Source organism: Sulfuritortus calidifontis, from assembly GCF_003967275.1.
GTDB lineage: Bacteria > Pseudomonadota > Gammaproteobacteria > Burkholderiales > Thiobacillaceae > Sulfuritortus > Sulfuritortus calidifontis.
This window is the reverse complement of sequence record NZ_AP018721.1, coordinates 1-53,885: the sequence shown is the minus strand read 5'-3', so window position 1 is coordinate 53,885 and position 53,885 is coordinate 1. Positions and strand designations below refer to the sequence as shown.

General features: G+C 66.3%; 66 protein-coding genes and 1 pseudogene (2 of these 67 only partly in view). 17 read left to right on the top strand and 50 right to left on the bottom strand.

Translation table 11 applies throughout. The features are described from left to right. A protein-coding gene (locus tag EL388_RS00330) for a sigma-54-dependent transcriptional regulator (protein ID WP_126457963.1) crosses the window boundary here: on the bottom strand, positions 1-2 show a 2-nt sliver of it. Its footprint begins 1,255 nt before the window's first position; a 2-nt sliver of its 1,257-nt coding sequence is all that appears in the window; its start codon straddles the left edge of the window (only 2 of its three bases are visible, at positions 1-2); its stop codon lies beyond the left edge, outside the window. Then, positions 1-2,130: the 5' portion of a sensor histidine kinase gene (locus tag EL388_RS00325; protein ID WP_126457960.1), read on the bottom strand. It extends 6 nt beyond the left edge of the window; the window shows 2,130 of its 2,136 coding nt (coding positions 1-2,130); it begins with the start codon at positions 2,128-2,130; its stop codon lies beyond the left edge, outside the window. Before EL388_RS00325 ends, EL388_RS00330 begins: the two co-directional genes overlap by 8 nt. 1 nt (position 2,131) lies before the next feature. After that, positions 2,132-2,695, bottom strand: coding sequence for a DUF4390 domain-containing protein (locus EL388_RS00320; protein WP_165919199.1), 564 nt, complete (start codon positions 2,693-2,695; stop codon positions 2,132-2,134). After that, positions 2,673-3,950: a 16S rRNA (cytosine(967)-C(5))-methyltransferase RsmB gene (gene rsmB, locus EL388_RS00315; protein WP_126457954.1), complete on the bottom strand. Its 1,278-nt coding sequence runs from the start codon at positions 3,948-3,950 to the stop codon at positions 2,673-2,675. Before rsmB ends, EL388_RS00320 begins: the two co-directional genes overlap by 23 nt. Before the next feature lie 38 nt (positions 3,951-3,988). Continuing rightward, positions 3,989-4,843, bottom strand: coding sequence for a zinc metalloprotease HtpX (gene htpX, locus EL388_RS00310; RefSeq protein WP_126457951.1), 855 nt, complete (start codon positions 4,841-4,843; stop codon positions 3,989-3,991). A 57-nt stretch (positions 4,844-4,900) separates the two neighbouring features. Then, positions 4,901-5,839: a methionyl-tRNA formyltransferase gene (gene fmt, locus EL388_RS00305; RefSeq protein WP_126457948.1), complete on the bottom strand. Its 939-nt coding sequence runs from the start codon at positions 5,837-5,839 to the stop codon at positions 4,901-4,903. Between the two features lie 72 nt (positions 5,840-5,911). Next, complete coding sequence (gene def / locus EL388_RS00300; RefSeq protein WP_126457945.1) at positions 5,912-6,415, bottom strand: peptide deformylase; 504 nt, start codon at positions 6,413-6,415, stop codon at positions 5,912-5,914. Positions 6,416-6,511: 96 nt separating this feature from the next. On the opposite strand from def, the gene EL388_RS14160 reads away from it, so the two are divergent. The 6 genes from EL388_RS14160 to EL388_RS00270 all read left to right on the top strand — a co-directional run bounded on the left by EL388_RS14160 (position 6,512) and on the right by EL388_RS00270 (position 12,835). Beyond that, a complete protein-coding gene (locus EL388_RS14160) occupies positions 6,512-7,600 on the top strand; it encodes a LysM peptidoglycan-binding domain-containing protein (protein ID WP_232019142.1) in 1,089 nt (362 codons plus the stop codon). Continuing rightward, entirely contained in the window at positions 7,597-8,673 is a 1,077-nt protein-coding gene (dprA, locus tag EL388_RS00290; RefSeq protein WP_232019141.1) for a DNA-processing protein DprA, read from the top strand. Before EL388_RS14160 ends, dprA begins: the two co-directional genes overlap by 4 nt. 7 nt (positions 8,674-8,680) lie before the next feature. Continuing rightward, complete coding sequence (locus tag EL388_RS00285) at positions 8,681-9,142, top strand: Smg family protein (RefSeq protein WP_126457936.1); 462 nt, start codon at positions 8,681-8,683, stop codon at positions 9,140-9,142. A gap of 10 nt (positions 9,143-9,152) precedes the next feature. Next, on the top strand, positions 9,153-11,711 hold the full coding sequence (topA, locus tag EL388_RS00280; protein ID WP_126457933.1) for a type I DNA topoisomerase: 2,559 nt from the start codon (positions 9,153-9,155) through the stop codon (positions 11,709-11,711). A 6-nt stretch (positions 11,712-11,717) separates the two neighbouring features. Next, positions 11,718-12,092, top strand: a complete 375-nt coding sequence (locus tag EL388_RS00275; RefSeq protein WP_126457930.1) for a DNA-binding transcriptional response regulator — start codon at positions 11,718-11,720, stop codon at positions 12,090-12,092. A 140-nt stretch (positions 12,093-12,232) separates the two neighbouring features. Next, on the top strand, positions 12,233-12,835 hold the full coding sequence (locus EL388_RS00270; RefSeq protein ID WP_126457927.1) for a peroxiredoxin: 603 nt from the start codon (positions 12,233-12,235) through the stop codon (positions 12,833-12,835). A 57-nt stretch (positions 12,836-12,892) separates the two neighbouring features. Here the strand turns inward: EL388_RS00270 and EL388_RS00265 are convergent, their stop codons facing one another. Then, positions 12,893-13,786: a LysR family transcriptional regulator gene (locus EL388_RS00265; protein ID WP_126457924.1), complete on the bottom strand. Its 894-nt coding sequence runs from the start codon at positions 13,784-13,786 to the stop codon at positions 12,893-12,895. 100 nt (positions 13,787-13,886) lie between these two features. Between EL388_RS00265 and EL388_RS00260 the strand changes: the two genes are divergently transcribed. Next, complete coding sequence (locus tag EL388_RS00260; protein ID WP_126457921.1) at positions 13,887-14,495, top strand: DsrE/DsrF/DrsH-like family protein; 609 nt, start codon at positions 13,887-13,889, stop codon at positions 14,493-14,495. 59 nt (positions 14,496-14,554) lie between these two features. Here EL388_RS00260 and EL388_RS00255 read toward each other — a convergent pair whose 3' ends face one another. The 12 genes from EL388_RS00255 to EL388_RS00200 all read right to left on the bottom strand — a co-directional run bounded on the left by EL388_RS00255 (position 14,555) and on the right by EL388_RS00200 (position 27,027). Next, positions 14,555-15,082 carry a peptidylprolyl isomerase gene (locus EL388_RS00255; protein ID WP_197721839.1) on the bottom strand — a complete coding sequence of 176 codons (528 nt, stop codon included), beginning with the start codon at positions 15,080-15,082 and terminating at the stop codon, positions 14,555-14,557. A 110-nt stretch (positions 15,083-15,192) separates the two neighbouring features. Continuing rightward, positions 15,193-15,876: an SDR family oxidoreductase gene (locus EL388_RS00250; protein WP_126457915.1), complete on the bottom strand. Its 684-nt coding sequence runs from the start codon at positions 15,874-15,876 to the stop codon at positions 15,193-15,195. Continuing rightward, positions 15,873-16,301 (bottom strand): YaiI/YqxD family protein, encoded by a 429-nt coding sequence (locus EL388_RS00245; RefSeq protein WP_126457912.1) that lies wholly within the window; start codon positions 16,299-16,301, stop codon positions 15,873-15,875. Before EL388_RS00245 ends, EL388_RS00250 begins: the two co-directional genes overlap by 4 nt. A 77-nt stretch (positions 16,302-16,378) precedes the next feature. After that, entirely contained in the window at positions 16,379-16,630 is a 252-nt protein-coding gene (locus EL388_RS00240; RefSeq protein WP_197721800.1) for a hypothetical protein, read from the bottom strand. Positions 16,631-16,638: 8 nt separating this feature from the next. Continuing rightward, entirely contained in the window at positions 16,639-17,136 is a 498-nt protein-coding gene (locus tag EL388_RS00235; RefSeq protein ID WP_126457906.1) for a DUF4376 domain-containing protein, read from the bottom strand. A 9-nt stretch (positions 17,137-17,145) separates the two neighbouring features. Continuing rightward, positions 17,146-18,606 carry a tail fiber protein gene (locus tag EL388_RS00230; RefSeq protein WP_126457903.1) on the bottom strand — a complete coding sequence of 487 codons (1,461 nt, stop codon included), beginning with the start codon at positions 18,604-18,606 and terminating at the stop codon, positions 17,146-17,148. Between the two features lie 9 nt (positions 18,607-18,615). Further along, the gene (locus tag EL388_RS00225) at positions 18,616-21,504 is read right to left on the bottom strand and encodes a TipJ family phage tail tip protein (RefSeq protein ID WP_172599370.1); all 2,889 of its coding nucleotides are present in this window, start codon (positions 21,502-21,504) and stop codon (positions 18,616-18,618) included. A 92-nt stretch (positions 21,505-21,596) separates the two neighbouring features. Then, a complete protein-coding gene (locus EL388_RS00220) occupies positions 21,597-22,199 on the bottom strand; it encodes a tail assembly protein (protein ID WP_126457897.1) in 603 nt (200 codons plus the stop codon). After that, positions 22,196-22,885: a C40 family peptidase gene (locus tag EL388_RS00215; RefSeq protein WP_197721799.1), complete on the bottom strand. Its 690-nt coding sequence runs from the start codon at positions 22,883-22,885 to the stop codon at positions 22,196-22,198. The genes EL388_RS00220 and EL388_RS00215 overlap by 4 nt, the downstream gene beginning before the upstream one ends. Positions 22,886-22,902: 17 nt before the next feature. Next, complete coding sequence (locus EL388_RS00210; RefSeq protein ID WP_126457894.1) at positions 22,903-23,592, bottom strand: phage minor tail protein L; 690 nt, start codon at positions 23,590-23,592, stop codon at positions 22,903-22,905. Further along, positions 23,589-23,918 (bottom strand): phage tail protein, encoded by a 330-nt coding sequence (locus tag EL388_RS00205; RefSeq protein WP_126457891.1) that lies wholly within the window; start codon positions 23,916-23,918, stop codon positions 23,589-23,591. Before EL388_RS00205 ends, EL388_RS00210 begins: the two co-directional genes overlap by 4 nt. Position 23,919: 1 nt before the next feature. Beyond that, positions 23,920-27,027 carry a tape measure protein gene (locus EL388_RS00200; protein ID WP_126457888.1) on the bottom strand — a complete coding sequence of 1,036 codons (3,108 nt, stop codon included), beginning with the start codon at positions 27,025-27,027 and terminating at the stop codon, positions 23,920-23,922. On the opposite strand from EL388_RS00200, the gene EL388_RS00195 reads away from it, so the two are divergent. Then, the gene (locus EL388_RS00195) at positions 27,026-27,232 is read left to right on the top strand and encodes a hypothetical protein (protein ID WP_126457885.1); all 207 of its coding nucleotides are present in this window, start codon (positions 27,026-27,028) and stop codon (positions 27,230-27,232) included. The genes EL388_RS00200 and EL388_RS00195 overlap by 2 nt on opposite strands. Here EL388_RS00195 and EL388_RS13770 read toward each other — a convergent pair. The 10 genes from EL388_RS13770 to EL388_RS00150 all read right to left on the bottom strand — a co-directional run bounded on the left by EL388_RS13770 (position 27,222) and on the right by EL388_RS00150 (position 31,955). Continuing rightward, positions 27,222-27,371, bottom strand: coding sequence for a hypothetical protein (locus tag EL388_RS13770; RefSeq protein WP_165919219.1), 150 nt, complete (start codon positions 27,369-27,371; stop codon positions 27,222-27,224). The genes EL388_RS00195 and EL388_RS13770 overlap by 11 nt on opposite strands. Beyond that, the gene (locus EL388_RS00190; protein WP_126457882.1) at positions 27,371-27,742 is read right to left on the bottom strand and encodes a hypothetical protein; all 372 of its coding nucleotides are present in this window, start codon (positions 27,740-27,742) and stop codon (positions 27,371-27,373) included. The genes EL388_RS13770 and EL388_RS00190 overlap by 1 nt, the downstream gene beginning before the upstream one ends. Before the next feature lie 182 nt (positions 27,743-27,924). Next, positions 27,925-28,191 carry a hypothetical protein gene (locus EL388_RS00185; protein WP_126457879.1) on the bottom strand — a complete coding sequence of 89 codons (267 nt, stop codon included), beginning with the start codon at positions 28,189-28,191 and terminating at the stop codon, positions 27,925-27,927. A gap of 3 nt (positions 28,192-28,194) precedes the next feature. Next, positions 28,195-28,941: a phage tail tube protein gene (locus EL388_RS00180; protein WP_126457876.1), complete on the bottom strand. Its 747-nt coding sequence runs from the start codon at positions 28,939-28,941 to the stop codon at positions 28,195-28,197. A 6-nt stretch (positions 28,942-28,947) separates the two neighbouring features. Further along, the gene (locus tag EL388_RS00175) at positions 28,948-29,163 is read right to left on the bottom strand and encodes a DUF7210 family protein (RefSeq protein WP_126457873.1); all 216 of its coding nucleotides are present in this window, start codon (positions 29,161-29,163) and stop codon (positions 28,948-28,950) included. After that, positions 29,160-29,498, bottom strand: a complete 339-nt coding sequence (locus EL388_RS00170; RefSeq protein ID WP_126457868.1) for a hypothetical protein — start codon at positions 29,496-29,498, stop codon at positions 29,160-29,162. The genes EL388_RS00175 and EL388_RS00170 overlap by 4 nt, the downstream gene beginning before the upstream one ends. Continuing rightward, the gene (locus EL388_RS00165; protein ID WP_126457863.1) at positions 29,495-29,794 is read right to left on the bottom strand and encodes a hypothetical protein; all 300 of its coding nucleotides are present in this window, start codon (positions 29,792-29,794) and stop codon (positions 29,495-29,497) included. Before EL388_RS00165 ends, EL388_RS00170 begins: the two co-directional genes overlap by 4 nt. A gap of 101 nt (positions 29,795-29,895) precedes the next feature. Further along, entirely contained in the window at positions 29,896-30,261 is a 366-nt protein-coding gene (locus tag EL388_RS00160; protein WP_126457858.1) for a hypothetical protein, read from the bottom strand. A gap of 15 nt (positions 30,262-30,276) precedes the next feature. Further along, complete coding sequence (locus tag EL388_RS00155) at positions 30,277-31,173, bottom strand: phage major capsid protein (RefSeq protein WP_126457853.1); 897 nt, start codon at positions 31,171-31,173, stop codon at positions 30,277-30,279. Between the two features lie 11 nt (positions 31,174-31,184). Beyond that, positions 31,185-31,955 (bottom strand): XkdF-like putative serine protease domain-containing protein, encoded by a 771-nt coding sequence (locus tag EL388_RS00150; protein ID WP_165919191.1) that lies wholly within the window; start codon positions 31,953-31,955, stop codon positions 31,185-31,187. A gap of 68 nt (positions 31,956-32,023) precedes the next feature. Here EL388_RS00150 and EL388_RS00145 point away from each other — a divergent pair, with 68 nt between their 5' ends. From EL388_RS00145 to EL388_RS00130, 4 genes are read left to right on the top strand one after another with little or no spacing between them, the layout of a single operon-like run. Then, complete coding sequence (locus EL388_RS00145; RefSeq protein ID WP_126457847.1) at positions 32,024-33,184, top strand: phage portal protein; 1,161 nt, start codon at positions 32,024-32,026, stop codon at positions 33,182-33,184. After that, complete coding sequence (locus tag EL388_RS00140) at positions 33,185-34,978, top strand: terminase large subunit domain-containing protein (protein ID WP_126457844.1); 1,794 nt, start codon at positions 33,185-33,187, stop codon at positions 34,976-34,978. Then, positions 34,972-35,439: a phage virion morphogenesis protein gene (locus tag EL388_RS00135; protein ID WP_126457842.1), complete on the top strand. Its 468-nt coding sequence runs from the start codon at positions 34,972-34,974 to the stop codon at positions 35,437-35,439. The genes EL388_RS00140 and EL388_RS00135 overlap by 7 nt, the downstream gene beginning before the upstream one ends. Then, positions 35,436-35,918, top strand: coding sequence for a lysozyme (locus EL388_RS00130; protein ID WP_197721798.1), 483 nt, complete (start codon positions 35,436-35,438; stop codon positions 35,916-35,918). The genes EL388_RS00135 and EL388_RS00130 overlap by 4 nt, the downstream gene beginning before the upstream one ends. An 8-nt stretch (positions 35,919-35,926) precedes the next feature. On the opposite strand, the gene EL388_RS00125 is transcribed toward EL388_RS00130, so the two are convergent. Further along, positions 35,927-36,826, bottom strand: coding sequence for an LAPAL motif-containing putative phage structural protein (locus EL388_RS00125; protein WP_126457840.1), 900 nt, complete (start codon positions 36,824-36,826; stop codon positions 35,927-35,929). A gap of 32 nt (positions 36,827-36,858) precedes the next feature. On the opposite strand from EL388_RS00125, the gene EL388_RS00120 reads away from it, so the two are divergent. Together EL388_RS00120 and EL388_RS00115 are read left to right on the top strand one after the other, a co-directional pair. After that, on the top strand, positions 36,859-37,419 hold the full coding sequence (locus tag EL388_RS00120) for a hypothetical protein (RefSeq protein WP_126457838.1): 561 nt from the start codon (positions 36,859-36,861) through the stop codon (positions 37,417-37,419). Continuing rightward, complete coding sequence (locus tag EL388_RS00115; protein ID WP_126457836.1) at positions 37,409-37,618, top strand: hypothetical protein; 210 nt, start codon at positions 37,409-37,411, stop codon at positions 37,616-37,618. The genes EL388_RS00120 and EL388_RS00115 overlap by 11 nt, the downstream gene beginning before the upstream one ends. On the opposite strand, the gene EL388_RS00110 is transcribed toward EL388_RS00115, so the two are convergent. From EL388_RS00110 to EL388_RS00070, 9 genes are all read right to left on the bottom strand, one after another. Beyond that, positions 37,585-37,956 carry a hypothetical protein gene (locus EL388_RS00110; RefSeq protein ID WP_126457834.1) on the bottom strand — a complete coding sequence of 124 codons (372 nt, stop codon included), beginning with the start codon at positions 37,954-37,956 and terminating at the stop codon, positions 37,585-37,587. The genes EL388_RS00115 and EL388_RS00110 overlap by 34 nt on opposite strands. After that, positions 37,944-39,290 (bottom strand): structural protein, encoded by a 1,347-nt coding sequence (locus EL388_RS00105; protein ID WP_126457832.1) that lies wholly within the window; start codon positions 39,288-39,290, stop codon positions 37,944-37,946. Before EL388_RS00105 ends, EL388_RS00110 begins: the two co-directional genes overlap by 13 nt. 165 nt (positions 39,291-39,455) lie before the next feature. Next, positions 39,456-39,809, bottom strand: coding sequence for a hypothetical protein (locus EL388_RS00100; protein WP_126457830.1), 354 nt, complete (start codon positions 39,807-39,809; stop codon positions 39,456-39,458). Further along, positions 39,802-40,272, bottom strand: coding sequence for a hypothetical protein (locus tag EL388_RS00095; RefSeq protein WP_126457828.1), 471 nt, complete (start codon positions 40,270-40,272; stop codon positions 39,802-39,804). The genes EL388_RS00100 and EL388_RS00095 overlap by 8 nt, the downstream gene beginning before the upstream one ends. Then, a complete protein-coding gene (locus EL388_RS00090) occupies positions 40,263-40,496 on the bottom strand; it encodes a hypothetical protein (RefSeq protein WP_126457826.1) in 234 nt (77 codons plus the stop codon). The genes EL388_RS00095 and EL388_RS00090 overlap by 10 nt, the downstream gene beginning before the upstream one ends. Continuing rightward, the gene (locus tag EL388_RS00085; protein ID WP_126457824.1) at positions 40,477-40,902 is read right to left on the bottom strand and encodes a phage protein GemA/Gp16 family protein; all 426 of its coding nucleotides are present in this window, start codon (positions 40,900-40,902) and stop codon (positions 40,477-40,479) included. The genes EL388_RS00090 and EL388_RS00085 overlap by 20 nt, the downstream gene beginning before the upstream one ends. Positions 40,903-40,962: 60 nt before the next feature. Continuing rightward, the gene (locus EL388_RS00080) at positions 40,963-41,157 is read right to left on the bottom strand and encodes a hypothetical protein (protein ID WP_126457822.1); all 195 of its coding nucleotides are present in this window, start codon (positions 41,155-41,157) and stop codon (positions 40,963-40,965) included. Beyond that, positions 41,154-41,630, bottom strand: a complete 477-nt coding sequence (locus EL388_RS00075) for a hypothetical protein (protein WP_126457820.1) — start codon at positions 41,628-41,630, stop codon at positions 41,154-41,156. The genes EL388_RS00080 and EL388_RS00075 overlap by 4 nt, the downstream gene beginning before the upstream one ends. A 55-nt stretch (positions 41,631-41,685) precedes the next feature. Continuing rightward, positions 41,686-42,618: an AAA family ATPase gene (locus EL388_RS00070; RefSeq protein WP_126457818.1), complete on the bottom strand. Its 933-nt coding sequence runs from the start codon at positions 42,616-42,618 to the stop codon at positions 41,686-41,688. 2 nt (positions 42,619-42,620) lie between these two features. On the opposite strand from EL388_RS00070, the gene EL388_RS00065 reads away from it, so the two are divergent. Continuing rightward, entirely contained in the window at positions 42,621-43,100 is a 480-nt protein-coding gene (locus EL388_RS00065; RefSeq protein ID WP_126457816.1) for a hypothetical protein, read from the top strand. 86 nt (positions 43,101-43,186) lie between these two features. On the opposite strand, the gene EL388_RS00060 is transcribed toward EL388_RS00065, so the two are convergent. Genes EL388_RS00060 through EL388_RS00050 form a run of 3 tightly spaced genes read right to left on the bottom strand, consistent with a single transcriptional unit; the run spans position 43,187 to position 45,922 of the window. Continuing rightward, positions 43,187-45,367 (bottom strand): transposase domain-containing protein, encoded by a 2,181-nt coding sequence (locus EL388_RS00060; RefSeq protein ID WP_126457814.1) that lies wholly within the window; start codon positions 45,365-45,367, stop codon positions 43,187-43,189. Further along, complete coding sequence (locus EL388_RS00055; protein ID WP_126457812.1) at positions 45,360-45,650, bottom strand: hypothetical protein; 291 nt, start codon at positions 45,648-45,650, stop codon at positions 45,360-45,362. Before EL388_RS00055 ends, EL388_RS00060 begins: the two co-directional genes overlap by 8 nt. Then, positions 45,647-45,922 (bottom strand): helix-turn-helix domain-containing protein, encoded by a 276-nt coding sequence (locus EL388_RS00050; protein ID WP_126457810.1) that lies wholly within the window; start codon positions 45,920-45,922, stop codon positions 45,647-45,649. The genes EL388_RS00055 and EL388_RS00050 overlap by 4 nt, the downstream gene beginning before the upstream one ends. A 75-nt stretch (positions 45,923-45,997) precedes the next feature. Here EL388_RS00050 and EL388_RS00045 point away from each other — a divergent pair, with 75 nt between their 5' ends. Continuing rightward, positions 45,998-46,390, top strand: coding sequence for a helix-turn-helix domain-containing protein (locus tag EL388_RS00045; protein WP_126457808.1), 393 nt, complete (start codon positions 45,998-46,000; stop codon positions 46,388-46,390). A gap of 131 nt (positions 46,391-46,521) precedes the next feature. Further along, positions 46,522-47,133: a hypothetical protein gene (locus EL388_RS00040; RefSeq protein ID WP_126457806.1), complete on the top strand. Its 612-nt coding sequence runs from the start codon at positions 46,522-46,524 to the stop codon at positions 47,131-47,133. 204 nt (positions 47,134-47,337) lie between these two features. Here EL388_RS00040 and EL388_RS00035 read toward each other — a convergent pair. The 7 genes and pseudogenes from EL388_RS00035 to dnaA all read right to left on the bottom strand — a co-directional run. Continuing rightward, positions 47,338-47,430 (bottom strand): annotated as a pseudogene (locus EL388_RS00035) (YaiI/YqxD family protein); the annotation flags it as partial. Positions 47,431-47,436: 6 nt separating this feature from the next. Continuing rightward, on the bottom strand, positions 47,437-47,805 hold the full coding sequence (locus tag EL388_RS00030; RefSeq protein WP_126457804.1) for a hypothetical protein: 369 nt from the start codon (positions 47,803-47,805) through the stop codon (positions 47,437-47,439). Positions 47,806-47,968: 163 nt separating this feature from the next. Continuing rightward, entirely contained in the window at positions 47,969-48,184 is a 216-nt protein-coding gene (locus EL388_RS00025; protein ID WP_126457802.1) for a DUF4926 domain-containing protein, read from the bottom strand. After that, entirely contained in the window at positions 48,171-48,521 is a 351-nt protein-coding gene (locus EL388_RS00020; RefSeq protein ID WP_126457800.1) for a DUF6883 domain-containing protein, read from the bottom strand. Before EL388_RS00020 ends, EL388_RS00025 begins: the two co-directional genes overlap by 14 nt. Positions 48,522-48,551: 30 nt before the next feature. Then, positions 48,552-51,023 carry a DNA topoisomerase (ATP-hydrolyzing) subunit B gene (gene gyrB, locus EL388_RS00015; protein WP_207899562.1) on the bottom strand — a complete coding sequence of 824 codons (2,472 nt, stop codon included), beginning with the start codon at positions 51,021-51,023 and terminating at the stop codon, positions 48,552-48,554. Between the two features lie 95 nt (positions 51,024-51,118). Beyond that, entirely contained in the window at positions 51,119-52,222 is a 1,104-nt protein-coding gene (gene dnaN / locus EL388_RS00010) for a DNA polymerase III subunit beta (protein ID WP_126457796.1), read from the bottom strand. Between the two features lie 200 nt (positions 52,223-52,422). Then, the gene (gene dnaA, locus EL388_RS00005; RefSeq protein ID WP_126457794.1) at positions 52,423-53,781 is read right to left on the bottom strand and encodes a chromosomal replication initiator protein DnaA; all 1,359 of its coding nucleotides are present in this window, start codon (positions 53,779-53,781) and stop codon (positions 52,423-52,425) included. Positions 53,782-53,885 lie beyond the last annotated feature (104 nt).

The window sequence follows — 53,885 nt, the reverse complement described above, 5'->3', positions numbered from 1 at the left end:
ATCGGCAGATTCACCTTCCATAAGCGGTAGTGTAATCGTTATGCACGCCCCGTGGGGCTGCGCGTTGCGCACGTCGATCGCGCCGCCGTGCTCATCGATGATCTTCTTCACGATGGTCAGGCCCAGACCGGTGCCCTTCGGCTTGGTCGTGGCATAGGGCTCGAACAGGCGGCTGAGCAGATGCTCGGGAAAACCGGGACCACTGTCGCCGACGCGCAATTCGACGCCATTCTTGCCGAGGCCGGTAGCGACGCGCAACTCCGGCTCCGCCGTTTCGACCAGCGCCTCCTTCGCGTTCTTCACCAGATTGTGCAGCACCTGGCGCAGCAGCGCCGGGTCGCCCGCGACCGGCGGCAGGTCGTCGGCCAGCATGACCTGCATCGGCACCTGGCCTTCGTAGAGCACCAGCACTTCGCGGATCAGGGCGTTGAGGTCGACCGCCTCGATCCGCGCCGCCGGCAGCTTGGCATATTGGGCGAAGGCATCGACCAGGCCCTTCATCGCCGCCACCTGGCCGACGATGGTCTCGGTCGAGCGGGTGAGTATCTGCCGCTCGTGTTCGTCCAGCTTGTCGGCCAGCTTGCGCTGCAGGCGCTCGGCCGAGAGCTGGATCGGGGTGAGCGGGTTCTTGATCTCGTGCGCCATGCGCCGCGCCACCTCGCCCCAGGCGGCATCGCGCTGGGCGCGGATCATCTCGGTGATGTCGTCGAAGGCGAGCAGGCGGTCGCTGTCGAGCTCGCTGGTCAGCGAGGCGCCGCGGGCCAGCAGCACACGCACGCCATTGCCGCTGTCGTATTCCATCTCGCCCTGCCAGTGGCCCTGGCCGGACTCGACGAAGCATTGCTCCATCTCGCCGGCCAGGCGGGCCAGGCCGCTTCCCGGTTCGCCCAGTTCGGCGAGCCGGCGGCCGATCAGCTGTCCGGGCTCGACACCCAGCGCAGCGGCGGCGGCGGCATTGACCGTGCGCACGGTGTAGTCGGGACTCAACGTGATGACACCGGTGCTAACGCTGCCGAGGATGCTCTCCAGATAGGCCTTGGCCTCCTGCAGCATGTCCTGGTTCTCCTGGGCCAAGGCCCGGGCGTCGGCCAGCTGCCGGGTCATGCGGTTGAACGACTGGGTCAGCATGCCCAGCTCGTCCTGGGCGCCGCTCGCCTGGACCTGGCTGAAGTCGCCGCGGGCCACGGCCCGGGTGCCGCGGGCCAGCGCGCGCAGGGGGGCGGCCATGCGCTCGGACAGGATGAAGGCAAGCGAGATGGCCGAGAACAACGCCAAGGCGAGGGCGAGGGTGAGCGAGAAGCCATAGAGCCGCTTGAGCCCGATGCGCGACAGCGCCAGCTCCTGGTAGTTGCTGTGCGCCGTCTCGACCTCGCGGGCATCGCGCGCGAGTTGTGACGGGATGGCCTGCTGCAACAGCAGCACCCGCACGCTCTCGCCCAGCGAAAGCAGGTTGACCGGTACCGCGGCGCGGGCGACCAGGCCTTCGCCGTCGGCCGTCGGTTCCACCCGCGACCAGGGCTGCTGCAGACGAACCTGCCAAATGGCGGCGCTGCTCGGCGGCTGCGGCGCCAGGCCGGCCTTGTCGCCGGAGGCGAAGCCGAGCAGGCGGCCCTCCAGATCGTAGAGGGCGGCCTCCTGCGCGGCGATGGTCTCGCGCAATTCGTTCAGCCGATAGGCCTGCTCCTCCGGCGGCATCTCGGCCAATTGCACGGCCATGGACTCGGCCTTTTTCACCAGGTCGCGCCGGACATGCTCCAGCGCCGACTGGCCCAGGCTCAGGCCGCCTTGCAAAGCGCGCTCCATGCGCACGTCGAACCAGGACTCGATGGAGCGGGTGAGGAACTGCACCGACACGGTGTAGACGATGGCCCCCGGCACCAGGGCCATGAGGGCGAAGACCAGCAATAGCCGGGCGGTCAGCTTGGCGCCGAAGACGCCGGCGCGGATGCGGCGGATGAGGACGTAGGCCTGATAGCCGATCAGGCCGATCAGGGCCAGGGCGGCCACCGCGGTCAGGCTGAGCAGCAGGGTGAAGTGCTCGGCGAAGAAGGCGGTGTTGTCAGCCGCAAGGGACAGCAGTGCGATCAGCACCGCGCCGGCGATCAGGCTCAGGCTGACGAGGGCGATCATCTCAGGTTTTCAGCGGCCAGCGAATCCAGTCGGAATCCATCTGCCAACGATCGGAGGCGAAGGCATTGACCTGCAGGGGTTTCGGAAGCTGGGCCAGGTCGACGTACATGCGCACACCGGCCCGATAGGTGGTCTTCTTCTTCAGCTGCTGGCGCTCGACCACCGCCCAGTTGCCGAGATTGCCCACGGCGGCCAGGGCGTCAGCCAGGCTGTCGTGGCTGCTCAAACGGCCGGCGGTGTTGACGGTGAAACTGCGCAGCAGGGCATTGTGACTGAGCTTGAGGGTACGGCTGGCCTCGGCGATGTCCTCGTTCAGCCAGTAGTCGCGGGGCCGCACCAGTTCGAATTCCTGGATGAAGGTGATGGTGACCCCGCGCTTCAAGGCCTCTTCCAGCTTGTCGTTGAGCTGGACCTCGAAGCCGCCGGACAGGACATAGTGGTCGTCGCGCGCCACCAGTTCGATCTGCCTAGCCTGGATGCCCTCGGCCCGGGCCGGGGCGAGCGCGAGCAGCAGGGCCGATCCCAGCATCGCGGTGAGAAATTTACGCCTTGACCAGGCGGGCATAGAAGAATCCGTCATGCTGCGGGTCGGGTAGCCATTGTCCGTCGATTGCCCCCGGCAGGGTCAGGGCGTCCAGGCGGGCATCGGGGTGGCGGCCGAGGAAGGCCTGCACCCGCGCCATGTTTTCCTGGCGGAAGACGCTGCAAGTGGCGTAGAGCAATTTACCACCCGACCCCAGGCAAGGCCATAAAGCCTCGAGCAATCGGTCCTGCTCTTTTGTCAGGCTTTCAACATCGGAGACACGCTTGAGCCATTTGCCGTCCGGATGCCGACGCACCACGCCGGAGGCGGAGCAGGGGGCATCGAGCAGGATGCGGTCGAAGGGCCTGCCGTCCCACCAGGTCGCCGGCTTGCCGGCATCGGCCGCCAGCAGCCGAGCGCTCAGGCCCAGGCGGTCGAGGTTTTCCCGCACCCGGCTCAAACGGTCGGTGTCGCTGTCGAGGGCGACCAGGTCCAGGGCGTGGGCCTCGAGCAGATGGCCGGTCTTGCCGCCCGGGGCGGCGCAGGCATCGAGCACATGCATGCCGTCGCCGCATTCCAGCAGTTCGACCGCTGCCTGGGCGCCGAGGTCCTGCACCGAGACCTCGCCCCCGGCGAAGCCGGGCAGGGCGGCGACCGGCACCGGCTTGGCCAGGGTCAGGGCCCAGGGGCCGGTCTGGTGGGCCTCGATACCCTCGGCCGCCAGCTGTTCCTGATAGTCGGCGAGGCTTACACGCCGGCGGTTCACCCGCAGGGTCATGGGCGGATGCTGGGCGGCCGATTCCAGGACCGCCTGCCAATGCTCGGGCCAATCGGCCTGCACCCGCTTGATCCACCACTTGGGGAAGTTCCACTTGGCGACCGTGTCGCCCTCGGCCGCGGCCGAGAGCTCGGCCTGCCGGCGCTGGAAGTTGCGCAGCACGGCATTGACCAGACCGCGCGCCTTGGGAAAGCGCTGGGCGGCAGCGGCCACCGTCTCGTTGACCACGGCATAGGCCGCGGCATCGGTGCGATCCAGTTCATAGAGGCCAACCAGCAGGAAGCCGGTCAGCTCGGCATCCGCAAGCGGCTTGGCGAGCAGGCGATCAAGGTAGAAGCGCAGCCGGCCGTTGTGGCGCAGAGTGCCGTAGGCCAGGTCCTGGGCGGCGGCCAATACGCGGGGATCGAGCCGCTGGCCGCGGGCGGCGGCGAGGGCGGCGGTGAGGCTGCGGTGTTCGGCCAGCACCGCCGACACCAAGTCGGCAGCCAGGCCACGCGCAGTGTCGGGGGTTTTAGCCAAGTGAGTGCACCCCGGGGGATTGTGCGGGGTGCCGCATCTCAGATCACCCGGGCCAGGGCGAGCAGGCGCCGGACCCGTTCCTCGGTGGCGGGGTGGGTGCGGAACAGCCCGGTCAGGCCCTCGCCAGCGGCAAGCGGGTTGATGATCATCATCTGCGCCGTCTCCGGATGGAGTTCGGCCGCGTCCATGGGTACGCCCCGGGCATAGGCCTCGATCTTGTTCAGGGCCGAGGCCAGCGCTTCGGGGTCGCCGCAGATCTCGGCGCCGCCGCGGTCGGCCCCGAACTCGCGGGCGCGGGAGATCGCCATCTGGATCAGCATGGCGGCCAGCGGCGCCAGGATCATGATCACGATCTGCACCACCGGGTGGACCGAGCGCTCATTGTTGTTGCCACCGCCGAACAGGAAGCCGAACTGGGCAAGCGAGGAGATGGCGCCGGCCACCGTGGCCGACAGGGTCGAGATCAGGGTGTCGCGGTTCTTCACGTGGGCCAGCTCGTGCGCCATGACCCCGCGCAACTCGCGCTCGGTCAGGATGCGCATGATGCCGGTGGTCGCCGCGACCGCGGCGTTTTCCGGATTGCGCCCGGTGGCGAAGGCGTTGGGCTGGGCCTCGTCGATCACATACACCCGCGGCATGGGCAGGTTTGCGCGACGGGCGAGGTCGGCGACCATGGCGTAGAACTCGGGTGCCTCGTGCGGACCGACCTCGTGCGCGTTGTACATGCGCAGCACCATCTTGTCGGAATTCCAATAGGCCCACAGGTTCACGGCGCCGCCGATGAGCAGGGCGATCAGCATGCCGCCGGCGCCGCCGATGGCCATGCCGACCGCGCCGAACAGGGCGACGATGGCCGCCATCAGCAGCGTGGTCTTGAGCCAGTTGTTCAACATGGTTGGAGTTCCTCTATCAAACCGAACGGCGATTAGATGCCGCCGTCCCGGCAAAATTCAAGCGCCTGCCGGCGGCTCGAAATGCTGGCCAACCGTCAGCGGATTGCCGGCCAGGAAGGCCGCCGCCGGCAGGCGCTTGCCGCCGGCCTTCTGCAATTCGAGTAGCGCCAGCGCGCCCTCGCCGCAGGCCACGGTGATCGCGTCGCGCCCGAGCGCCACGATCTCGCCCGGCGCACCGCGGCCCTCGGCCGGCCGCGCGTGCCAGAGCTTGACCGTCTCGCCGGCAAGCAGGGCATGGGCGCCGGGCACCGGGTTGAAGGCGCGGATCTGGCGGTCGAGCTCAATGGCCGGCCGGCGCCAGTCGATGGCGGCATCCGCCTTGCCGATCTTTTTCGCGTAGGTCGCCAGATTCTCATCTTGCGCCTCGGCCCGGATGGTGCCGGCCTCGAGCCGCGGGAGGAGAGCGACGATCTCGCGCGCACCCAGCGCGGCCAGCTTGTCGTGCAGGCTGCCGGCGGTGTCGTCGGCCGCGATGGGCAGCGCCGCTTTACTCAACATGGCGCCGGTGTCGAGGCCGGCGTCCATCTGCATCAGGGTGATGCCGGTCTGCGCATCGCCCGCCTCGATCGCCCGCTGGATCGGCGCCGCGCCGCGCCAGCGCGGCAGCAGCGAGGCGTGGATGTTGATGCAGCCCAGGCGCGGGATGTCGAGCACCCCTTGCGGCAGGATCAGGCCGTAGGCGGCGACGATCATCAGATCGGCCTTCGCCTCGATGATCGGTGCCCAGGAAGCCGCATCCTTCAGCCGTTCCGGCTGTTCGACGCGCAGGCCGTGCCGGAGCGCCAGCGCCTTGACCGGGCTGGCCTTGAGTTTCATGCCACGGCCGGCCGGGCGGTCGGGCTGGGTCAAGACCAGGGGGATGTCGTGGCCGGCCGCGATCAGGGCGGCCAGGGCCTGGGCGGCGAACTCGGGGGTACCGGCGAAGATGAGGCGCATGAAGGCAAAAGGTGCGGGACGTTGGCAACGAGGGGGAATTGTACTGCGGCGCCCCCCCAACGCCGCGCGCGATTACATGGCCTCGCGCGCCCGTTTCATCAGCTTCTGCTTGATCCGGTCCTGCTTCAAGCGCGACAGGTATTCGACGAAGACCTTGCCTTTGAGGTGATCGATCTCGTGCTGGATGCAGATGGCGAGCAGGCCGTCGGCCTCCAGCTCGAATTCCTCGCCGTCGAGGTTGAGCGCGCGCACCCGGATGCGCTCGGCGCGCTTGACCTCATCGTAGATGCCGGGCACCGACAGGCAGCCTTCCTCGTACACCGTCTCGCCGTTGGCCTCGACGATCTGCGGGTTGATGAAGGTCATCAGCTGATCGTGGGTCTCGCTGACGTCGAGCACCAGCATCTGGATGTGATGGTCGACCTGGGTTGCCGCCAGGCCGATGCCCGGCGCGGCATACATGGTCTCGGCCATGTCCGCCGCCAGTTTGCGGATGTGCTCGTCGACCTTGTCCACCGGCTTGGCCACGATGTGCAGGCGCGGATCGGGGTAGTGCAGTATTTTCAACAAAGCCATATGCTTGAACCCGTGAGGCAAGCGCGATCTTGCCTTTTCCATATTCAGTTGGCGTTAGTATAACGAACCAGAATCGCCTCTCCGATGGGGAAAACCATGCGTCTTGCACTATTGACCGCCCTCGTCCTGGCATCGTTCACCGCGATGGCCGACGAGGTCCAGCTCCAGGACAACGCGCCCGACCGGCACACCGTGGTCAAGGGCGACACCCTCTGGGGCATCTCCGAGCGCTTCCTGAAGAACCCATGGAAATGGCCGGAGGTCTGGCGGCTCAACCGCGAAGAGATCAAGAACCCGCACCTGATCTATCCGGGCGACACCGTGCGCCTCATGCGCGGGGACCAGCCGCAGCTGGTGCTGGAGCGTGACGCCCTGGAGACGGTGAAGCTGTCGCCGCAGGCACGGGCCGAACCGATCGAGGAGAAGGCCGCCGCCATCCCCAGCATCCCGTATGAGGCCATCGCCTCCCTGCTCAACCAGGGTGGCCTGATCGACGACAACGAGCTGGCCAAGGCACCGCGCATCCTCGGCTCGAGCGAGGGTCGCGTGCTCTACGGCGCCGGCGACCGGGTCTACGCCACCGCCAATGACACCAGCGTGCCGCGCTGGGAGATCGTCCGCGCCGGCCCCGCGGTGATCGACCCGGACAGCGGCGAGACCCTGGGCAACCTGTTGATCCACGTCGGCATGATGCACATGATCGAGCCGGGCCAGCCCGCCCTGTTCGAGATCGACAAGACCAGCCAGGAAGTGCTCGAGCGCGACCGGCTCTACCCCCACTTCGGCAACAGCGACATGGCCTTCGCGCCGCACGCGCCGGACAAACCGATCGCGGCCAAGGTCGCCGCCACCCTGTCCGGCGCCAAGCTCACCGGCACCTACAGCAGCCTGGTGCTGAACAAGGGCAGCCGCGACGGCCTCGAGGTCGGTCACGTGCTCGGCGTCTACCGCGCCGCGCCCTCGATCGCCGACCCCCGATGCCTGCGCGCCGAGAAGCTGGCCTTCATCGCCGGCCGCAAGAATGCCAAGGACGAGTGCAGCAAGTACGACGAAAACGGCCAGTCGATCCCGGACAAGCGCATCGCCGTCGCCTTCGTCTACCGCGTGTTCGAGCGCGCGGCCTACGCCCTGGTGCTCAAGGGCGAACAACCGGTGGCCATCAAGGACGCCGTGCGCAACCCTTGACCGCCCCGGCCGACGCCCTCCACTGGCTCGCCCTGGAGGCCATCCCCGGCCTCGGTCCGGACGCCGCCCGGCGCCTGTTCGAACACTTCCCCGACGCGAAAAGCGTCTTCGACGCCCCGGTGGGGCTGCTCAAGCCCATCGTGGGCGAGCCACTGGCCTCGGCCATCGCCCAAGGGGTGGACGCGGCCCGGCACCAGGACGCCCTGACCTGGCTGGCCGAGCCCGGCAACCACTTCCTGCCCTGCACCGACCCGGCCTACCCCGAGGCCCTGCGCAACCTGCCCGACCCGCCGGCCTGGCTGTATATAAAAGGTGATCCCGCCTGGCTTGCCCGGCCGATGATCGCCATCGTCGGCAGCCGCAACGCCACCCCCCAGGGCAAGCGCGACGCCCGGGCCTTCGCCCAGGCCCTGGCCGAGGCGGGGCTGACCGTGGTCAGCGGTCTGGCCGAGGGCATCGACGCCGCCGCCCATGAAGGCGGTCTGGCCGGGCAGGGCCGCAGCGTGGCCGTGGTCGGCACCGGGCTGGACCGGATTTACCCGGCGAAAAACCGTGATCTTGCACACAAAATGGCGGAACAGGGCGCCATCGTCTCCGAATTCGCCCTGGGCACCCCGCCCAGGCCCGGTCATTTCCCCCGGCGCAACCGCATCATCAGCGGCCTGGCCCTGGGCACGCTGGTGATCGAGGCAGCGCCCGACAGCGGCTCGCTGATCACGGCCAAGCTGGCGGCGGAGCAGGGTAGGGAGGTGTTCGCCCTGCCCGGCTCGATCCATTCGCCCTTGAGCCGCGGCTGCCACGCCCTCATTAAACAGGGGGCCAAGCTGGTCGAGTCGGCCGAGGACATCCTCGAGGAATTGCGCTTTCAGTGGGCGCCTACTTACGTGACTGCCACCGAGCCGCCTGAAACCGACGTCCTGCTTGGGCTCATGGGCCCGGAGCCGGTCGGCCTCGACGCCCTGGTCGCCGGTTCCGGCTTGACGGTGGATACCGTTTCAGCGATGCTTCTCGCGCACGAACTGAACGGCAAGGTTGCCGCACTGCCGGGCGGCTTATATCAACGCCTGTATTGAGGTCGACATGTTCGAAATCCTCCAATACCTCTACGAAAACTACCTCGCCGACGACTATTACCCCGACGTCGAATCTCTGGCCCGCAAGCTGCTCGCCGCAGGCTTCGAGCAGGCCGAGATCGATCGCGCGCTGGACTGGCTCTCGGGCCTGGAAAGCCTCACGCCGCAGGACGAGAACGGCCAGCTCGCCCATGCCGGCCTGCGCCATTACACCGACCTCGAGATCAGCCGGCTCGACGCCGCCGGTCGGGGCTTCATCACCTACCTGGAGTCGGCCGGGCTGCTCTCGCCCTACGGCCGCGAGTGGGTGATCGAGCGCGCTTTGGCCCTGGACGACCGCGAGGTGCCGGCCGACAAGATCAAATGGATCGCCCTGATCGCGCTGTGGCGCCTGGGCGGCCCGCTGGAGGCGTTCTGGCTGGAAGACCTGGTCCAGGATCTGGACGACGAGCCGCCGACGCTTCATTAATAAGCAAAACATGCATCTATTGATTGTCGAGTCGCCCTCGAAGGCGAAGACCCTGAAGAAGTATCTTGGCCCCGGCTACGAGGTGCTGGCCTCCTATGGCCATGTCCGCGACCTCCTGCCCAAGACCGGCTCGGTCGACACCGCCAACGAATTCGCCATGAAGTACGAGGTGATCGAGCGCAACGCCAAGCACGTCGAGGCCATTGCCCGCGCGGTGAAGAAGGCCGACGAAGTGCTGATCGCCACCGACCCGGACCGCGAGGGCGAGGCCATCGCCTGGCACCTGGCCGAGATCCTGCGCGAGCGCAAGCTGCTGGCCAAGAAGCCGGTTAAGCGCGTGGTCTTCCACGAGATCACCGAGCGGGCGGTGAAGGACGCCATCGCCCATCCACGCGACATCGCCATGGAGCTGGTCAACGCCCAACAGGCCCGCCGGGCGCTGGACTATCTGGTCGGCTTCAACCTGTCGCCCCTGCTCTGGAAGAAGATCAGCCCCGGCCTGTCCGCCGGCCGGGTGCAGAGCCCGGCCCTGCGCCTGATCTGCGAACGCGAGGAGGAGATCGAACGCTTCGTCCCCCGCGAGTACTGGACCATCCACCTCGACAGTCATCAGGGCCGGCAGAAATTCGGCGCCCGGCTGACCCAGTTCCAGGGCGAGAAGATCCAACAGTTCTCGATTGAGAACGAGGCCCGCCAGCAAGAAGTGGTGGAAGCGCTCACTCATGCGGCCAATGGCACGGTTACCGTGGCCAAGGTCGAGAAGAAGCGCAAACAGCGTTCACCCGCCGCGCCGTTCACCACCTCCACCCTGCAGCAGGAGGCCGTGCGCAAGCTGGGTTTCTCGGCCGAGCGCGCCATGCGCACCGCCCAGCAGCTGTACGAGGGCGTGGACATCGGCGGCGGCGCCGTCGGCCTCATCACCTACATGCGGACCGACTCGGTCAACCTGGCCCAGGAGGCCATCGCCGAGATCCGCGGCTACATCGCCAAGCAGTTCAGCCGCGACTACCTGCCGACGCAGGCGGTCACCTACGCCAACAAGGCCAAGAACGCCCAGGAGGCGCACGAGGCCATCCGCCCGACCAGCATCGCCCGCACCCCTGACAGCCTGAAGGATCACCTGGGCGCAGACCAGTTCAAGCTCTACGAGATGATCTGGAAGCGGGCCCTGGCCTGCCAGATGGCGCCGGCCCAGCTCGACACCGTGGCGGCCGATCTGGCCGCCGGCAAGGCGGGGATGTTCCGCGCCACCGGCCAGACCATCGCCTTCGATGGCTTTCTCGCCGTCTATCACGAGGACGCCGACGAGCCGTCGGAGGACGAGGAAGAGGCCAAGCTGCCGCCCTTGAAGGAGGGCGAGAGCCTGCCGGTCGACGCGATCCGCGGCGAGCAGCACTTCACCCAGCCGCCGCCGCGCTATTCCGAGGCCAGCCTGGTCAAGACCCTGGAGGAATATGGCATCGGCCGGCCCTCCACCTACGCCAACATCATCTCCACCTTGCTCTACGAGCGGGACAACATCGGCGCCTACGCCCTGCTCGACAAAAAGCGGTTCAAGCCCACGGCCATGGGCCGGCTGGTCAACTGCTTCCTGACCCAGCACTTCGACCACTATGTCGACTACGGCTTCACCGCCCAGATGGAGGATGAGCTGGACGATGTATCCAACGGCGCGCGCGCCTGGGTGCCGGTGATGCACGACTTCTGGGATGGCTTCGCCACCCAATTGTCGGTCAAGGACAAGGTGGAGCGCGGCTGCCCGGTGAACGAGGCCTGCCCCAAGTGCGGCAAGCCGCTGCTGTTGCAGGCGAGCAAGCGCGGTCTGTTCGTCGGCTGCAGCGGCTATCCCGACTGCGATTACACCCGGCCCTTCGGCGATGCCGCCTCGGAGGACAACGGCCGCGTGCTCGGCACCGACCCGGACACCGGCAAGCCCATCACCCTGCTCAACGGCCGCTATGGCTGGTATGTGCAGCTGGGCGAACAGGAGGAGGGCAGCAAGGCCAAGCCGCGGCGCGCCAGCTGGCCCAAGGACCGCCCGACCGAGACCGCGGACCTGGACACCGCACTCCTACTGCTCTCGCTGCCACGCGAAGTAGGCACTCACCCGGAGACCGGCAAGCCCATCGTCGCCAACATCGGCCGCTTCGGGCCTTACCTGCTGCACAACGACAAGTTCAAGTCCATCCCCAAGGCCTACGACGTCTACACCGTCGACCTCAAGCAGGCCCTGGAGATTCTGGCCCTGCCGCCGGGCCGGCGCGGCGCGGCGGCCGACCCCGGACGCGAACTGGGCAAGCACCCGGCCGACGGCGCGCCGGTGGTGGTAAAGGACGGCCGCTACGGTCCCTACGTCCAGCACGGCAAGATCAACGCCACCCTGCCCAAGGACTTCAAGCCCGAGAGCATCACCCTGGCCGAGGCCCTGGACCTGATCGCGGCCAAGGCGGCCAAGGGCCCGGCCGAGAAGAAGACGACACGCAAGGCCCCGGCCAAGGCTGCCAGCAAGACCGAAAAGGCGCCCGCCAAAAAGGCTGCGACGACGCGCAAGACCGCCGCGAAGAAGTAAGCGGCGATGTCACAGAAAGTCTTGCTCTCGGTCATCGAGTTTCTGGGCTACCCCAACATGCGCCCGCTCTACGAGCGCCTGGGCTACAAGGTCGCCACCGAGTTCTCGGTGCGCAAGGCCATCGCCCTCATGCGCAAGACCCCGCCCGACGTGGTGGTGGCCGACTTCTTCTCCGATTCCGACTTCCGCGACCGGGTGAGCAACCTGGAGTCCCTGCTGGCCGCCGCGCAGAAGCAGGCCGGCTGCAAGACCCTGGTCTTCTACGTGCCTGGCCACCAGGACGCCCTGGACAAGGTGCGGCAGCGCTTCCGCATCGACGCCGCGCTCACCTTGCCGGTGAGAGAGGCGGAATTGGAGGCGGTACTGCGCGAGTGGGTGTAGGCACCGCCTACCTTATGTCGGCCGGCGCGGAATGGCGAATCAGCCTTTAGACCCGGTTTATCTAGCCCGACTAATTTAGTAAGATTCGCCGCCTCGGCCGCCGGCCGACCCGCATCCCACAATCAACAAAGGAATCCGACATGGCCGTTCTGGTTGGCAAGCAAGCCCCCGATTTCACCGCTGTCGCCGTCATGGGCGACAACGACATCAACGCCTCCTTCAACTTTGCCGCCTACACCAAAGGCAAGTACGCCGTGGTCTTCTTCTATCCGCTCGACTTCACCTTCGTCTGCCCGTCCGAACTGATCGCCTTCGACCACCGCCTGAAGGAGTTCAAGGACCGCAACGTTGAGGTCATCGGCGTTTCCATCGACTCCCAGTTCACCCACCTGGCCTGGAAGAACACCCCGATCGAGAAGGGCGGCATCGGCAAGGTCGGCTACCCGCTGGTCGCCGACATCAAGCACGAGATCTGCAAGGCCTATGACGTCGAGGCCGACGCCGGCGTCGCCTTCCGCGGCTCCTTCCTGATCGACAAGGCCGGCGTCGTCCGCCACCAGGTGGTCAACGACCTGCCGCTGGGCCGCAACATCGACGAGATGCTGCGCATGGTCGACGCCCTGCAGTTCACCGAGCAGCACGGCGAGGTCTGCCCGGCCGGCTGGAACAAGGGCAAGGCCGGCATGAAGGCCAACCCCGACGGCGTCGCCGACTACCTGGCCAAGCACAGCAAGGAGCTGTAGGCCGTCTTCGCCGGTACAAGGAAAAGGGGCCCGACGGCCCCTTTTTCGCTTCGGCGCTTAGTTCAGCACCAGGCCCGCCTGCTGCATGAAATCGGCAAAGACCCGCACCTTCGAGGCGAGGTGCGGCGCGTTCGGATAGACCACATAGAGCCCCGCCGCGGGCCGGGCGTAATCCTCCAAGGCAGGTTCCAGTTCGCCGTTACTCACCGCGTCGGCATACATGAAGGCCGGCCCCATCACCACCCCTTGTCCCTGCCTGGCCGCCGTCAGCAAGAGCGAGGCGTCGTCCGACACCAGATTGCCGCTGACCGCCACCCGGAATGCCTTGCCGTCTTTTTCCGTGAAGCCCCATTGCCTGGCCTGCTGCCGCTCGCTGTAAATCAGGCAGTTGTGCGCCGCCAGCTCGCCCGGGTGTGTCGGCTTGCCGTGACGCCGCCAATAGCCGGGCGCGGCGCAGACCAGCGAACGCACCGGCGCGATGCGCCGCGCGATCAGGCTGGAGTCTTCCAGTTCGCCGATGCGCAGGCCGGCATCGAAGCCGTCCTTCACCAGATCGACATAGCGGCCGCTGATAGAGATCTCCAGGCCGATCTTGGGATAGCGGGCCTGGAAGGCGGGGAGGGCGGTCTTGAACAGGGACAGCGCCAGGCACTGCGGCGCCGAGATGCGCAGCTGGCCTTGCGGCTCGCTCTGCAAGGGCGCCACCGCCTGCTCGGCCTCCATCGCCTCGTCCAGCGCCCGGCGACAGTGGCGGTAGAACTGCTCGCCGGCCTCGGTCAGGTGCATGCGCCGGGTGGTGCGGTTGAGCAGGCGCACACCCAGGCGCAGCTCCAGTTGCCCCAGCTGCTTGCTCACCGCCGGTTTCGACAGGCCCAACCGCTCAGCGGCGGCGGTGACGCTGCCGCATTCGACCACGGTGGCGAAGTATTCCATATAGGCGAGCAGGCTCACGATTGTTAACCCCCGGTTAATGATTATTTTCGATTAGCCCGGATTATCTGCGATTTCCTTTTCTATAGAGTGACTGCGTTGCCACCAAAGAGGAAATTGCATGAATGCCGTCGTCAGCCCCTTGCCGCCGTATAACCTGCACGAGCTCGACGCCTGGCTCGATGAACGGCTGGAGGCCAAGCTGCAGGAACGCGAAGCGGCCCGCACGCCGCGCCTGACCCTGATCACCACCAAGGGCACGCTGGACATGGCCTATCCGCCTTTCATCCTGGCCTCTACCGCTGCCTCGCTCGACTGGGAGGTCGAGATTTTCTTTTCCTTCTATGCGCTCAACCTGCTGAAGAAGGACCTCGATCTCGGCATCAGCCCGCTGGGCAATCCGGCCATGCCGATGAAGCTGCCGGTGGGGCCGGCGTGGCTGCGCGGCATCGATTGGTCCATGCCCAACCTGCTGATGGCCGGCATCCCGGGCTTCGAAGGCGCGGCGACGGCGATGATGAAAAAGACCCTCTCGGACAAGGGCGTGGCCTCGATCGCCGAGCTGCGCGGGCTTTGCATCGAGGCCGGGGTCAAGCTCTCGGCCTGCCAGATGACGGTAGACCTGTTCGGCTGGCAGCGGGACGACTTCATCCCCGAGATCAGCGAGTGGCTGGGCGCGACCTCGGTCTTGCCCAAGGCGCAGCAGTCCGATGTCTGCCTGTTCATCTAGCCGCATTAGCAAAAGAAAAGGGGCCATGACGGCCCCGTTTTCATCGACAGGCAGCCGGCTTATTTCGGCTTGGCCGGCGCCGCCTGGCCGGGCTCCGGCAGGCGTTCCATCTTGGTGATCACGATGTCCACCCGCGGCACGTCGTCGAAGGGGCCGACCGAGCGGGTGGCCACCTCGGCGATCTTGCCCACCACCTCCATGCCTTTCACCACCCGGCCGAACACGGCGTAGCCCCAGCCGTTCATGCTCTTGCGGGTGTGGTCGAGGCCGCGGTTGTTGGCCACGTTGATGAAGAACTGGGCGCTGGCCGAGTGCGGGTCCATGGTCCGGGCCATGGCCAGGGTGCCGACGGTGTTCTTCAGGCCGTTGTCGGCCTCGTTCTGGATCGGCGCCCGGGTCGGCTTCTCCTTCAGGCCGGGCTCGAAGCCGCCGCCCTGGATCATGAAGCCGGGGATCACCCGGTGGAAGATCGTGCCGTTGTAGAAGCCGGCATCGACATAGGTCAGGAAGTTCTTCACTGTGGCCGGGGCCTTGTCCTGATACAGCTCGATCTCGACCGGGCCGACGTTGGTGGTCATCCGGACCATTGGGTTGCCGGCGAAGGCGGGCGGGGCGAGGAGGGCGGCGGCGGCGAGCAGGGCACGCAAGATTTTGCTGATCATGGTTTTCCTTGGTTTGGTTTCACGTGAAACAGGGCTCAGTCGCCGATGGTGAGCGAGCGGCCGTTGTCCCTGGGCCCGAGCTTGAGCAGCCAGGGCACGGCATCCTCGGCCCATTCCTCGGCCGTGGGATAGGCGGCGGCGTCCGTGCCGAAGCAGGCCTTGAGCATGTCGGTGTTGATGATGCCGGGCGAGAGCGGGATGGCGGCCATGCCCCGGGGCAGTTCCTGGGCCAGGGCCTGGGTCAGGCCCTCGATCGCCCACTTGCTCGCGCAGTAGGGCGCGACCTGGGCGTCGGTCGAGCGGCCCCAGCCCGAGCTGAAGTTGCAGATCACCCCGTGCTTCTTCGCCACCATGGCCGGCACGAAGTGGCGGATGACGTTGGCCACGCCCTTGATGTTGACGTCGATCACCGCGTCGAACGCCTGCTGCGGCACCTCCCACAGCGGGGCGAGCGGGTTGATCAGGGCGGCGTTGTTGAGCAGCAGGTCGGGCGGCGCGTACTCGGCCAGCACCGCCTTGGCCCAGTGCTTCACCGCGGCATCGTCGGTGACGTCGACCACGTCGAAGCGGTGGGGCGGGCCGTATTGTTTCTTGAGCCGGGCGATCGCACTCTTGTCGCGGCCGCAGCCGATCACGGTGTGGCCCAGGCGGACGAATTCGGCGGTCATGGCCCGGCCCAGGCCGCGGCTCGTGCCGGTGATGAGGATAGTCTTTTTCATGGCCGGATTTTAGCCTTGGCCAGAAAGCGGTCCAACTGATTGGCGAAGGCCTGGCGGTCGGCCTGCGACAGGGGTGGCGGGCCGCCGGTCTGCACGCCGCTGCCGCGCAGGCCGTCCATGAAGTCGCGCAGGTTCAGGGCCTCGCGGATGTTTTCCTTGGAGTAGAACTCGCCCCGGGGGTTGAGGGCATGGCCGCCCTTTTCGATGACCTGGGCGGCGAGCGGGATGTCGGCGGTGATCACCAGGTCGCCCGGCTCGCAGCGGCGGGCGATCTCGGCATCGGCGACATCGAAGCCGCCGGGCACTTGCAGGGCCTTGAGCCAGGGGGAGGGCGGCACCCGCAACAGCTTGTTGGCCACCAGGGTCAGTGTAATGTCGCAACTAGTTTGCAATTGGTGTCTCGAAAGGTTTGCGAATCGTCTCATATGGTATGAGATAAAATTCGCATACCAGATGAGACGCCTAGCTAGGCGTGCTCACATTCCATGCGACGACGCGCATCTCATGTAATGCGTGCACGGTAGCTATCCGGTAGCTGTGAGCCGGCTATCTCGGACGCGTAGCTCCGGCGGCAGTGATCGCGCTCGACCGGGCGGAAGATAGCGTCGATCAGCGGGCGCAGGATGCGGCCGGCGAGCTTGCCCTGGCGCTCCATCCGGTACGCTGCCGCGCTAATCGTCTCGTCCGGGCTGCCGTTGCCGAGCGTGAGCAACACCCAGGCAAGTTGGTCGAGCGCTATCAGGAGATTGAGCACACGCCATCTCATACCGCATTCACCTCTTCGATCGTCGTCGCGGCCTCAAGCGCAGCCTTCCGCGCCCATGACGTGGAGTAGGCAGTCTGCACCTGCTGCGCGATCACGCCAGCGATGGCGAGCAAGTCTGCGATGGACGTGACAGGCACGTCGTTGTTGTCTGCGTCACGCCATACCGACGGCAGCGGGAGCCCGGCTTGCGCAAGCGAGATGGCTTGGCCGAGTAGCTCTTGGCTGCGCTTGTCTGCCTGCCACACGTGGCCGTTGACAGTGACGTTCGCCACGCACTGCGCGTCGCGCTCGGCTTCGATCTGGAGCTTCTTGGCGGCTTTGACTTCGGCAATGGACGGCGTGGTATCAGGCGGATCGACCCACACACGGTGGATGACGTCGTAAACCGCGTCTGGGCGGTGCGGGGCCGTAGCTGTAGCGAACGTGGGACAACCTTCGGACTCGGTCTCACCGCTATATCGACGAGTGATTGGATTGAAAGCGTAATAGATCATGGCGCCCCCTTAGTATTTGATGTGTGCGTAAATCGCGTCTTCGCCGTAGTAAGTTGCTTCTGGCCCAACGTTTGGCAAGTAGAAGTTTCCAGTTGACGGGTTCTGCGCGATGTAGGACTTATGCGGGGTTAAATAATCGTTAAGCCCGCCTGAAAACGAAGCGGTGTAGACAGTGCTTACAGCACTGCTGACATAACCACCGAGCAGATATACTCGGCTGTTGGTGACGATGGCTTGAGAAATGCTTAACGCCCCTGGCAGGCTCGTTCCGGTAGTCCATGCGCCTAGCGTACCGTCCGGATTGATCGGCGCAGTGTAGACAGTGCTTACAGCACTGCTGACATAACCACCGAGCAGATATACTCGGCTGTTGGTGACGATGGCTTGAGAAAGGCTTAACGCCACTGGCAGGCTCGTTCCGGTCGTCCATGCGCCTAGCGTACCGTCCGGATTGATCGGCGCAGTGTAGACAGTGCTTACGGAACCGCCGTTATCGCCGCCGAGCAAATATACTAGGCTGTTCGTGACGATGGCTTGAGGACGGCTTAACGCCCCTGGCAGGCTCGTTCCGGTAGTCCATGCGCCTAGCGTACCGTCCGGATTGATCGGCGCAGTGTAGACAGTGCTTACAGCACTGCTGACATAGCCGCCGAGCAGATATACTCTGCTGTTCGTGACGATGGCTTGAGAAGCGTACAACGCTCCTGGCAGGCTCGTGCCGGTCGTCCATGCGCCTAGCGTACCGTCCGGATTGATCGGCGCAGTGTAGACAGTGCTTACAGCACTGCTGACATAGCCGCCGAGCAGATATACTCTGCTGTTCGTGACGATGGCTTGAGAAGCGTACAACGCTCCTGGCAGGCTCGTGCCGGTCGTCCATCCAGTAATATCCGCATTCTGCGTAGTGTTTTCCCAATACTGCTGTCTGTGCGGCTTCCCGTTGACATACACGTTGCGCGTGTAGTTGTAAGTATCGCCGACAACGGCATACAACTCCGCGTATGTAGTCTGGCTCACCTCCTGCCCGTTGCAGCGTAAAAACCCAGACGGCGGCGTTTTGCTAGACGTATAGATGATACTGCCGACCGGCACGCCGGATGCGCTCAGGACCACACCTGTCAACGACAGCCCGCTCCCGACGCTGATCTCTTCTACCGCGCCGTCGCCGCTCGACGCGCGACCGAGCAGCTTGCCGGAGGACTGGGTGAGACCGGAGGATGTGATCGCACCCTTGAGTGCGAGGCCGAGATTCGGGTCGCTCAAGCTTCCCACCTCGATCCAGCCGGTATTGGCGGCGTTGCGCAGCTTGAGCTTGCCGCTGGTGGTGTCGGCCCACCACTGATAGGGATAGGTCGTCGCCGGCTCGGTCGCGCCGGCGTTGTTGCTCACGATGGCGGCGAGCGCCGCGTTGAGGTCGGCGCGGAAGGCAACGCCTGGCTGGTTGTCGATCAGATAGTCATGTTGCGCCATGTCATCTCCTTACACGGGTATCTTGGCCGCCACGGCAAGTTCCGAGACGGCGATGTTGTGCGCTGGCGATCCTGACTCCAGCACGCATTTGAAGCGCGCGTAGCGCCCGGTGAAATCGGCCGTGAGAAACGGCGTCCACGGCCCCCAGGCGATGCCGTCATCCGAGAGGGAGGCGAAGACGGTCGCCGTGCAGTCGTCGATGTCGCCATGCACGTTGAGCCAGTCGTCAACCGACTGGGTGCGGGTATCGATCAGGTCGGCGGCATCGTAGGACAGCGCCGCGATATGAGCCTGGAAGCGCCTTGCTGCGGATGAGCCGAGATCGAGCACGGCGTCGAAGGCGTATTCGCCGGTCGATGCGATGCCGCCCACGGTGTCGATGTCCGGCTGATCGTCTATCGCGCCGTAATCGTCGATGTCGGTCTGGTTGGCGAGCCGGATCGCGCCGCCGTCGAGATAGACGCCGGTCTTCGCGCCGGCGAAGGCCGGATGCTGCACGCTCGTGGCCACGGTCTGGAAGCCGGTCAGAATCGCCTCGGTCATCACGAAGCTGGCGGCATTGGCCGAGTGGCGACCGCCGGAGTCGACGAACTTGGCGAAGTATGTGCCTTGAGCGAGCGAGACGACCGCGTTGCTCGCGCTGCCGTTGTGCGCGCCGTCAGGCAGCACCACGGCATCATGCCATGTCGCGCCAGAGGTGAGCGGCGACCAGCGGATTTCGATGTCGCCGCCGACCAGCACATCGAGATCGGTGGCGCGATCCCACGAGGCGAAGGCGAGCCCCGCCATCGGCCGCGCGGTAAAGCCATGCACATCCTGCGGCGCGGCGGTGATGCCGTAAATCTCGCGACGCGCCGTGGCGGCAGCGGAGCGGCGGCCCAGCGCATCCACCGCGACGACGGAGAAGTCGTAGATGCCCGGCTCGATGGGCGCGATGTCGAGCGACGGCGCGTCGGTAGTCGCCGTGCCTGACTGGCCGTCTGCCCTCGTCCAGCGCACCTCGTATCGAGAGGCCGATCCCGTCCAGGACAGCGTTGCTCTGCCAGCCACCACCGCCGGGTTGAGTAGATAGAGCGACTCGGTGACGGTGAGATCGACCTGCGGCGCTGGCCCATCGCCGAGCAGCGTGGTGCGCGCAGGCTCCAGCACGATGTCGCGCTCGATGGCGTCGTACTTGCCGGGCTGATGCGCGAGCGCGGTCACCTCGACCTGGTGGCCGTCTACCTCACGGATGCCGATCACGCGCCATAGCGTGGGCGCCAGATCAGAGGCGGCAAGCACCCACACCGCGCCCGTCACAGGCGCGGCAGGCAGCGCGGAGGACAGGTTGAGAACCGTCGTCTCGCCGGGCGAGTTCGCCACCGCGCCGCTACCCACCGTGCCATCGGGCAGCATGACCGAGAGCGTGTAGCTATTGCCGGGCTCGATCGTGACCGGAGAGTCGAGCGTCACGCTCTCCGTGGTCGCCGCCATCACGCGCCCGCCGAAGCGCACACCGGCGCGCGCGGCATCTTGCACCGCGATCACCGCGCCCGGCCACACCAGCGCGGCATCGAGACCGGCGCGGAAGGTGACCGTCTCGGTCTCCATGCGCTCGGTGTAGAGCAGCCAGCGGCCCACGCGATGCGCCTGGCCGCGCGAGGTGCAGCCCACCGCAACGATCTCGGTCTCGCGCACGCCGAAGCGGCGGATGCCGTCCTCGTCTTCGACGTATTCGACCTTCTGCCGGTACATGTCGGCCGGATCGTTCCAGGTCACCAGCGCCACTGTGTGGCGCTGCTTCGCCGAGCTGCCGGAGTAGGTGAACAGCCCATCGACCACGTTCGCCGCCGTGAACAGCGCCACCGGATCGGCGGGCGCGTCCTGCGAGCAGGTGAGCGTTCCATTCGCCCACCACGTCATGCCGCGGAAGATCGCGGCCATCTGCTGGATGACGGTAAAGGCCTCTTGTCGCGTCTGCAAATAGATGTTGCATGTAAAGCGCGGCTCGGTGCCGCCGAAGCCGTCCGGCAAGCGCTCGTCGCAGTAGCGCGCGATCTCGTAGAGCGCCCACTGGTCGATCTGGCTTGCGTCGAGATACTGGCCCAGGCCGTAGCGCTCTGAGGTCAACAGGTCGTAAAAGCACCAGGCCGGGTTGTCCGTCCAGGCGATCTTGAAAGCGCCGTTCCACACGCCGCTGTAGCTGCGGGCGATCGGATCGTAGTTGACCGGCACGCGCACGCGCAGGCCCAGGATGTCGTAGCCCCGGCGTGGGATGCGATTGAACTGCGCCGCGTCGATCTGGAGCGCCACCAGCGCCGAGTTCGGATAGCGCAGCTTCGAGTCGATGATCTCGGTGTAGCTGTCCCAGAAGGTCTTGTTTTGCATGTTGGCCTGCGTGGAATCAGGCGTGATGCGCCGCACGCGCACCTGCCACGGGCCGGGCTGCGGCAGGTCGATGCGGTAGCTGCGCTGGTAGCGGCTCATGGTCTTGCCGCTGATGGTGTCGCGCCTGACTTCCTGCCAGCCGCCGCCGGCGTTGTCGATGTCGATGGCGATCTCGACAGACGTGCCAGACAGATCGCCATTGGAGGGATTCTGGTAGGACAGCTGCGGCACCGAGACGGTGACGCGCACGGCGGAGAGATTCGGGTTGGTGATGGCGCGCGCGACCGGGGCGGTATTCTTCACCTCGGTCGCCACGGCGATCTCGTTTTCGACGGCGGGAAAGCCTGGTACATGGCTCTGCGCTGGCAGACCATTGCGCCAGGCGACCGACACCCCGGAAAAGTTCATCGCGCCATCGGCGGACTGGATCGGCGTATCGTCCAGATAGATGCTCTTGAGCCCATCGACCAGGCCCTCGATCTCGCCCTCGGAGAGCACATCGATCACCCGCGCGTAGGCGCGACTGCGCAAGGTGTTCGGCGCCTCGGTCGGCACATGGGAAGAGCCGCCACCTCCGCCCTTGCCGCCTCCGCCGCCGCCAGCGCCGCGCGCGATCAGATCGTTCATGCCGCGTACTCCTCGGCGGCCATGCCAGCGGAGATGACCTGCGAGCCGACGATGAGCCGCCCATAGCACACCGGCACCGGGTTGCCCTGCGCGGCGGTGTTGACCGGCCCGTCGAAGATGTAGGATGGGCGGTTTTCCGGACGATCCGGCGCGCCTGGCGTCTTGGGCTGCGGCGAGAGCATCTGCGCCACGCCGCCCAGTACCAGAGACATGCCGACGTTGAACGCGATTGCTCCAGCGAAGGTTGCGCCGCCTGCGGCCCAGGCTGCGCTAAGCGACAGCCCGGAGCCGCCGGTGGCGACGCCAACGGCGATCAATGCCGCTCCCAGGATGACACTTCCAAGCCCGCGCCCGGCGCCAGCCGTCACGGGCACGATCTTGATCACGCCATCGGCTGGCAGCGCCAGCGTGTCGATGTCGCGCGCCACCTTGCCATCGAGCACGCGGTAACCTGGCCTGGAGTGCTCGATCACGTGCTGCCGGAAGCCGGGCAGCGTCGCACACAATGCGCGCACGGCCTCGGCCGGCGTGCGCACCTCATAGCGGTGCACGCGCCCGAAGCGCTTGGCCAGATGGCCGTAGAGCCGCACCGTCCTCATGCCATGCTCCTGTGCCGCAGCACGTGGGTGGTCACCTTGCGCCAATAGCCGCCATAGACATCGCGGCTGGAGAGCCTGCCGTGACAGTGGTGCACGAGATAGCCGTCGGCGTCGATCACGCCTGCGTGGTTGGGCACGGGGCTGGCGATCTGCATCAGCACCGCGTCGTGTGGCCCGAGCGCATCGGGCGCGATCTCCACAAACCCGGCCTCGGCGAAGTGGTCGAGATACAAATTGCCGCCCTTGAGCCACCAGTCGTCCTCGCGCCGGTAGTCGGGCAGGGTGACGCCGCACACCTCGCGGTAGTAGTCGCGGCACAGCGCGTAGCAGTCGAGCACACCATGCACGAAGGGCCGCCCGATGAGCGGCGCGCGGTAGCCGGATGGCGCGAGCATCTCATGCGTGCCAGCCGGATGCGAGACGATCAACCACGGCAGCCCGGTGGCCTCGCACATCACCCGATCAGCCTCGGACGGCACGGGCGGCAGATGCACGTGGCTGTGGCAGACAGCCACCACCTCGCCAGCGTCTTCTGCCGCGGCCTGGTCTTCCGGGTGGATGGCGAACTCGGCCTCGCCCGCGATGTTGCGGCAAGGCCAATAGCGCAACCGGCCCTTGACCACCACCGCCAGCCCGCAGCACTCGCGCGGCGCTTCGCGCGCGGCGTGTTCGCGGACGTCATCCAAGATGGGCGAGAAATCCATCATCGCAGCAGCCCCACGGCAGGGAAGCCGCCGAACGGGAGTTCTGCGTATGGCCCGAAGCGCAGCTTGCAGGAAGCGAGCCGCTTGCCGCAGCGGTCTTTTGCCGGGTCGGCGGTCGGCTGGTCTTTCTCGTCGGCGACCGCACCGCCGGTGTAGCCGCACTCCGGCCCCCGGTAGCGCCACGGGCAGACGTTCTGCACGAACTGGCGGCGCGGCAGCATCACGCCGGCCAGGTCGAAGGCCGCCGCCAGCTCGAACTCCACCAGCAGCTTGTTCTCGGTGGCCTTGCGATCGACGAACCAGATTTCGCGGTCGATCACCTGGTTCGGGTCGGCCTGCGGGTTGCCGCCGGCGAAGTTGACCGCGTCGAGATACTTGATGAACGTGCGCTCGCGGATGAGCTTCGCGCCGATCAGATCGTCGGCCACCGCGCCCACCAGCCCGCTGACGTTGGCGACCGCCAGCTTCGGGCGCGGCAGCGCGCCTTGGCCGGAACGCGCGAAGCCGGAGGCCTCGATTGGCAGGCTGGTATAGGTCAGCCCGCCGAACACGATGTCGCCGCCCAGCTCGTTCGGGCCGTGCGGGGTGAAGCGCAGCACATCCATGCCGCCCACGACGGTCGTATCCAGCTCATAGAGCTCGACGATGGCTGGAAGCTGGGCCTGCTGGATGTCGGCCTGGATGCTCACAGCGCCACCTCCTCGAAGGTCGCGGCCAGCTCCGCGCCGCCGCCAGGCCCGTATGACACGCTCCAGGATCGGCACACCCACTTGCCGGGCAGGTGATCCAGCGCCGTCCAGTCGAACGCCTCGACGCCAGCGCGCGCGCGCAGGAAGTCATCCGCCGCCTTGACCGTCGCCTCGTCCGCCGCCAGGCGCACGCTCCACTTGCGCAGCAGGGTGTTGATGCCATCCGGCGCGCGCTGCTCGTAGCCGTCGCCGAAGCGTGTCACGCGCACGCGCGGGCTCATCTCCATGCGCTCGCCAGCGACGACGGGCCAGCCCCACGCTGCCATCTCAGGCCCCCGCCAGCAGCCCGCCGGGCCGCTTCTCCGCCACCAGGATGCCGCGCACCGCGCCGGCGATCATGTCGCCGAGTTGCCGCGCGCTGCCCGCATCGCCTTCGACCCGCGAGCCGGAGGCGTCGACAGCGACGTTGACCACGACATTGCCCGCCCCATGCGCCTCCACGCCCAGCCTGCCATCCGGCCCGCGTTTGAGCGGCATGATGGCCTCCGGCCCGGCCTCGCCCATCAGCCCCAGGCGCGGGACGCCGCCGGCGGCGAAGGTGAACAAGGTCGGCGCGGCGACGATACGGTTGGCATACTGCGCCAGCGATGCGGACTTATAGACGCCGCCTTGCGCGTTTTTCTTCACGCCGCCGAAGGAAGGGAACAGCCAGCCAAATATCTGCTCCGCCGCCCGCTGCGCGAAGATGCGCGCCAGCGACTGCAGGATGGACTGCGCCATCGAGCGGAAGGCGTCCGACACCTTCTTCGTGCCGGTCACGATGTCGCCGAAGGCGGTCGAGAAGGCATCCTGCATCTGCCCGGCGACCTTGGTCATCAGCGAATCGGCCACCGGCTGGGTCTTGAGAATCTCGGCGCGCAGGTTCTCCATGCGCCGCGCCACCTCCTCGGGCGGGAAGAGCGTGCGCATGGCCGCTTCCAGGTCGGGCAATAGCGCCTCCAGCGCGCCCTTGGTCTCACGCGCGGCGGCCTCGATGCGCGCCTGCGCCTGCGCGGGAGTCAGCGTGCCAGCCTGCTGCAAGACGTTGGCGTTGTCCTGGGCCTGGCGCATGCGCTCGATGGCCTCGCGCCACTTCGCTTCCAGCGCGGCGAGATTGGCCTGCGCGGCCTTGACCGGCACGAGCTTGTCCACCAGCTCGCGCAAGGCCGGGTCGTCGCCGAAGCGGGCGAGCAGCTCGTCGTACTCGCGGCGGATGGCGGCCAGGCGCATCTCGGGCGTCTCGGCGCCGGTGGCCTGGGCGAACTCCTGTGCGAGCCTGGCCTTGATGTCGGCCAGTTCATTGTCCAGCCTGGCGCGATCGACCTGGATCGCCAGATCAACCGCCACCCGGCGGTCATTCAGGGCATCGAGCTGCGCCTGCAATTCAGCCGCCCTGCCGGTCGCCTCGCGCAGTTTGTCTGCGATCTCGGCCTGCTCTTTGGCGTCCTTTGGCTTCACGGCGGAGAGCCGCCGGATCAGGTCTTGCTGCGCGGCGAGCTTGTCGGAGAGGTCGCGCTCTTCCAGATCGAGCGCGCGGCGCTGGGTTTCGGCCCTGGCCTGCCAGTACTGGTCTTCGGTGATAAAACGGCCCTTGTAGGACGCTTCTATCACGCTTTCGGCCGTCTTCAAGCCGTCCTTGAGGCGGGCGAGTTCGGCGTCGAAGGCATCGGCGAGGGAGGGCAGCCGGGTTTCGCTTTTCTCGAACGACTTGCGCACCAATGCCTCGGCTTGCTTGAACTTATCGGAATTCAACGCGATCCCGGCCTTCGCGGCCTGCTCACGCAGCTCCTTGAGCGCGGCGGAAAGCGGGTCGAGCTTCTTGCGATATTGGTCGATGTACTGGTCGAACTGCTTGCCGAGCAGTTCCGCGCCCAGTACGGTAGGGCCGCCGAGCGCTTTTTCGCGCGCTTCGATCTTGGCAAGTTCATCCTTGCGCGCGGCGAGTTCTGCGCGCACCCGCTTGAGTTCCTCGGCGGCCGCCTTCGAACCGGCCTTTGCCACGGACTCATTGAGCAGCCGCTCCTTTTGCTCCAGCGCGGCGATGCTCTCGCGGAAGATGGCGGCGTCGCCCGTGCCGAATCGCTCCTCTTTGCGCAGCCGCTCGGCGGCCTCACGCGCCGCGTCGATGGCGTCCCTGGCTTTGTCAGCCGACGATTTCGCGCGATCGCCCCAGATGGCCCAGGCCGTCGCTCCGGCGGTGAGCAGCGTGAGTATCAGGCCGAGCGGGCCGCCGACCAGGCCAAGCGCCGCGGACAGGCCGCGCGTGATGCCGGTTCCGGCGGCCATCGCCGCATTGTGCGCCGCCTGAGCGGCGGCGAGCCGCTGCTGCGCCGGGACAAGTTGCGTCTGCACGACGGAAAGACGCGCCATGCCGCTCGATGCGGCGACCGCTGCATTGGCTGACGCAAGCATGGCCTGTGCCTTGGCCACCTCGTGGGCGGTCACGGCCTGAGCCGAAATCGCCGCCTGCCGGTCGGCGGCGATCTTCGCCAGCATCTCGCCGATGGCTGTGCGCGCCGCCTGCGCGCCGCGCACGATGGCGGCCGTCATGGCCCCGGCGGCGGCGACACCCGCCACCCCCAGCGCCGTCTGCATGTGCTGCGCCAGCGCCGAGAAGCCGCTGGCCAGCCCCGCCGTCGCGCCCGTCGCCCGATTGAACTCATCGACCACGCGGCTAAACTGGTCGCGCACCTCGGAGAGCGACTGGCCTATCGTATTTGGCATGCGCGCGGCTTCGTCGGCTAGTTTCTGCCGCTGCGATTCGAGCGCGCGCGTGATGATGTCCGTGGTGAGCAGACCCTGCTCGGCCAGCTCGCGCAGGCGGCCGATCGGCAGGCCAAGGCCATCGGCCAGCGCCTGGGCGAGCCGCCCGCCGTTCTCCATGATGGAATTGAACTCGTCGCCACGCAGCGCGCCCGCGCCCAGCGCCTGGGAAAACTGGCGGATGACGGAGGAGGCCTCGGCCGCTGAAGCGCCTGAGACCTTGAGCGCCAGCGCGGTCGCCTCCGTGGTGCGCGCCACTTGTTCCTGCGTGAGACCGAAGCCGCGCGCGCCCTGCGCGAGCCGCGTGTAGAGCGTGGCCACCGCCTCGTAGCCCGCGCCCGTCTGCGCCGCGACCCGGTAGGCCAACTGCTGCGCGGCGACGAATTCGCGCAGGCCGTCCGTGGAAAGCTTGAGCCGCGCATTGACCGCCTGCACTTGATCGGCCAGTTGCGCAAGGCCGGACAGGCTGTTGTTGAGACCCGAAAACGCAAAAGCGGCTGCGCCGTAATGACCGATGCGGCGCAGCGCCTGAGCAAGCCGGTCGGACTGCGATTCGACGTCGCGCAGCGCGGCCTTGACACGCTGGTTGCCCTCTAGCGCGAGGCGGATGGCGATGGTAGTATCGGTCGCCATGTGTCAGTCCATCCTCTCCGGTCTTTTCACGGGCGCGCTGCTCGTCGCCATGCCTGCGGCAGCCTTCCTGCTGTGGGCAGGCGGCCTTGGCTGGATCGTCATGACGTGGGCTTGCGTGCTCATCCTGGGCATCGTGCTCGGCATCGCCGAAGGCGTCGGCTGGCGCTGGCCGAGGATGCTCGGCCGCATCCTGTTCATGCGCTGACCGCCTTCAGCCACTTCTCCCACCCCTTTTCATCCGCCTGCGCGGCCCGCGCCGCCACCGCCGCTGCGAGGAGCTTCTCGCGCTCGATCCGCACCACGGCTTCGGCGAAATCGCGCGCCAGCGTCCACGGCATCTTCATCACGGCTGCGTAGTCGAATCCTGCGCCGACGAGTCGGGCGACCCACTCGTGCCACCAGAGACGATCCGCGCCAGCCGCTCGGCCGCCTGATTGATCGCGGGCAGCACGCGCTGGACGAAAAAATCCCAGTTCACCTCCAGCACGCGGGAGGCGAGCTCCACCAGCACGTCCGGTTTCTGCGCGCCAAGCCAGGCGCGATCCACTCTGGCGCCGATGGCGGTAGCCTCGATCACGGCATCGGCATGGCGCAGCAGCGCACCCATGATGTCGCCCGATGCGATCTCGGCAGCGATGGGTTCGATGGCCTTGAGAAAAGCCGGCAGGTCGGCGACGGAGACGGGTTCTAATGTTTCAGGTAGACTTGGATTCATGATTCATGACCGGATGATTGATTGCGCCACGACCGCCGCTAACGTGACCGTGACGTTTCGTCGCATCGAGCACACGGAAAGCATGACAGGTAAGCGGCAGATCGATTTCATCATGGACAGGCCGATCGACTGCTCGCACAGACGCGCCTGCGGCGCGTGGGCAAGCAGCCGCTGTCAACTGTTTAAACCGCAAGACAGCCATTGATCCCGCCCTCGCGCGCGCGAAAGAATCGACCCTGCGCGCCGCACACGGTAGAGAACTCCCGCGCGTAGCGACAAGGCGTGGCCGCGTTGCCGTCGAGCATGGCCACCACCAGAGGCGCATGGCACATCCAGTCGAACGGGGCGGGATCGGCCCCGACGCTGGCCCAATGGCAATCCGGGCAACCTGCCAGGCCGTAGCCGGCACGGTCGGCCACGGAGACAGGCTCGATGGTGCGATCACTCATCGCTTACCCCGCCATCACCACCCGCCCGAACATGCCGAGCATCGGATCGGTGGCCTTCGTGGGATCGGCCAGCACCGAGCCCTCGAACTCCAGCTTGCCCAGATCGTCCTGGATCAGCGCAAGGTTCTTGATCGGGTCGAACTGCACCTTGTAGAGCTCCACCAGCACCGGCGCATTCGACTTCGCGGTGTTCACGCCGCGCAGGCGCAGCCGCCGCGCGGGCGGATTGACCAGGAACATGCCCACGTTTTTAGCGCTGCCGTAGGCATAGTCCACCTTCCACGGCATGGTGGTGCCGGTGGTGTCGAGCACCTTGACCGCGCCAAAGGTGGCATCCAGCTCGTATTTCGTGGCCGGCACGGTCGCATCCGCGCCGTCCTTGACCACCACGGACGAGACGCCGACCGGGTTGGCGAGCGGGTAGACCATGCCGGCCACCACCGTGCCGAGCGACTCGGCGGTGACGGTGCCGGCAGCGCGGGTGAGTGTCTGCCCATAGAGCCCGAGCGCCAGATTGTCCAGGCTGAAGCTCTCAAGCGTCATCTTGATGCTGGCCTTCTTGGCCTTGATGAGGCGCAGATCGGTCATGCGCTGGCCGGACCAGCTCTCGGTGTGCTCGATGGTCTCCACCTGAAGATCGACGGACAAGGCGGGGCAGTTGCCGACCTCGTATTCCTCCAGCGCGTTGCTGCCGGCAGTGCCGAGCGTGACGATGCCCTGGAAGCTGTAATACTGGGTATCGATGGCCATGATGTTTTACTCCTTGCGGTTGGGTTTGTCGGATTTCCTGGGCTGGACGGCGGGAACATCGACCATGCCGTCGAGCACCGGATTCGGGGCGACGCCAGATGCCGCGCGCGCAACGCCCTTGTCGATCAGCCAGCGGGCGGCGTCGTCTGGCAGGTCGAGCGTCGCGCCGGGCGGGTAGATCTCCCCGGCGTGGGTGTGGGGCTGGGTGAGTTCGATGTTCATTGCATCACCTCGATCGTGAAAGTCAGGCGGCAGACGGCGGCCATGTCCTCGATGCGCTCGGCAAGCGAGGTGAGCCTGGCGCGCAGCCGGAAGGTGGCGCCAGAGACAAAAATCGGATCGCGCAGCGCCTCAAGCATGGCATCGACAGGGAATGCGTCCGGCGTCTCGGCCATCAGCACGGCCTGCGCTTCGCCCTCGGCGGCGCGGCTGGTTGCCGAGATGGCCAGCCGGGTGATGAGCAGCGTCACCTGCTGGCGCCCCCACAGATCACAGATGAGCGCCGGCGCCACCGCCTCGATGCGGGCGCGGATCGCCGCCTCCAGCGCCTGCCTCACAGCCGCGCTCCTATAAATAAGGACACCAGGGAGGCCACCACGGAGGCGGCGATGCCGGCCAGCCACATCAGCGGCCCCTTGATGCCGGCCACGGTCTCGTCCAGCGCATCCAGACGCTCATCGAGCCGATCCAGCCGCTCGAAGGCGCGGCGCACCGCATCTTGGGTCGCGGCGTGCTGCTCCTCGATGCGCACCAGCCGCACGATGGCCTCGCGCATGGCGCTCATCTCGCCCTGCATGCCGGTCATCAGCGCCTCCATGCGCGCCATGCGTTCAGCGATATCATCGATGGCCACAAGACACCCCTTTAAACCCGTTTAAAACCCGTTTAATTTCGCCGATCTGCCTGCCGCCCATGTCACCCTAGCCGCCAGCGCAAAAAATCGCTCCACGGGCCCTAGATCGCATAGAGCATCAAACCCACCGCGACAAGGCTGGTGCCGTTGAGCCGCACGAGCGCCGCATTGCGCATCGCCCGGCAGCGGTCGGCAAACGCCGCCGCCTCCTCGGGCGACAGAAAGCGCCACTCCACCGTGCCTTCCAGCCTGCCCACCTTGCCCGCGCCCGAGAGCGCGAAGGTGTGCAGCATGGGCGCGCTCGTGGCCGCCGCCTCCCAGGCGATGGCGTCCTCATAGTCCGCCCCGGATCGCGCCGGGGTGAGAGCGTCCACCGCGCGGCTGGCGGCCGCCAGATGCGCATTTAGCAGCGCATCCGGCACCTCCAGCGGCCAGCCGGTCAGCTCGCGCACCCGCTGCGGCGTCATGGCGCATCAGCCCGATCAGTAGCCGTAGACGCAGGCCTGCTTGACCGCGATCTCGTAGTCGCAGGCCGTGTCGAACGTCCACTCGATGGCGCGCGCGCGCTCGTTGAAGCGGCGCGTGGCCACCATCTCGGTCGAGACGCCGAACACCAGGTTCGCAGGCGGCGTGAGCAGCACCTTGCCGGCGGGCATCCAGGGCGTTGCGATGATGGGCAGCCCCATGAAGCGGCGCAGCGGGCTCTCCCCGGCCAGCGGCTGGCCGGTGACGAAGCCGGCCAGCTCGAAGGCATAGGCGTCGGCATCGCCGGTGTTCATGATGAAGGCCGAGGTCGCCCGGAAGCGCTCGGGCAGCGCATCGAGCATGGCTTTCAGCTCGGTGCGCCAGTTCTTGCCCACGCCCGTCGGGTCGATGTCGACCTTGGCCGTGTTGGCGTGCTCAGAGGCGATCTGCACCCAGCCCTTGTTGAGCGTGGCCCAGCCCGCCGAGTTATCGTCCAGCGTGCCATTGAAGCCCAGGTCAAGGTATTCGTTGGCGAACTGGGTGGCGAAGCTCTGCTCCACCTCGGCCACCAGGTTCGGGTTGTCCTGGTTGTCGCGCAGGAACGAGAGCGACAGTGACGGGAAAAGCTGCACCGGCAGCGCGCGCAGCGTGCAGCCATACTCGCCGCCGCCGACGATCTGCGCGGCAGACGGCTCAGCCCCTTCGGCCACGCGCACCAGCTTGCGCGTCTCCACCCCCCAGACCTGCACGTCGGCGCTGAGCTTGCTCATGCGCCGGGTGGTGACGGTCTTCAGGAAATCGTCCTTGAACACCAGCGAGATGAGCCGCTCGGAGGCCTCCGGGCGCAGCGTGCCGCCGGGGGTCACATCGCCCGGCTGGACGATGCCCTTGGCAATTTTGATCAGGTCATGCATGGTCGTCTCCTTTAAATGAAGCTCGCGGGCGCGCCAGTAGCCGTGTTGCCCTCGGCGGGCTTGCCAGGCGCGGCCTTCTCGATGCTCTCGATGCGCGCCTTGGCTTCATCGAGCGCCTTGAGCGCATCGGCCAGTTGCGCCTTGAGCGCCGCCACCTCGGCGCGCGCCTCCTCGGCGGCCTTCTCCAGCTTCTCGCGCTGTGCCTGGTCTTCGGCCTCGCTCACCGTCTCGGCCAGCACATCCTTGACGATGCGCTTGATCTCGGTTGCATCCATCTCGTCGGTCTCCTTTCGGGTAAAGAACTGCTTGATCCTGTTGGCCATCTTCTCCAGCCGCGCGGTGCCGGCCAGACTCAGACCCTCCACCTCGCCCGCCTCGATCGCATCCCACAGCGCGGCATCATCGATCTGGATGCCCACCGCCCAGGCGCCGGGCTTCTCGTCTGGAAACAGGGGGTCGCCGCTCTTGACGAGCCAGCTTTCGGCCACGAAGGCGGGCAGCGGCGTGAAATCGTGCTCGGCATCCACATTGCGGCTGCGCCCGGTCTGCATCCACACGTCAGCCGCGCGGCGGATCGTCTCGGCGTCCGTCCAGTCGCCCTGCGCGTCCACCGAGTCCGGCGCGTAGACGATCCCGTAGACGCGCTTGAGCATCGGGTCGGCCTTGGCGATGGCGAACTCGCGCGCGCCGGATGTCGCCCCGCGCAGGATGATCCCGCGCCCATTGGCCGGGCGCTTGACCAGGCTGATGAACTGCACGTCGAGGTCGGTGATCTTCGGCATGTCGCCATCCTGCCGCATACGCGCTTGTTAGTGAGCGCTCACTGTCCATATATGGACAGCGGCACGCGATGGCGCGAGATGGCGCTGGCATCATGCGCCGCATGGACGTCACCCTCATCAAGAGCAGCGCGCGGCAAGACGCCGATCTGCTCGGCGCGGCCAGCGACGAATACCCTTGGCCCATCGACCCGGCGCGCATCATCGGCTGGACGCAGGCCGAGCCCACGCACGCCCGGGCGCTGGCGCTCAAGGCCGAAGGCATCGCAGGCCTTGGGCTGACGGATGAAGCCGCCCGCCGCGTGCTCGCGCACGACGAGCTGCTGGCCATCGCGCTCGACCTGGAGACCTACGGCAACGCCTTTGCCGCGATCGCGCGCGACCGCGCAGGGCGCATCGCCCGTCTGGACCGTCTGCCCGCCTGGAGCGTGCGCCGCACCCGCGCCGGGGGCTTTCGCACCCGCGTCTGGGACGGCATGAAGGAAATCCGCGCCGACTACGCCGCGGATCGCGTCATCCACATCCGCCTGCCTTCCAGCCTGCCAGGCTGGTACGCCACGCCGGCCTGGGCGGCCGCCGCCGGCGTCATCGAGCTTTTGGATGCCATCACCCGCTACAACACAAGGTTTTTCGAGCACAACGCGGTGCCGGATCACGTCATCAAGCAGACCGGCGGCAGCCTGTCCGATGCGCAGAAATCGGCCATACGAGACTTCTTTCAAACCGAGTTCAAGGGCCTGTCGAACGCCCGTAAAACCCTTTTTGTAAGCCTGGCCGAAGGCCAGACGCTGGACATCACGCCGGTCGCCCAGCCCAACGACGGCAAATTCATCGAGCTCTACAAGACCGCGCGCGAAGTGCTGCCCGCCGCCCACGGCGTGCCGCCGCGCCTTCTGGGCATCGCCACGCCGGGGGCGCTGGGGGGGCTGAGCGAGGCCCGCGAGCAGATGCACATGTTCGAGCTCTTCACGCTGGCCCCGCGCCGCCGGCTCTTGCAGGCCGCGCTCGCGCCCGCGCTCCTCGAAGCCGGGGCGCAGGATGCGGCCATCGCGCCGCTCGACCTCACCCCGCCGGGCGAGGACATCGCCGCCATCCCGCAACTGGTGGCCGCAGGCGTCATGAGCGTGCCCGAAGCGCGCGCCTGGATAGACCTGGAAAAATCCGCCAAGGTCAAAGACATCGAGCGCGCCAGGATCATCGCCAGCCTGCTGGACGCGATGGGAGACGGCTGAATGGCCGCGCGCATCCCGGATGAGGTGCGCCGCGCCATCCTCAAGGACATCAAGGCCGGGCTGCCCTCGGCCCGTGTCGCGGAAAAGCACGGCGTCTCCAAAAAGTTCGTCGATGTGCAAAAGCGCCGCCTCTATGGCCCCGGCACGCCGGGCCAGCGCCCGCCCGTGCACGGTCAGGAGGTGCGCGCCGAAGCCAGGAGCAGGTATCTCGCCGGCGAGCCGGTGGCGCTGATCGCCGCCGCGCTGGGCATCACCGAGAGCACGGTGCGCACCTGGGCGCGGCAGTACGGCTGGCGCGAAGACTTGGCCCGCCGGCGGCAAACCCCGCAGCAGCTGGAAGAAGAAGTCGCCCGGCTCACCGCCATGCTCTCCCAGGCCGGCGACGGCCCGGACGCCTACCGCCTTGCGCTGCGCCTGCGCATGCTGCAAAAAGCCCTCGACGGCTTGAAGAAAAGCCTGCCACGGCCCAAGCCCTTGCCAAAAGTGGCCAACTTTGCCGCGCGCGAGCTGCTGGAGGCGGCCACCGCCGCAGACTACGGCCTCTTGCCCTACCAGCGCGCCTTCCTGCTCGACGATGCCCGCTACCGTGTCGTGCTCAAGGCGCGGCAGATCGGCTTTACCTACGTGATCGGCCTGTCCGCCGTGCTCGGGCTGGCCGCCGGGCGCGACCAGATCATCGTCTCGGCCTCCGAAGACCAGGCGCGGCTGGTCATGGGCCACATCCGCGCCCACGCAGAAAAGCTCGGCATCCCCATCGAAGACGACGGCGAACGCGAAATCCGCATCAACGGCTCCAAGGCCGTGGCGCTTTCCACCAACTACCGCACCGCCCAGGGCTACACCGGCGACGTCTGGTTCGACGAATTCGCCTGGGCTCCCAAGGCCGACATGCTCTACAACGCCATCCTGCCCGCCATCACCCGCGTGGGCGGGCGCGTCACCGTCTGCTCCACGCCCTGGGTGCCGGGCAACCTGTTCTGGAAGATCGCCACCAACCACCAGGGCCGCTTCGACCACTTCAGCCGCCACACCATCACCATCCACGACGCCATCGGTCAGGGCATGCCGCTGCCAGGCGGGCTGGATGAGCTGCGGCTCAACTTCGACGCCGCCTCATGGGCCATGTTCTTCGAGTGCCAATGGGCGGAAGAGGAGGGGGCGCTCTTGCCATGGACGCTCTTGGATGAGCTGGCCGAGGACCTCGCCGCGCCGCAAGGAAAGGGCAGGAAGGCCAGCGCCGCGCCGCGATTTGGCCGCCTGCGCTTAGGGATAGACCTCGGGCGCGTGGCCGACCGCACCGCGCTGGTGCTGGTGGGCGAAATCCTCGACCCCGTATCACTCGCCCCCTCGGGCAAGCTGCGCCTGCTCGCCCACGAGACCCACCAGGGCAAGCCCTTTGCCGAACAGCGCGCCATCATCGAGCGCTGGATCAGCCAGTGGCCGCTGGAGCAAGTCGTCATCGACCGCACCGGCCTGGGCTGGCAACTCGCCGAAGACCTCGCCCGGGCGCACCCGGGCCTCGTCGTCCCGCGCGCCTTCACCGCGCAGTCCAAGGAACGCATGGCGCTGAACCTGCTGCGCCTGGCCGAGCAAAAGCGCCTGTCCATCCCGCGCGACGCCGCGCTCATGGCAGAGATGCACGCCATCAAGCGCGAAGCCACCGCTACCGGCGTCAAATACGACGCCCCGCGCACCGCCGCCGGCCACGCCGACCGCTTCTGGGCGCTGGCCATGGCGCTCGATGGCATGGAAGGCTATGCCCGCAGCGCCGGCATGGAGGTCGAGCTGTGGTAGCCCGTGCCATCGACACCCGCCAGCTCATCTGGCTCCTCGCGCAGCACCTGCGCAATCTGGCCATCGAAGAAGCGCCGGTCGGCCCCACCAGCGCAAGGCATAAGCACACGCAACTGCGCGGCTCCATCGAAGCGCACACATTGTCCGACACCGAAGCCGTGGTCGGCACCAATCTGCACTACGCCCGCGCCGTGCACGATGGCGCGGTCATCCGGCCAAAGCGCGCCAAGGCGCTGGTCTTCCCGGCCCCGGCTGGCTGGGGCGGGCCCATGATCAAGAACACCAACCTCGCGGTCGCCCGCAAGGTCACCATCAAACCCAATCCGTATCTCGCCCGCGCCGCCGCGCGCTTTGCCAGCGAGCCGCTGCCGCCCTTCATCCGCGAGCGCGTCGGCGAAGACGTCGCCCGCGCGCTCGAAGCCAATTTCAAACGCCTTGGACTGGAGGTCAAACGCTCGTGAAACGCACCCTCATCGCCACCGCCGGGGCCTCGGCCATCGCCGTGGCCATGATCGCAGGCTTTGAAGGCTACCGGCAGCGCGCCTACGACGACGGCGTGGGCGTGCAGACCGTGGGCTTTGGCAGCACCCGCCGCGAGGATGGCTCGCCGGTGCAGCGCGGCGACACCATCACGCCAGGCCGCGCCGTGATCCTGCTCGCCCGCGACGCCGACCGCATCGCGCAGGAACTGGCCGCCTGTCTTGGCCCAGTCCCACTATATAAATATGAGTGGGACGCCTACGTCTCATGGGCCTACAACGTCGGCAGCGCCGCCGCCTGCCGCTCTACCCTGGTCAAAAAGCTGCACGAGACCCCGCCCGACTACGCCGGGGCCTGCCGCGAGCTGCTCAAGTGGACGCGCGCCGGCGGCCGCGTGCTGCCAGGCCTCGTCAAGCGCCGCGAGGCCGAATACAAGATGTGCATGGGAGAGAAGACGTGACGCCGCGCTCAGCCGTCGAACGGCAGGTGGATTTGCGATGCGCCGATGCGGTGCTCGATGACTTTTTGCACCATGTAATCGGTGCGCAGCCCGCCCGAGGCGGTTTGCCAATGCTGCACGCGGGTTTCGGCCAGCAGGATGTCGCCCTTGGCGAAGCGCTCCAGGTTGCGATCCACCCGGTCCAAAAACGCCTGATCGGCCATGGTCACGAACACCGTGGCCTGCCCGTCGTAGAGCCGCCACTTGTTGTCATCGCGGAAGGAGAGCGAGACGATCGAAAACGGAATCACCCGCGTTTCTTCCTGGATCAACGCGTCTTCGGCCTGCGGCGCGCGGAAAAACGGCGCTTCCCACCGCTCGATGACGGTCACGATCGCATCGTCGCCGCCAAAGGCCACGCGCTCCACGCCGTCCTGCTCGATGGGCTCGACCACGCGCTGCAGGCTCTCGCGCACCGTGCGCCGCTGCAGCAGCACGATGACGCGCTCCTCGACGACGATTGCGTCGTCATCTTCGGTGACGATGCGCCGCCCATGCTCAGCCGTCTCGACGCGCTTGATGCGCCGGTTCCTGAGCCAGCGCAACAGGCCGATCAGGCTGGCCGCAGCGCCGCCTCCGGCAACGCCAATGATCTCCAGAACCGCCTTCGCGTTGACCGCCGCGGTGACGCCATCGCCAGTGAGCAAGCCGATGAGCTGCTGCGACAGCTGCTGCGCCACGGACAGATCGATGCCGAAACTGCCGGTGCGAAAGCTCGCCTTGACCTCCACGCGCAGCGCGAAGGCGTCGCCGAAGAGGGCGCGCCCGGCTTCTTCGCACAGGTCGCCAAACGCCAGCAACGCCGGGGCGATCTGGCGCACGTCCATCGTGTGGCTGGCAAGCGCTGGGCCGTCGTAAGTGATGCGCACGTGTTCCATTGTGCCGACAAGGATACAACTTTATGATCCAGGCCACATCCCATTGGCCCGTCATCGCCGCAGCGCTCATCTGCGTGGGCGCAGGCTTTGCAGGCGGCTACACGCTCAAGGGCCGCCTGGATGAGGCGGCCATCGCCCGCGCCGAAGCAGGCGTCGCCGAATGCCGTCGTGCCAGCGCCGACTTTCAGCGCCGCGCCGCGGAAGACGCCGCCCATCGGCTGGCTGCCGCAGAAGACGCCGCCCGATCCGCCCAGGCCGAACTCAGCCGCCGCGAAGCCGACTTTAAAGCCCGCCTGAAGGAGACCAGAAATGAAATCTACAGCCTCTCTACTGGCCGCGAGTGCCTCGCTGGCCCTCTGCGGCTGCGCCTCAACGCCGCCATCGCCGCCGATTCAGTGCCCGCGCGTGCCGGCGAGCCTCATCCAGCCCCTGCCGAGCCTGCCGCCGATCCCGGCGGACACGCGGCAGGCAGCACCGACGCCGCCGTCGGCCAGTGGATCCTCGACGCCGCCAGCCTCTACGAGCAGTGCCGCGCCCGCATCGACGCCATCCGCCAGTGGGACGAGGTGACGCATGGCCGATGAGGCAGACCGCGCCCAAGACGTCATCGACCTGCTGCTCGGCGCGGCGATTCAAGGCGCAAAAAAACCCGGCGGGCCGCCTCCCACCGGGTCATGCCTCAACTGCGGCGAGCCGCTCAAGCCTGGCCTGCGCTGGTGCGACGCCGACTGCCGCGACGACTGGCAGCGCTACCAATCCTTCGGCAACCGCCACCACCAGTGAGACGGCGGGATCGTCACAGGGCGGCCAGTCTCGTCCTCCACCCAGCCTGCAAGCTCGTTCGCCGGGTCGATGCGTCTGATGAGCGTGCCGAACGCCTGCTCAAACTCCGCCGTGTGCGCGCGCCAGAAGGCGTCGATCTCGGCCAACTCAGCCACCGCCGTCTCGGACAGCAAGCCCTGCTCGCGCGCGAACTCGTAGACCGATCGGTGATGCAGCGTCCAGTCCAGGTCGAACTCGTAGTCCTGCCAGTCCGGGCGCGTGATCACGTCGTAAAACCCGAGGAAGGCGTCATCCTTCGGGTGATCACGCACACACCTCATCAGGTTCACCACATCCATTTCCTCACTCCTCGCCCGTTCTGTGGCGCGTACATCTCGTTTTGCAGGCTGCCGCGCCCGCTCTTGCCTTTGAGGTGCAGGCTGGCGCGCTTGCCATCGGACAGGTTGACGATGGCCACCAGCCGCCCGGCTGGCATCTCGCGCGAGAACTCCGCGTAGAGCCTGCCGCGCCGGATCGACAGCGCGATATCCCGGTCGCCGCGCCGGATCAACCAGTCCATCGCCTCATTGTACTCGGTCAGTGTCTCCACGCGCACCCCGGCATCCGCCAGATCGTCGCGATGCTTGTCCAGATGCCCGCGCGCATAGGCCAGATTGTCCCACCGCGCCGTCATCGCCCGCTCGACGATGCGCAAAAGATCGCGCCTGGGCAGCGCATCACGTTGCCGCGCGGCCATCGACCAGCGCTCGATGTCGTCCGCCTCGCGCGCCACCGTCTCCGGGTCGGCGCCCAGATACGACACCGTCACCGTGCGGCAGCGGAAGTGGTACGGCGGCAGCCCGATATTTCCAGGCAGCACCTTGCCTCCGCCAACATCCTGCGCGGCATCCATCATCGGCCAGGCATTCTTGGCCGCCTCCATATTGCCGCGCGAGATCGCATCGAGATACCGATCGCGCTGCGTCTGGAGGTGGCCGATCGGGATCAAGCGCCCATGCAAGCTGCGGCAGATCGGCGTGGTGCGGTGATCCATGTGCGCGCGCACTTCCACGTAGCGCACCCCGGCCTGCTCGTAGCCGCCCACGCGCGCAAGCTCGCGCGTCTTGGTGGCGATCGTGTCGGCGGTGAGCTGCCAGTAGACCATCCCGCGCTCTTCGATCCCATCGAACGCCTGTCGCAACCGGTCTGCGAGCGTCTCATAACTCCAGCCCTGCTCGAAGAACTCGCGCACCGCGCCCGTCACCGTCTCGCGCGTGCCGGCGTCCCAGTGCCGCCCGATCCAGTGCAGGTCGAAGCGGTTGAGGAGCGCCAGCGCCCGCTCGTCTTTCAGGCCAAAGGCGTAATCCACCCCGGCCGGCCGCGCCGCCTCGTCCGCGCCCACGCGCCAGATCGAGTCTGTGGCCGACACCACCGGCCCCTCCATCGCCCGCCGCATCGCCTCGCCGCCGATCCGCGCCTCGATGGCCGCAAGAATCCGCGCCTCGTCCTGCGCGGAAAACGCCTGCGGATCGATGCCGCGCAGCGCCTCCAGCGCATCGCGGAACGCCGCCTCAGCGCCGAAGGCCCACGCCCGGCTCATGCCATCGGCCAGCCGCTGGCGTAGCGCATCGAAGGCCGCCTCATCCTTGATCAGGATGGCTCTCAGCGTCCTCAAACAGGTCTCTCTGTCCATCATCGCATTCCTTGATCTTGAGTGTCCTCAAGTCGGCCTCCTCGTAGCTCTTCCACTTCGCGCCGCACTCAGGACAGCGCCGGTAGCGCAGTTTCAAACCAGCGCCGGATTCGATCAGAAGCCGCGTGCCATAGACCGGCGATCTGGAGCCGCACGCCGGGCACTTCATCGCGTGAGCGCCTCGCGCGCCTTGCGCAGCAGCTCGCGCACCTGCGCGCGCTGCGCCTCATCCATCGGCGGCTCGGGCAGCGCCACCGGATGCGTCACGGCGGGCAGGGCGCGCAAAAACTGCGCCGGCGCCGGCCAGCGCTCGGCTGTCTTGGCCAGGGTGATAAATGCCGCCTCGATGCGCGGCACATCGCGCTCGCGCACCCAGGCGCGGCCATCCGTGATCGCCTCCACCCACACCGCGCGGCAGGCCGCCGCCGAGGGCGCGTCGATGGGCGTGCCCGGCAGTTGCAAGGCGGCCAGCTTCGCCAGCCCGACGGAGATCGCCTGCGAAAGCCAGTCCTCAGCCATCCATCACCCCCACATCCGCCGCGCCCAAAAACCCGCCGATGGCGGCCATCGTACGGCTCATGCCAGCCGGCCTGCGCTCTACCCGCTGCACGACCGCATGGCCTGACGCAATCCAGCGCGCCGCCACGCTCTCGGCCACGCGCTTGAGATAGTTGTGGTTCTCCAGCGGCCGGATGTCGCCCGCCTCGCGCTTGACGCGCATCGCCTCCACCGTGTCCGAGAGCGCCTGGGAGAGCACCGCCTCCTCTAGCCCGAGCGCGAGCACCTCGCGCGCCAGCCGCACGGCCCGCTCCCAGGAAAGCGCCCGGCTCTTGGAGCGGAAGAGCCCAAGATACGCCGCCAGCGCCCGCCCAAGGGCAGCATCCAGCCCGGCGAGCAAGCCCATCATCTCCCGCGCCGCCTCGTCCTCCGCCCACGCCTCCAGCGCCGCCTCCGCATGACACACCGGGCACCTCAGGCGCATGCGGCCTCCTGCGGCAGCGCCGCCAGACGGTAGGCGTACACCCCGCGCCCCATGCAGCGCGTCTCGATCTCAATGCCGTTGGCCCGCAGCTCGGCGATGATACTGTTGACTGCGCACACCCGCGCGCCATCGACGATCTCCATCGTCGTGTGCCAGCGCTCGTCCAGCAGCAGCCACAGCACCCGCTGCAACCGCGCGCTTTTCTCAATGCTCGCCGCGTGCATGTTTCGCCTCCTTGCGCTTCTCCTGATACCGCATCGCCGCCACCGCATTCTTGAGCATCGGCGCGGGCGCCCACTCGATGCGCTCCACCGAGCAGCCCATGTGTTTGAGGATGCCAAGCGGATACGCCGGGAACGGATAGCCGCCCGCATGGCACATGGCGGCGAGCTTGCCGATCAAGGGCGCGCGGTCTTCCGCTGCCTTCACCATCGGCCCCGGCATCCACACCTCGGCCCCTTTCTGCTGATAGTGGCGGATCAGCCGCTGCAAGGCCGCCGCATCCATCTTCGCGCACGAATCCACGCCCGTGACGGCCTTTTGCACCGCCCGGCGCGTCTCATCATCCAGCCCAAGCCGCGCCGCCGCCACGTGCGCCAGTGCGATCAGCCGCTTGCGTCTCTCATCCATGCCTGTCTCCCAGTCATGACCCCGTGCATGCCCACGCCAGCGGCATGGGCATGGGCTGGGTCACGCTTCGTCAAAAGCACTGCGCAGCGCCAGGGCATCGGCCAGCGCCTGCTCTGCCATGCGGTAAGAGGGCGTCTCACGCGCGCCGACAGGCCACGCGCTCATCATCTGCGCCAGCGCCTCCATCATCAGCTGAACGACAAGCGCATCCTCGCGGTCGGACAGGCCGCGCCCGATCCGATCAACCAGGGTCATTTCTCGGCCCTCCACGTCACGCTGGCCGACTTGCCCACCGTCAGGCATTCGCGGATGGATGGCGCCATCGGCTCATCGCCATCGGCGGCCATCTCGATGAGCTTGGCCTCCGGCTTGTAGGCGATCTCGGTCTTGACCAAATCGGTAAACCGGAAGCCCAACACCGCCTTGAGCCGCTCGGCGTTCGTGATCTTCACCGCCTCGCGCTCGGCGATGGACGCGCGGCACACCCCGTGCACGACCAGGCTCGCGCCCGCGCCGTGCGCCTCGATCAGTTGCGCGTTGATCGACTTCAGTTGCGCATCGAGCTCGTCGATCTTCTTCCTGATCTCCCAGCCCTGCATCACCAGCCGGATGCTGGCTGCATCGAGCGCCGTCACCTCGCCGCCATCGCGCTCGATCTTCTCGCCAGCCGGCAGGTTCACCACCTTTTCAACCGCCTTTTCAACCGTCTTTACATTCGCTTTTGCCATGATGCGATTCCTCTTTGAACGCCCGCCGCCACGGGCTCGCCCCTCGAAAAAACCGTCAAACCCCTTCCAGATCGCGCCGAGCGGCCTGCACATGCGCTGCAGTCAGACTCTCACCCGCCGCCTGCGCCATCATCCTGGCCAGCCGCAGCACCTTCACCACCGCACGCAGCGCCCCCGCCTGGCGGCCCACGTCACGCACCACCCCCCAGGCCTCGCCGCCGGCGGCCTTGGCCACCGCCTCGATGTCCGCATCGGTGGCCCGGCGCAGCGAAACCCGCTTGCCGATGCGAGAGAACAGCCGGTCGAGATACGCCGCCCGCGTGCCGCCCGTCATGCGCCCGTAGAGCAAGTCATTGCCCACCAGCGCCAGCCCCACGCCCGCCGCATCGTGGATCGAGCGCAGCGCGTCCAGCGCAGCCACCACCAGGTGCTGCGCCTCATCCACCACGATCACCCCGCCCGTGCCGCGCACCCTTGAGACGATCTCGCGGTGAATGCGCGCCGGCGACTGCGGCAAGTCCTTCAGGCCCACCGCGAACGCCACCTCCTCCAGCGCCGCCGTGACCCCGGCATGCCCAGGCGTCATCACTGCCACCCACACAGAAGGGCGCGTCCGCGCGTACTCGGCAATCGCCGTCGTCTTGCCAACGCCTGCCGCGCCATACACCACCGCCACATCCGCGGCCATTTGCGCGTAAGTCAACGCCGCCAGCACCCGCTGCGCCGTCGGCGTCGCCACGAACCCGGGCATCTCCGGCAGCAGCGCCGCCGCCCGCTCCGAGCGCGCCGCCAGCCACGCGGAGAGCCGCTCCACGATCCCTGCCGGGTCGGCGGCATACTTGCCTGCCAGCACCTGCGACAGGGCCGTCGCAGACACCCCGGCCTCCTTCGCCACCCGTGCCTGCGTCACCTCGCCGGACTCGATCAACCGGCGCACTTCGTTTAAGATGTCTTCCACGATTCGCTCCTTTTCACCGTTGCGTTTCACACATGGATATCGACACGCTTAGGCGCGCGCTCGGCAGAAGCATCCAAAAGCTGATGAGCCTGCAAGAAGCCGCAGCCGAACTCGACGCCATCGCCGATGCCGCAGAAGAACTCATTGGCAAGCGTGTTCCATCCATCCCGGCAAAGCCTCTGCTCGACGTGGACCGCCACTTTCTCGACCGTTTTCAGGAGTCGTGGATGCGCTTTGCCTACACGCTGCTTCATGAATCAGACACATGCATTCGCCAAGCGCTTGCTGCCATAGGTGATGACCACGCCCTGACGGCTGCCGCGCTCCAGCTTCGCGCCCGAGCGCAGCAACTGCGCGAAATCCAAGCAGCGCCTCACCAAACGACGGCTCAGGCCCAAGCGCATCCAGCACCGCCCATAGTGCTCGCGCCAATGGAATGGGGGCCTCGCATCCTTCAGCACTCGCTGGGCGTGGTGTATCTGGCCCACGTAGAGCAGCACGGGCTTTTTTGAATTCACACAAGACTTCCATCGCCTCATCGACTGAATCGAACTTGCAAACAGCTTGATCGGGTTTCATCAATCGCTCCTTCAGTTGCTCACACCCCGCCGCCGGCTGCCGTCAGGCGGCTCATCTCCAAAATAAAGGCGTCGGCCTTCGCCACCAGCGCCTCCACATCCTCATCCCGCTCACGCTCTGGAACCATCGGCTGCACCATGCGCACCGCCGCAGGCGCTGGCACATCGCCAGCCGCCACCGCCGCCGGAATCTCCATCCCGGCCAGCTTTTCCAGCGACGCCATGTGCTCGCGATACGCCCGCTTCGCCCGCCGCTGCTCGCGCTTGAAGCTCTGCGCCGCCGCCTGGTCGTCGAAGCGCCGCACCGTGGGCGCGGCCTCGCCCAGCAGCCGCCCATCGAGCGAGAACACCATCACCGGCTTCTTGAGGTCGTCCGGGTCGAACCGCGCCACGATCCGCTTGCCCGCCAGCCCCAGGCGCGGGTCGATACCGTAGGTATTGCCCGCCACCTCGAACGTGCCGTTTTGCCGCACCGTCACGGGCTCCGAGGCGAGCAGCAGCATCGCCCGCTGGCTCGGCGCCAGCCGCTTGACCACCCGGCGGCCGAAAGACTCGGCGAATACCGCATCGAAGCTCGCGCCCTTGGCCGTCTCCGTGCGTCGCCCCGTGCGCGCGTTGTGTTCGGCAATCGCCTCGCGCACCACCTGCTCAAGCAGCGCCCACTCCACCGCCTTCGAGCCATAGTTCTCCGGCTTTGCATCCGGTTTATTGCCCGTGTAAGCCCCAGCCAAACGCGGGTCTTTTGAAATCGCCTCCGCCAGATCGCGGAAAGCCCGCTCGATCGGCTTCGCCTGCCCGTGAAACGGGGTCGCCCAGTGCACATCCACGCCAAGCAAAGGCAGGATGCCCGTCATCTCATCCTCGGCCGCCTTGAAACGGAAGCGCCACTGCGCCTTTCCAGACACGCACTTCGCGCCGAACTCCCGTCCGTTGTCCATCAAGGCGTGATCCGGCACGCCGTATTCCGTCACCAGATCGGCAAAGGAGAGGATCACGCTGTAGGCGTTCAAGGTCGGCGTCAGCCGCCACGCCAGAATCTTCCGGCTGTAGATGTCCTGCCAGGCCACCAGATGCACCCGCTCGATGCCGCCGCCGAAGCGCTCCGGCAGCCGCACGAACACATCCAGCCGGTGCCCGTCCGCATTCACCCACTCCAGCGCCGCAAGATGCGCCACCGACCGTTTCATCGGCGGCCACAGCCGGTCGTAAGCCTCCTTGCCTTCCCGCTGCAGCACCACCAGCGGCTTGGGCAGCCGCTGCACCCGCCGCGCCACCGAAGCAAAGCTCGGCAGCCGCCAGCCGTGCTGCTGCGCCATCCTCTGCACCTGCCGATAGCACATCCGCAGGCTCGGCTTCTCCGGCCTCAGCCACAGCGCCAAAAGCTGCCGCCACGCCGCCTCCGGCATCGGCGCCTCGTGCTCCTTCATCCCCCAGCGCGGCGCAAGCAAGCCCGCCCACGCCGCCACGTTCTCGATCCCCGCCACCCCAGGCAAGCGCCTATCCCCCCACCACCAGCGCGCCAGCGTCCCCTTCGAGACCCCATGCTCCCGCGCCGCCTGCGCGATCGCCTCAGTCGCGGAGAGTCCTGCCGCCATCCAGCGCTTCACGGTCAGGCACACCCGCGCCCGACGCATCGCCTCCTCGCGCACCCGCTGCGGTCGCGTAGCCAAGTGATCAGAAATCCTTACAAGTTCCTCATCAGAAAAAGACGCCGGGCGGACGGCAGGCGCACCCGCCGCGCCGCCCGGCAAACCCGGCATCGCGCCGGGAAGGGAGGAGGCAACAGCCGGATACTCGCTGGCGCCTCCGGCCAAGGCGCCGAAACCCCCACCGGCGAGCCCACCGCCCGCGCTGGCGGGCGCGGAAGCGGGGCAGGAGCGCACCCCATCGGTAGGCTCGCCGCTGGGGGCGGGAAGGGGAGCTACATTTGGCGTAGCAACAGCTACATTTGGCGTAGCGGAAATCGCCGCCGCCTGCTGCTCGATCAAATAGCGCTCCACCGCCTGCCGCACATCGACCACCTTCCCGCGCCGCTTGAAGGCCGTCGGCAAGTCCTCGACACGCCAGCGCTTCGCCCCGCCCAGGCCCGCCCGGTCGTGGTGCGGCGGCCAGTCTGGGGAGGTGGCCCAGTTCTCAGAAACAGTCCTGTACGAAGCACCAACCGCATCGGCGATGGCGGCTAGATCGACCAGATCACTCATCGCACGCCTCCACGCGCTCGCCGATGGCGATCACCCGATGCAGCGGCCCGACGAACACCTCCACGTCGCGCTCGCACGGATACACCAGCGCAACCCCGCACGCCGCGATCTCGCGCGCGATCCGCTCGGCCGCCTGCTGGCCGCGCCGGGAGGTGTAAAAAATGTCGGTTGCCGTCTCGGCCGCCGGGTCGTCCTCGTCCGCCACCTGGATATGCGGCAGGGCCGGGCCGCCCACATCGCAGGGCCGCGCCGCTGGATACTTGAGAATCCGGCGGCGCATCATTCCGCCCCCTTCGCCGCGCGGCGCAAAAGCGCGATCAGCTCCTCCGTGCTCGCATCCTTGGGCGGAATCACCCCATCCTTGATGCCCAGCGCCACCGCCACCTTGTGCGTGTCGCCGCGCACGCCCACCAGCCGCCCGCGCACCACCTCGTTGACGATCCTGGGGTTCACCCCCAGCGCCCGCGCCAGCGCCGTCTGGGAAATGCCCAGCCGCTCGATGGCCTCGCGCGCCCGCCGGGCGCGCTCCTTATCAATCCGTACCGTCTCTGCCATACTTTCACCTAGTGGAAGTTGTAACGTGATGGTGCGAAGTATGGTTCAAAATTTTGAACCTTGCAAGGGGGTGAGGTGGAAAATTTTGATAGATGGAGTCGTCTACGGCAGGAAAGGGAACGGCTTGGCCTAAGTCAGACTGATTTCGCCTCTATTGGCGGCGCGTCAAAGGGGTCTCAAATTCTGTACGAGAAGGGTAAGCCGCCGACTGCTGATTACCTCGCGAACATCGCTGCAGCAGGTGCCGATGTCATCTACATCCTCACCGGCCGCCGCGAGCGGCCGGCCAGTGAGCTAACCGATCGCGCGCGCCTTCAGGCCGCCATCGAGGTCATCGAGGAGGGTCTGGGCGACAGGCGCCTGCCGCCTGCCAAGAAGGCCGAGGCCATCCTGACCGCCTACGAGCTGCTCGCCGAGCCAGCGGCCACCCGCGACAACGTCGTCGCGCTCATCCGCCGCGTGGCGTGAACTGCGGGAAGTTAACTGCGGCAAATGCGGGAAGTTAACTGCGGGAACTTCTGGAACTGCGGGAAGTTAACTGCGGGAAGTTTATATTCGAAACTTCCCGCACTTCGTCAACCAGAACAGGGGAGAAACCGATGGAAGACAAGAAGCAGAAGCTCATCGAGATCGTGCGCGGCGCGGCCCAGAAGAAGCCACGCCGCAAGCCAGCCAGGCCCGCGCCAGCCGTGCGCATCGAGGGCAGCCACAACATCGTCGGCGACGGCAATACCCTCATCCACGCCCAGACGCTGCGCCCGCGCAACGCCATCGATCCGCGCGCATCCGAGCTCTCAGAAGCTCAAAAGCTGCGCCTGCGCGAGCTGATCAATGAGTGGATCACCGTCCACAACACCGTCCGCACGCGCGCCAGACCGCTCACCCATGCCGCCGCATGGTCTTCATTTCAAAAGAAATTTCGCGTCACGAGCTACCACATCCTGCCGCTCGATCGCTTCGACGAAGCCGTCCGCTGGCTCCAGCAGCAGCGCGCCCGCATCGACGGCATGAAGACAGCGCCCTTGCGCGACGCGCGCTGGCGCGCCCGCCAGATCGCCTACATCAAGGCCCGCTGCAAGAACCAGCTTGGCGATGCCGAACTCTACCGCGCCTATATCAATCGCCGCTTCGGGAAGGTGTCCCTCACAGAGCTGACAGATGATGAGCTGGCCGCGACGCGCACCTACATCGCACAAAAGAAGCCGGCCTGAAGACTGTTAAACGCCGCTCAAACGCCCGCGAAACCGCCTTGAATCAATCGCATATCAGTTGCGACAAAACACAGAAATAGCCACTTATCCACAGCCCCACTCGCACATCGCCGCCCACCGCCAAAATCACCTAACCCCGCGCCACACAAGCACTTTCCATCCGCCACACCACGCCACACAACAATCTCACATCACTTGAGACCTCACAGTCAGCGGGGTCTGGATGCGCTCGGCGGCACGGAACAGGATGTCCTTGATCACCGCCGGGCAGGCGTCGGCGTCGACCCAAATTTGCATCTGGTGTTAACTAAAAGACTCTACTGCTAGCCACGAACCGATTCCAAACATAGCTAGACTTAAGACAACAAAAAATAACGCCGCATACAAACGACAATCGTTTTTCGTGTCTTGTTGCTCTACCAACCGATTTAGGCGCTTTAGCTGTGCCAAATACGCAAACAGCATTCCTAAGCCACAGAACAATAAACCAGCCAGAAATGACGCCATGGCATAGCGCATATCCGGGACAGAACATTCTTTTCCTGCAACATTACCGAGATACGCAAGGATAGCTACAGCTGCGCCACCATTCGTAAGGGCACAAAATTTGAAGCCTTCGGTCGCTAACGTGATAAGGGATTTGTAAGTTTCAGACCAATCAGCTGAACTCATAAACCCCCCTTCCTTGTTAGAAGCTTCTTAACTTGCCCTATTTTGTTTATTCCTTATCCGGCCCTCAGACCGGATAAGGTTGTACAGCCTTAAACGTCCAGGTTCCGCACACCCAGCGCATTGGTCTCGATGAACCTCCGAGACGGCTCGACCTCTTCGCCCATCAGGCCGCTCGACGCTGTTGGTCGATGGAATGATGCAGCAGAAGCAGATCGGATTCCTTGAGCGCGGCCCTGGCATAGGCGCGGCCGTCGAGGTCGGCGAACTCGACCTCGAACACACCCGGTTCCCATTCCTCGACCAGCACGCCGACCAAGCCCTCGGGCAGGGACTGCTCGGGCAGGGCGTGCTTGAGTGCGACGGTATCAAGCAGTTTCATTCGGTGACCTCACGAAACAGGTGGCGAGACGGGGCAGGTTCTCGGTTTTCCTGACCAGCCAGCCGGTACGCACCAAGGCCGTTAGGGCCCCGCGCGTCAAAACGATGTCCACATCATAACGCCAACCGTAGGGCGTTTGCTCGGCATGGGCAACTTCCGCCTGCATGACCGCGGCGAGGATCGCCTCGCGCAGCCAGTCTGCCTGTTCCTGGCCGATGCCCAGGGCCGAGCGGAAGACCCTCGCCTTGTGCCGCCCCTCAGGATGAGAGGGGTTCAGGCAATAGTCCCGCAGCTTGGCGGCCTCGACGATGGCCTTGTCGGCATTGAGCAGTTGCACGATCCGCCGACCGGATAAGTTTATGCCGCTTTAGACGTCCAGGTTCCGCACACCCAGCGCATTGGTCTCGATGAACCGCCGGCGCGGTTCGACCTCTTCGCCCATCAGGGTGGTGAAGATCTCGTCGGAGGCGATGGCGTCCTCGATCTGCACCTTCATCAGGCGGCGCACGGCCGGGTCCATGGTGGTTTCCCACAGCTGCTCGGGGTTCATCTCGCCCAGGCCCTTGTAGCGCTGGATGCCGAGGTTCTTCTTGACCTCGCCCAGGAGCCAGTCGATGCCTTCCTTGAAGTCGGCGATGGCGCGCTTGGCCTCGCCGCGGCGGATTTCGGCGCCCTTGCCGATCAGGCCGTCGAGCACCTGGGCCACCTTATGCAGCTGGGCGTAGTCGCCGCTGTGGAAGAACTCGTGGTCGAGTTCGGTGGTGAAGGTGATGCCGTGGCGGGTCTTGACCACCAAGAGCTTGTAGAACTCGTTTTCCTCGTCGTATTCGGCGGTGATCTTGGCCGGGGTGCCCAGGCGGGTGAGTTCCTTGGACAGCGCGGCGCTGGCGGCCTTGGCGCCGTCCTTGCTGGTCAAGTCGGCGCTGGGCAGGGCGAGCAGGGCGTAGAGCAGGCCGGCATCCATGCGCCGGGCCAGGCGGTCAATCACGGCCTCGGCCAGCAGGAACTCGCGCGCGATCTGCTCGAAGCTCTCGGCCGCCAGCGGCTCGGCGTCCTTGGCCGGCAGCAGCTGGCCGGACTTGAGGGCCTCGCGCAGCAAGTATTGGCGCAGCTCGTGGTCGTCCTTGAGGTAAGTCTCGCTCTTGCCCTGCTTGACCTTGTACAGCGGCGGCTGGGCGATGTAGATATGGCCGCGCTCGACCAGCTCGGGCATCTGCCGGTAGAAGAAGGTGAGCAGCAGGGTGCGGATGTGGGAGCCGTCGACGTCCGCGTCGGTCATGATGATGATGCGGTGGTAGCGCAGCTTCTCCGGATTGTAGTCGTCCTTGCCGATGCCGGTGCCCATGGCGGTGATCAGGGTGGCGACCTCCTGCGAGGCCAGCATCTTGTCGAAGCGGGCCTTCTCGACGTTGAGGATCTTGCCCTTGAGCGGCAGGATGGCCTGGAACTTGCGGTCGCGGCCCTGCTTGGCCGAGCCGCCGGCGGAGTCACCCTCCACCAGGTAGAGCTCGGACTTGGCCGGGTCTTTTTCCTGGCAGTCGGCCAGCTTGCCGGGCAGGCCGGCGGAGTCGAGCACGCCCTTGCGCCGGGTCATCTCCCGGGCCTTGCGCGCGGCGTCGCGGGCGCGGGCGGCCTCGACGATCTTGGCGGTGATGGTCTTGGCGTCGTTGGGGTTCTCCAGTAGGAAATCGTTGAGTTTCTGGGAAACCACCTCCTCCACCGCCGGCCGAGCCTCGCTCGAGACCAGCTTCATCTTGGTCTGCGAGGAGAACTTGGGATCGGGCATCTTGACCGAGAGCACGCAGGCCAGGCCCTCGCGCATGTCGTCGCCGGTGATGTCGACCTTGGCCTTCTTGGCGATCTCGTTCTCTTCGATGTACTTGTTGATCACCCGGGTCATCGCCGCGCGCAGGCCGGTGAGATGGGTGCCGCCGTCCGACTGCGGGATGTTGTTGGTGAAGCAGAGCACCTGTTCGGCGTAGCTGTTGTTCCACTGCATGGCGACCTCGACCGTGATCGGCACACCGCCGGCGTTGGACTCGCCGGTGGCGAACACCACGTTAGGATGGAGCACGGTCTTGGTCCGGTTGATGTATTCGACGAAACCCTTGACCCCGCCGGAGAAGGCGAAGTTTTCGTGGCGACCGTCGCGCTCGTCGATCAGCTCGATCTTGACCCCGTTGTTGAGGAAGGACAGTTCGCGGATGCGTTTGGCCAGGATCTCGAAGTGGAACTCGACCGTGCCGAAGATCTCCTCGTCGGCCAAGAAGTGGACCTCGGTGCCGGTCCGGTGGGTGTCGCCGATCACCTTGAGCGGGGAGACCTCGACGCCGTTTTGGACCTCGACCAGACGGTCGACCGGCACGCCACGGTGGAACTCCATGAAGTGGGTCTTGCCGTCGCGACGGATGGTGAGCTTGAGCCATTCGGACAAGGCATTGACGCAGGAGACGCCGACGCCGTGCAAGCCGCCGGAGACCTTGTAGCTGTTCTGGTTGAACTTGCCGCCGGCATGCAGCACGCACATCACGATCTCGGCCGCCGAGCGCTTGGGCTCGTGCTTGTCGTCGAACTTGATGCCGGTGGGGATGCCGCGGCCGTTGTCGGTGATGGAGATGGAATTGTCCGAGTGGATGGTGACCTTGATATCGTCGCAGTAACCGGCCAGGGCCTCGTCGATGGCGTTGTCGAGCACCTCGAACACCATGTGGTGCAGGCCGGAGCCGTCCTGGGTGTCGCCGATGTACATGCCCGGGCGCTTGCGCACCGCCTCCAGGCCTTCGAGCTGCTGAATGCTGGACTCGTCGTAGCCGCCGTTGCCTTGCTCTTTTGGTTCCACGTGAAACAATCCTTTTACTAAGTGGCTGTATTACCAGGAAAAGGGGTGGTTCCCCCTCACCCTACCTTCTCCCCCAGGGAGAGGGGTTTGTTTGTTCAGATGCGCATGGGCATCACGACATAGCGGAAGTTGTCCTCGCCCGGCACCGTGATCAAGAGGCTGCTGCTGGGGTCGCCGAAAGAGCAGCGGACCGATTCGCTGTCGAGGTTGTTCAACACGTCCTGCAGGTACTGGACATTGAAGCCGATGTCGAGCGGGGCCTTGTCGTACTCGATGTCGAGCTCTTCCTGCGCCTCTTCCTGTTCGTTGTTGCTGCAGACGATGCGCAGACTGCCCGAGGTCAGGGCCAGGCGCACGCCGCGATACTTCTCGTTGGTCAGGATGGCGGCGCGGGTAAGCGACTGGTTGAACAACTGGCGACCGATGGTGAAGTCCTTGTCGTGGCCGGTCGGGATCACCCGCTGGTAGTCGGGGAACTTGCCGTCGACCACCTTGCTGCGCAGCTCGAAATGGCTGCCGCGCACCACCACCTGGTTGGGGCTGACCTGGACCTCGACCGCCTCGTCGCTGTCGCCCAGGAGCTTGATCAGCTCGACCACGGCCTTGCGCGGCAGGATGACATCGAGCTCCTTGCCCGGGGCCTGGTCCAGCTTGGCCGAGTCGATGGCCAGACGGTGGCCGTCGGTGGCCGCGACGATCAGCCGGCCGTCTTTGAGCTGCATGAGCATGCCGTTCAGATAGAAGCGGATGTCCTGCACCGCCATGGCGTACTGCACCCGGGCCAGCAGGTGGCGCAGCTTGCCCTGGGCCAGCGTGAAACTGACGCCTTCGCCTTCCGGGATTTGCAGCCGGGGGAAGTCGCGCGCCGGCAGGGTCTGCAAGTTGAACCGGCTCTTGCCGGCGGCCAGCTTGAGCTGCTCGCCGGACAGCTCCAGGCCAATGTCGGTATCGGGCAAGGAGCGGCAGATGTCCAAGAGCTTGCGGGCGGAGACGGTGAAGGCACTATCCTTGGCCGCGGCTTCGTCGGCCCAAGCGGTGAGTTGCAGCTCGAGGTCGGTGGCAATGAAGGCCGCCTTGCCCTCGACCGCTTCGATCAGGACGTTGGAGAGGATGGGCAGGGTGTGCTTGCGCTCGACCACGCCGATCACGGCCTGCAGGGGTTTGAGGATTGCGTCTTTGCCGGTTTTCAGAACTAGCATAAGAAATCTTCCTGATGTTGATGATTAGCGACGACCATTTCTCTGGATAAGGCCAAAAAGTGCTGCAAAATTATACTGTTATCTTGTGGACAAGTCTCCGGGCCGGGCTGTGGATAGCTGTGGGGATCTGTGGATGGTTTTTCCGCTCAGCATCGGTTCCAGCAAGTTATCCACATTTCATCCCAAGTTCATCCACAGGGTTATCCCGTGAGCACCTGTACCAGCAAGTTGTAATCCCGCCGCAGGGTGAGGTCGGAGCCCTTGAGCTCCTCGATCTTGCGGCAGGCGTGAATCACCGTGGTGTGGTCGCGGCCGCCGAAGGCCTGACCGATCTCGGGCAGGCTCATGTCGGTCAGCTCCTTGGCCAGGTACATCGCCATCTGCCGGGGCCGCGCCAGGTTGCGCGTGCGCTTCTTGGCGTACATGTCGGCGACCTTGATTTTATAGAAATCAGCCACGGTCTTCTGGATGTTTTCAATCGAGATCTGCCGGTTCTGCACGGCGAGCAGGTCCTTCAGGGCCTCCTTGGCCAGCTCGACCGAGATCGGCTGCTGGTGGAAGCGGGCATAGGCCATCACCCGTTTCAGGGCGCCTTCCAGCTCGCGCACGTTGGAGCGGATCTGCTTGGCGATGAAGAAGGCCGAGGCCTCGTCCAGGGTTTCGCTTTCCTGCTTGGCCTTGTTCAGCAGGATGGCCACCCGCATCTCCAGCTCGGGCGGCTCCAGCATCACGGTCAGGCCCCAGCTGAAGCGTGACTTCAGCCGCTCCTCGATGCCTTCCAGGTCTTTGGGGAAGGTATCGCTGGTGATGATCACCTGCTTGCCCGACTCGATCAGGCTGTTGAAGGTATAGAAGAATTCTTCCTGGGTGCGGTCCTTGCCGGCGAAGAACTGGATGTCGTCGATCAGGAGCAGGTCGAGCGAATCGTACTTGCGCTTGAAGTCCTCGAACGACTTGGTGCGGATGGCGCGCACCATGTCGGAGAAATAACGCTCGGCATGGATGTAGCGCACGATGCTGCGCCGATTGTTGGCCAGCACCTGATTGCCGATGGCCTGGATCAGGTGGGTCTTGCCCAGGCCGACGCCGCCGTAGACGAACAGCGGGTTGTAGCCGGCGCCCGGGTTGTCGGCCACCTGCAGGGCCGCCGCCCGCGCCAGCTCGTTGGCCTTGCCGCGGACGAAGTTGTCGAAGTTGAACAGCGGGTTGAGCCGGCTCTCGTCGAGCACGACCTGGCCGCCCGCCCGCGGCGGCGTGGCCGACTCGACCGGCGCCGCCTCGGCCACCGCGGCGGGGCGACCTTTGGCCTGGGCCGCGGCCTTGGCCTCGCTGATGATCAGCTCGATCGGATAGCTCTGCTCGAAATAGCCGCGGGCGAGCTGGTCGATCTGGTTGATGTAGCGGTCCTTCACCCACTGGGCGACAAAGCGGTTGGGCGCCTTGACCACGACCTTGTCGGACTCCACGTCAACCGCCAGGGGCCGAATCCAGGTGTTGAGCTGCTGGTCGGTGAGAATGCCCTGGAAGTGATCCAGGCAATGGGTCCAGAAATCCGCCATCGGGAGGGTTGTGCGAGAAATGTTATTGGAATGATCGACGGGCATTCTAGCACTGCGCGAAGGTTGGCATAAGCCGCAGAAACTGGCAGAAAAGGTTTGACAAA

Bases quoted from the DNA above. Each gene is read 5' to 3' on its own strand.
- EL388_RS00320 (WP_165919199.1), bottom strand. From the start codon at position 2,695: ATGCCCGCCTGGTCAAGGCGTAAATTTCTCACCGCGATGCTGGGATCG.
- htpX (WP_126457951.1), bottom strand. From the start codon at position 4,843: ATGTTGAACAACTGGCTCAAGACCACGCTGCTGATGGCGGCCATCGTC.
- fmt (WP_126457948.1), bottom strand. From the start codon at position 5,839: ATGCGCCTCATCTTCGCCGGTACCCCCGAGTTCGCCGCCCAGGCCCTG.
- def (WP_126457945.1), bottom strand. From the start codon at position 6,415: ATGGCTTTGTTGAAAATACTGCACTACCCCGATCCGCGCCTGCACATC.
- EL388_RS14160 (WP_232019142.1), top strand. From the start codon at position 6,512: ATGCGTCTTGCACTATTGACCGCCCTCGTCCTGGCATCGTTCACCGCG.
- EL388_RS00285 (WP_126457936.1), top strand. From the start codon at position 8,681: ATGTTCGAAATCCTCCAATACCTCTACGAAAACTACCTCGCCGACGAC.
- topA (WP_126457933.1), top strand. From the start codon at position 9,153: ATGCATCTATTGATTGTCGAGTCGCCCTCGAAGGCGAAGACCCTGAAG.
- EL388_RS00275 (WP_126457930.1), top strand. From the start codon at position 11,718: ATGTCACAGAAAGTCTTGCTCTCGGTCATCGAGTTTCTGGGCTACCCC.
- EL388_RS00270 (WP_126457927.1), top strand. From the start codon at position 12,233: ATGGCCGTTCTGGTTGGCAAGCAAGCCCCCGATTTCACCGCTGTCGCC.
- EL388_RS00260 (WP_126457921.1), top strand. From the start codon at position 13,887: ATGAATGCCGTCGTCAGCCCCTTGCCGCCGTATAACCTGCACGAGCTC.
- EL388_RS00255 (WP_197721839.1), bottom strand. From the start codon at position 15,082: ATGGTCCGGATGACCACCAACGTCGGCCCGGTCGAGATCGAGCTGTAT.
- EL388_RS00250 (WP_126457915.1), bottom strand. From the start codon at position 15,876: ATGAAAAAGACTATCCTCATCACCGGCACGAGCCGCGGCCTGGGCCGG.
- EL388_RS00245 (WP_126457912.1), bottom strand. From the start codon at position 16,301: ATGAGACGATTCGCAAACCTTTCGAGACACCAATTGCAAACTAGTTGC.
- EL388_RS00235 (WP_126457906.1), bottom strand. From the start codon at position 17,136: ATGATCTATTACGCTTTCAATCCAATCACTCGTCGATATAGCGGTGAG.
- EL388_RS00230 (WP_126457903.1), bottom strand. From the start codon at position 18,606: ATGGCGCAACATGACTATCTGATCGACAACCAGCCAGGCGTTGCCTTC.
- EL388_RS00220 (WP_126457897.1), bottom strand. From the start codon at position 22,199: ATGAGGACGGTGCGGCTCTACGGCCATCTGGCCAAGCGCTTCGGGCGC.
- EL388_RS00205 (WP_126457891.1), bottom strand. From the start codon at position 23,918: ATGGCAGCGTGGGGCTGGCCCGTCGTCGCTGGCGAGCGCATGGAGATG.
- EL388_RS00195 (WP_126457885.1), top strand. From the start codon at position 27,026: ATGTGTCAGTCCATCCTCTCCGGTCTTTTCACGGGCGCGCTGCTCGTC.
- EL388_RS00200 (WP_126457888.1), bottom strand. From the start codon at position 27,027: ATGGCGACCGATACTACCATCGCCATCCGCCTCGCGCTAGAGGGCAAC.
- EL388_RS13770 (WP_165919219.1), bottom strand. From the start codon at position 27,371: ATGAAGATGCCGTGGACGCTGGCGCGCGATTTCGCCGAAGCCGTGGTG.
- EL388_RS00190 (WP_126457882.1), bottom strand. From the start codon at position 27,742: ATGAATCCAAGTCTACCTGAAACATTAGAACCCGTCTCCGTCGCCGAC.
- EL388_RS00185 (WP_126457879.1), bottom strand. From the start codon at position 28,191: ATGAGTGATCGCACCATCGAGCCTGTCTCCGTGGCCGACCGTGCCGGC.
- EL388_RS00180 (WP_126457876.1), bottom strand. From the start codon at position 28,941: ATGGCCATCGATACCCAGTATTACAGCTTCCAGGGCATCGTCACGCTC.
- EL388_RS00175 (WP_126457873.1), bottom strand. From the start codon at position 29,163: ATGAACATCGAACTCACCCAGCCCCACACCCACGCCGGGGAGATCTAC.
- EL388_RS00160 (WP_126457858.1), bottom strand. From the start codon at position 30,261: ATGACGCCGCAGCGGGTGCGCGAGCTGACCGGCTGGCCGCTGGAGGTG.
- EL388_RS00155 (WP_126457853.1), bottom strand. From the start codon at position 31,173: ATGCATGACCTGATCAAAATTGCCAAGGGCATCGTCCAGCCGGGCGAT.
- EL388_RS00150 (WP_165919191.1), bottom strand. From the start codon at position 31,955: ATGCCGAAGATCACCGACCTCGACGTGCAGTTCATCAGCCTGGTCAAG.
- EL388_RS00145 (WP_126457847.1), top strand. From the start codon at position 32,024: ATGGCGCGAGATGGCGCTGGCATCATGCGCCGCATGGACGTCACCCTC.
- EL388_RS00140 (WP_126457844.1), top strand. From the start codon at position 33,185: ATGGCCGCGCGCATCCCGGATGAGGTGCGCCGCGCCATCCTCAAGGAC.
- EL388_RS00120 (WP_126457838.1), top strand. From the start codon at position 36,859: ATGATCCAGGCCACATCCCATTGGCCCGTCATCGCCGCAGCGCTCATC.
- EL388_RS00115 (WP_126457836.1), top strand. From the start codon at position 37,409: ATGGCCGATGAGGCAGACCGCGCCCAAGACGTCATCGACCTGCTGCTC.
- EL388_RS00110 (WP_126457834.1), bottom strand. From the start codon at position 37,956: ATGGATGTGGTGAACCTGATGAGGTGTGTGCGTGATCACCCGAAGGAT.
- EL388_RS00105 (WP_126457832.1), bottom strand. From the start codon at position 39,290: ATGGACAGAGAGACCTGTTTGAGGACGCTGAGAGCCATCCTGATCAAG.
- EL388_RS00100 (WP_126457830.1), bottom strand. From the start codon at position 39,809: ATGGCTGAGGACTGGCTTTCGCAGGCGATCTCCGTCGGGCTGGCGAAG.
- EL388_RS00095 (WP_126457828.1), bottom strand. From the start codon at position 40,272: ATGCGCCTGAGGTGCCCGGTGTGTCATGCGGAGGCGGCGCTGGAGGCG.
- EL388_RS00090 (WP_126457826.1), bottom strand. From the start codon at position 40,496: ATGCACGCGGCGAGCATTGAGAAAAGCGCGCGGTTGCAGCGGGTGCTG.
- EL388_RS00085 (WP_126457824.1), bottom strand. From the start codon at position 40,902: ATGGATGAGAGACGCAAGCGGCTGATCGCACTGGCGCACGTGGCGGCG.
- EL388_RS00080 (WP_126457822.1), bottom strand. From the start codon at position 41,157: ATGACCCTGGTTGATCGGATCGGGCGCGGCCTGTCCGACCGCGAGGAT.
- EL388_RS00075 (WP_126457820.1), bottom strand. From the start codon at position 41,630: ATGGCAAAAGCGAATGTAAAGACGGTTGAAAAGGCGGTTGAAAAGGTG.
- EL388_RS00065 (WP_126457816.1), top strand. From the start codon at position 42,621: ATGGATATCGACACGCTTAGGCGCGCGCTCGGCAGAAGCATCCAAAAG.
- EL388_RS00060 (WP_126457814.1), bottom strand. From the start codon at position 45,367: ATGAGTGATCTGGTCGATCTAGCCGCCATCGCCGATGCGGTTGGTGCT.
- EL388_RS00055 (WP_126457812.1), bottom strand. From the start codon at position 45,650: ATGATGCGCCGCCGGATTCTCAAGTATCCAGCGGCGCGGCCCTGCGAT.
- EL388_RS00050 (WP_126457810.1), bottom strand. From the start codon at position 45,922: ATGGCAGAGACGGTACGGATTGATAAGGAGCGCGCCCGGCGGGCGCGC.
- EL388_RS00040 (WP_126457806.1), top strand. From the start codon at position 46,522: ATGGAAGACAAGAAGCAGAAGCTCATCGAGATCGTGCGCGGCGCGGCC.
- EL388_RS00030 (WP_126457804.1), bottom strand. From the start codon at position 47,805: ATGAGTTCAGCTGATTGGTCTGAAACTTACAAATCCCTTATCACGTTA.
- EL388_RS00025 (WP_126457802.1), bottom strand. From the start codon at position 48,184: ATGAAACTGCTTGATACCGTCGCACTCAAGCACGCCCTGCCCGAGCAG.
- dnaN (WP_126457796.1), bottom strand. From the start codon at position 52,222: ATGCTAGTTCTGAAAACCGGCAAAGACGCAATCCTCAAACCCCTGCAG.
- dnaA (WP_126457794.1), bottom strand. From the start codon at position 53,781: ATGGCGGATTTCTGGACCCATTGCCTGGATCACTTCCAGGGCATTCTC.